Raw genomic sequence first — 55,452 nt, forward strand, 5'->3', positions numbered from 1 at the left:
TGCGCGCCGAGCTGCTCCATCGTCTGGGGGTCGACACCCACGACAGCTCCCCGTCAGCCACTGCGGCCTGACGCTCAGTCAGCCCGACTCCCGACACACACAACCCGTACCGGCCCACCCGCCCTACGGCCATTCCAGCCTGCGCCGACGGACCGACGCCCACCAGCCGCGACCGACCAGCCATGACCAACCGCCAGGACCGACCTGCCATGAACCCACCGAACGGACTCCCCATGCGACGACGCCTCGCCCCCGCTCTGCTGCTCCCCCTGGCCCTGCTGCTCGCCGCCTGCTCCGGCACCTCCGCCGCCGATACGTCCACGGGCCGCTCGGGCAGCGGCAGGACCGACGGCAAGGGGAGCCTCACGCTCAACGTCGGTGACCAGAAGGGCGGTTCGGAAGCCGTACTCCGGGCCGCCGGAGAGCTCGACGACCTCGACTACAAGATCCGCTGGTCGACCTTCACGTCCGGGCCACCGCTCCTTGAGGCCGTCAATGCCAAGGCGGTCGACATTGGAGGGGTCGGCAACACCCCTCCCGTCTTTGCGGCCGGCGCCAACTCGAAGATCTCCATCGTGGCGGCCAGTCACGGGACCGCGAAGGGCGACACGATCCTCGTCCCGAACGGCTCGAAGCTGAAGAAGCCCGAGGAGCTCAAGGGCAGGTCCATCGCCGTGGCGCAGGGTTCGTCGGCGCACTACCAGTTGGTCGCTTCCCTGCAGAAGGTCGGTCTGTCGCTGAAGGACGTGCAGGTCAAGTACCTCCAGCCGGCCGACGCGCTGGCCGCGTTCACCGGGGGCAAAGTGGACGCCTGGGCCGTCTGGGACCCGTACACCTCCCAGGTTCTGCGGGGGAAGCAGGGGCGTGTGCTCACCGATGGGGACGGGCTCACCAATGGGCTCGCGTTCCAGGTCGCGGCGCCGTCCTCGCTCAAGGACAGCAAGAAGGCCGCTGCGATCGGCGACTACCTCAAGCGGCTCAAGCGTGCTCAGGACTGGGTCTTCAAGCATCCCGAGGCGTGGGCGAAGGTCTGGGCGAAGGACACCGGGCTGCCCTACGACGTCGCTCTGGACGCGGTGAAGCGCACCAACGGCACCCGGGTCACCGTCGCCGTGGACAAGCCCGCCATCGCCTCGGAGCAGCAGATCGCCGACACCTTCGCGAGGCTGAAGCTGATCCCCCGCAAGGTCGACTTCGCGTCGTTCGTGGACACCCGGTTCAACGGTGGTCTGCCGGCGTCGACGACCGCACCCCGCACCTTCGGCAAGGAGTCCTGACGATGAGCGTCCACCTTCACTGGTTTCTGCCGACGGGCGGCGACGGCCGCACGCTCGTGGACCGACACGCCTACACCGACGGGGGCGTGAAGCGCTCGCGGATCGCTCCGGTCAGCGGCGTGCGCGCGCCCGACATCGACTATCTGACCCAAATAGCCAAGGCCGCCGAGCAGTTGGGGTTCGAAGCGGTTCTGACGCCGACGGGCACGTGGTGCGAGGACGCCTGGCTGACGACGGTGGCCCTCGCCCAGCACACAGAGCGGCTCAAGTTCCTCGTGGCGTTCCGGCCCGGCGTGATCTCGCCGGTGCTCGCCGCCCAGATGGCAGCCACGTACCAGCGGATCACGCGCGGGCGGCTGCTCCTGAACGTGGTGACGGGTGGTGACTCGACCGAGCAGCGGCGCTTCGGCGACCACCTGGACCACGACCGGCGCTATGCGCGGACCGACGAGTTCCTCTCGGTCGTGCGCGGTGTGTGGAGCGGGCAGCCGTTCGACTTCGGCGGTGAGCACTACCAGGTGGAGGGCGGTCTCACCGCGTTGCCGCCCGACCCGCTGCCGGAGATCTTCTTCGGCGGTTCTTCGGCCGCGGCGGGTCCGGTCGCCGCGCGGCACACGGATGTGTATCTGACCTGGGGTGAGCCGCCCGAGCAGGTGAAGCAGAAGATTGACTGGATCCGGGGGCTCGCCGAGAAGGAGGGGCGCACGGTCCGGTTCGGGATCCGGCTGCACACGATGTCGCGCGACTCGTCGGCGGAGGCGTGGGCAACGGCGAACCGGCTGCTCGACGACCTGTCGCCGGAGACCGTGGCTGCCGCCCAGGAGGCGCTCGGCCGCAGCGAGTCTGTCGGGCAGCAGCGGATGCTCGCGCTCCACGGGGGCTCGCGCGACGACCTGGAGATCTCGCCCAATCTGTGGGCGGGCGTCGGGCTGGTGCGGGGCGGCGCGGGCACGGCGCTCGTCGGCAGCCACGCGGACGTCGCCGACCGGATAGAGGAGTACCACGCGCTGGGCGTCGAGCACTTCGTCCTGTCGGGCTATCCCCATCTGGAGGAGGCGTACTGGTTCGGGGAGGGCGTGATCCCGGATCTGGCGGCGCGCGGTCTGCTGCCGCGGATACCGGCGTCGCCTCTCACCAGGCCGGCCGTCGGTGGCGCGCCGCTTCTGGTCGCCGGGGGCCGCTGAATCGTCGCGCGCTCCCTGCGGGAAGATCCACGACCCCGGTGCAGTTAGTAGAAACGTGAACGATATCGGGGTGCGGGACACAGCGGACGTACGCGAGGTCGACGTGGTCGTCGTAGGCGCTGGGCAGGCAGGACTGTCCAGCGCCTACCACCTACGCCGGGCCGGCTTCGAGCCGGAGCGGGACTTCGTCGTCCTCGACCACTCACCGCGCCCCGGCGGCGCGTGGCAGTTCCGCTGGCCTTCGCTGACGTACGGCAGGGTGCACGGCATGCACTCGCTGCCGGGCATGGAACTGACCGGCGCGGACCCGTCCCGGCCGTCGTCAGAGGTGATCGCGGCGTACTTCGCCTCGTACGAGGAGACGTTCGACCTGCGGGTGCGGCGTCCCGTCGATGTGCGCGCCGTGCGCGAGGGGGGTGGGGGTCCCCCCTGGACGGAGCCTGTCGGAGTCCTTGGGGGAAGCAGGCTGCTCGTCGAGACGTCCGCCGGGACGTGGTCGACGCGTGCGCTGATCAATGCGACGGGCACCTGGGACCGGCCGTTCTGGCCGCGCTACCCGGGACAGGAGACGTTCCGCGGGCGTCAGCTGCACACCGCGATCTACCCGGGTCCGGAGGCGTTTCGCGGACAACGGGTGATCGTGGTGGGCGGCGGGGCCTCCGGGACGCAGCATCTGATGGAGATCGCGCCGTACGCGGCCGCGACGACCTGGGTGACGCGCCGGCCGCCCGTCTTCAACGAGGGCCCCTTCGACGAGAACCTCGGCCGCGCGGCCGTCGCCCTGGTCGACGAGCGGGTCCGGGCGGGGCTGCCCCCGCAGAGCGTGGTGTCGGTGACGGGGCTGCCGCTGAACGACGCGATCCGGCAGGCCCGTGCCGACGGTGTGCTCGACCGGCTGCCGATGTTCGACCGGATCACGCCGTCCGGCGTCGAGTGGGACGACGGCCGGCGCGTCGACGCGGACGTCATCCTGTGGGCCACGGGCTTCCGGCCCGCGATCGAGCATCTGGCAGCGCTGAAGCTGCGCGGGCCCGGCGGCGGCATCCAGGCCGAGGACACCCGGGTGGTCGCCGATCCGCGGATCCATCTGGTGGGCTACGGACCTTCGGCCAGCACGATCGGCGCCAACCGGGCAGGGCGCGCGGCCGTACGGGACATCAAGCGCCTGCTGGCCGGGGCGCCGGTCGCCGCCTGACGCTCCCGAACGCGACGCTCCGGCGCGGTCCGATCAGGCGGCGTGCGATCAGGCGCGGCCCAGTCAGTCGCGACCCGCTCAGGCGGACGACGGCTTGCCGCTCGTGCGCAGCTTGTTGAACTCCGCGACGTTCTTCTGCTGTTCGTTGAAGTCCGCCGTGAAGCGGGTGTCGCCGGGCTTGACCGTCACGAAGTACACCCAGTCCCCCTGCGGCGGGCTGATCGCGGCCTTCATGGCCTCGGCCCCGGGGTTGGCGATGGGGGTGGGCGGCAGCCCCATCCGGACATAGGTGTTGTACGGGTTCTCGGCCCGGGTGTCCTTGGTGGTGGTGTCGAGCGTGGAGCGGTTGAGCCCGTAGTTGATGGTCGAGTCCATCTGGAGCGGCATACCGCGGTCGAGCCGGTTGTAGATGACGCGGGCCACCTTCCCCATGTCTTCCTTGGTGGCCGCCTCGGCCTCGACGATGCTCGCGATGGTGAGGGTCTGATAGGGGTTCACCGCGTCCCGGTCGGCTCCCGCCGTCACCTGGCTGCCGTTCAACTTCCTGTTGGCGGTGTTGACCATGTAGGACAGCAGGCCCGCCGGAGTCGACTTGTCGTTGAGTGGATACGTCGCCGGGAAGAGGTAGCCCTCCGGGTTGCCCCCCGCGTCCCCCGGGAGCTTGAGGCCGGCCTTGGGGACGGCCTTCTTGCTCGTGCCTGCCGGTACACCGAGGGCCTTGTCCAGCGCCTCGTAGACCCGGCCCGCGCGCCAGCCTTCGGGGACGGTCAACGCCTGCGGCCGCTTGTCACCGCCCCCGTGGAGCGGGAGCAGGAGCGGCACCACCACTGCGGCGGACGCCGCCACGAGGGCCCCACCAGCGATCAGGGAGGCGCGGCCCCGGCGCTTCAGTCGCATCGTGCTCCTTTGCGGAGTCTCGTTCAGCATGGCCGAACGCTAACCCGCAGAGTGCGGCAAACCGGGCATATCGTAGCGTCGGTGGATCCACTTGGGCGTCACCCGCATGCCCGGTCACGGCCCAGGGTCTTTCGTTTGGATCAGGCTGGGCTCGCGGGCTCCAGTTGGGAGTCTCTGCGGACCAGGGCGGCATAGCGGCCGTCCCGTTCCAGAAGCTCCTCATGGGTGCCGCGCTCGGCCACCTGCCCGCCGTCGAGGACGACGATCTGGTCGGCACCCCGGATCGTGGACAGCCGGTGGGCGATGGTCACGGTCGTGCGGTTGGCCGACAGGGCGTCGATGGCTTCCTGCACGGCGAACTCGGTGCCGGTGTCCAGGGCGCTCGTCGCCTCGTCGAGGATGAGGATCGGCGGGTCGCGCAGGATCGTGCGGGCGATGGCGAGGCGCTGCTTCTCGCCGCCGGAGAACCGGTGGCCACGCTCGCCGACGACGGTGTCGTACCCGTCGGGCAGGGAGGCGATGTGCTCGTGGATCTGGGCCGCCCTGGCCGCCGCGTGCAGCTCCTCCTCGGTGGCGTCGGGCTTGGCGAACCGGAGGTTCTCCGCGACCGAGGCATGGAAGAGGTACGTCTCCTGGGAGACGACGCCGACGGCACGGGCGAGGGTGTCGAAGTCCAGGTCGCGCACGTCCACCCCGTCGAGGGTGACGCGCCCGCCCGTGACGTCGTACAGACGCGGCACCAGGTAGCTGAGCGTGGACTTGCCGGAGCCGGTGGGGCCGACGACGGCCAGGCTGCCGCCCGCGGGGACGGTGACGTCGATCCCGTCGAGTATCGCCGCGCTCTTGCCGTCGGCGGCGTCGTAACGGAACTCGACGTCCTCGAAGCGGACTTCGCCCTTGATCGTGTCGAGACGGACGGGCTGCTCGGGCTCGGTGATGTCGATCGGCAGATCGAGGTACTCGAAGATGCGCTGGAAGAGCGCCAGCGAGGTCTGCATCTGGACGCCGGTGGCGAGCAGGCTCACGGTCGGCCGGAACAGGCCCTGCTGGAGCGAGACGAAGGCGACCAGGGTGCCGATCGAGATGGAGGGGCCGCCGAGCTGGAGCGCGACGCCCGCGACCCAGTAGATGACGGCGGGCATGGCGGCCATGACGACCGTGATGACGGCCATGCGCCAGCGCCCCGCCATGTTCGACCTGACCTCGAGCCCGACGAGCTGGTCGGACTCGTCGGCGAAAGAGCGGGTGAGCGAGTCCGCGCGGCCCATGGTGCGGCCGAGGAGGATGCCGCTCACGGAGAGGGACTCGGTGACCGTGGCGGCCATCGCGGCCATCTGCTTCTGGCGCTCCGTGGCGATCTTCTTGCGCTCGCGGCCGACGCGGCGGCTGATCCACACGAAAACGGGCAGCAGGAGCAGCGAGACGACCGTGAGCCGCCAGTCGAGCGCGACCATCGCCACGATGGTGGCGACCACACTGGTGAGGTTCGAGACCAGGGACGTGGCGGTGGAGGTGACCGTCGCCTGCATGCCGCCGATGTCGTTGGCGATGCGGGACTGGACCTCGCCCGTGCGGGTCCTGGTGAAGAAGGCGAGCGACATGCGCTGGAGCCGGCCGTACACGGCGGTGCGCAGGTCGTGCATGACGCGCTGGCCCACCGTCGTGGAGATCAGGGTCTGCAGGACGCCGAAGACGCTGGTCACGACGGCGCTGAGGATCATGCCCAGGGCGAGCAGGCTCAGCAGCCCGGTGCGGCCCTGCGGGATCGCGGTGTCGAGGATCTCCTTGAGCAGGAAGGGCGTGGCGACCGAGACCAGCGAGGCGGCGCCGACGAGCAGACCGACCAGCGCGAGGCGGGCGCGATAGGGACGGAAGAGGGCCAGGATGCGGCGCATCTGCCGCGGCTCCGGCGACGTGCTGTCGGAGGGCGACGGCGTCCAGCCGGCTTCGTCGTGACGCATGAGCCTCCTACGATTCGTGATTCAAGGTCTCAGGGAGCATAGCTCATTGTTACCTATACTCACAATGAACAAAGTCCTGATATTGTTCCGCACATGAGTACCCCGGACGCCGACGGCCTTCTCGCGGAGCAGCTGCTCCGGCTGACCCGGCGGCTGCAGCGGATCCAGAAGCGCTATCTGGAGCCGGTCGGGATCACGCCCGCCCAGTCCCGGCTTCTGCGCACCCTCGTGCACTACGACACTCCGCCGCGCATGGCCGACCTGGCCGAGCACCTCGAAGTCGTGCCCCGCGCCGTGACGACCCTGGTCGACGGTCTGGAGACGGCCGGGCTGGTGCGCCGGGTGCCCGATCCCACGAACCGCAGGGTGATCCGCATCGAGCTCACCGAACTGGGCCGCAAGGCGCTGCGTGAGCTGCGCAGCGCGCGCAGGACCGCCGCAGAGGACATCCTGGCTCCATTGAGCCCCGACCAGCGCGCCCAGCTGGGCATCCTGATGAACGCGCTGTTCGAGACGCCGTACGACCATCGCTGTTAGGCCCCGGGTGTCAGGCCCCGGGCCCGCAGCGTCCGAGGAGAGGCTGGAGAGGCATGCCCCTGCTGGAGCCGAAGCCGGAAGCGCTGCGCCCGGGACCTCATGCGGAAGGCCCGGCCCCCGACCGGGTGCCGGACGCTCAGGCCGGCGGGACCCCGGAGCCGCTGCGCTCCGATCTGTCCGGGCTCCTGGGGGCGGACAAGGTCCTCACGCACATCTCGGACCTCGTGCGGTACGCGTCGGACGCGAGTCCCTACCGTTTCGTGCCGCAGGTCGTGGTGGTCGCCGAGGACGTCGACGACGTGTCGGCCGTCCTGTCGTACGCGCACGGCAAGGGCCGCGAGGTGGTCTTCCGCGCGGCGGGCACGTCGCTCAACGGGCAGGCGCAGGGCGAGGACATCCTCGTGGACGTCCGCAAGCACTGGGCGGGCATCGAGGTCATCGGCGACGGCGAGCGGGCCAGGATCGGCCCCGGTACGACAGTCGTGCGCGCCAACATCACGCTCGCGCGGCACGGGCGAGTGCTCGGCCCCGACCCGGCAAGCGCCATTGCCTGCACCATCGGCGGGGTCGTCGCGAACAACGCCTCGGGCATGACGGCGGGCACCACCAGGAACTCGTACCGAACGGTCGCCTCGCTCACCTTCGTGCTGCCCTCGGGCACCGTGGTGGACACGGCCGACCCCGATGCCGAAGCGCTCCTAGAGCACGCCGAACCGGCTCTCTGCGCGGGCCTGTTGGAGATCAAGGGCGAGATCGAGGCCGACGCGGAGCTGGTCGCCCGTATCCGCGCCAAGTACGAGATCAAGAACACCAACGGCTACCGCCTGGATGCCTTCCTGGACGGCGCGACACCCGTGGAGATCCTGCGCGGCCTCATGGTGGGGTCCGAGGGGACGTTCGGTTTCATCTCCGAGGTCGTATTCGACACGCTGCCCCTCGACCGGGAGGTCTCCACGGCGCTGCTGTTCTTCCCTTCGCTGCCCGCGGCGGCAGCGGCGGTCCCGCTGTTCAACGAGGCGGGCGCGATCGCCGTCGAGGTGATGGACGGCAATACGCTGCGGGCCTCGGTGAGCGTGCAGGGGGTGCCCGCCGACTGGGCGAGCCTGCCCAAGTCGACGACGGCGCTCCTGGTGGAGTTCCGCGCGCCGGACGAGGCCGCCCAGGAGCGTTACGAGGCGGCGGCCGCCGAGGTGCTCGAGGGGCTCGAACTGGTGGCGCCCGTGGCCTCGGTGACCAACACGTTCACGCGGGACGCGAAGACGATCGGTGGCTACTGGAAGGCCCGCAAGGCGTTCGTGACGGCGGTCGGCGGATCGCGCCCCTCCGGGACGACGCTGATCACCGAGGACTTCGCGGTGCCGCCGTCGCGCCTGGCCGAGGCGTGCGAGGCGCTCCTCGAACTCCAGACGCGGCACGGCTTCGACGCCGCCGTCGCCGGTCATGCGGCGCACGGCAATCTGCACTTCCTGCTCGCCTTCGACGCGGGCAGGCCCGAGGACGTCGAGCGGTACGCCGCCTTCATGGACGAGTTCTGCCGCCTCACCGTCGAGCGTTTCGACGGATCGCTCAAGGCCGAGCACGCCACAGGGCGCAATATCGCGCCGTTCCTGGAGCTCGAATGGGGCGCGAAGGCCACGGAGTTGATGTGGCGCACCAAGCAGGTCATCGACCCGGACGGCGTCCTCGCGCCGCGTATCGTCCTCGACCGCGATCCCAAGGCCCATCTGCGCGGCCTCAAGACGATCCCCAAGGTGGAGCTGATCGCCGACCCGTGCATCGAGTGCGGCTTCTGCGAGCCGACGTGTCCCAGCGAGGACCTGACGACCACGCCACGCCAACGGATCGTCCTGCGCCGCGAGATGATGCGCCAGCCGTCCGGTTCGCCGGTCGAGGACAGGCTTGTCGAGGCTTACGGGTACGACGCTGTGGACACGTGCGCGGGCGACTCGACGTGCAAGCTGGCGTGTCCGGTCGGCATCGACACGGGCGCCTTCATGAAGGAGTTCCGGCACGCGCGGCACACCCCGCGCGAGGAGAAGGTGGCCGCGTTCACGGCGAAGAACTTCAAGGCCGTCGAGGCGTCGGCGCGGCTCGCCGTGGCGGCCGCCGGCAAGATCGGGGACCGGCTCCTGACCTCCGTGACCCAGGCCGCCCGCAAGGCCGTCCGCCCCGACCTCGTACCGGAGTGGCTGCCGGAGATCCCCGCTGCCGCCGCCCGGAAGCTGCCCCGCACCGCGCGCGTGGGTGCTGCCGCGGTCTACTACCCGGCCTGTGTGAACCGCATCTTCGGCAGCCCCACAGACGTGTCCCTCGCGCAGGCCATGGTCGCCGTGTCCGCGCGCGCGGGACGGCCGGTCTGGATTCCGGACGATGTCGCGGGGACGTGCTGCGCCACGATCTGGCACTCGAAGGGGTACGACGAGGGCAACACCGTCATGGCGAACCGGATCGTCGAGGCGGCCTGGGGCTGGACCGCCGGCGGGAGACTGCCGCTCGTCGTCGACGCCTCGTCGTGCACGCTCGGCCTCGCCCATGAGGTCGTCCCCTATCTGGCGGACGACAACAGGGAGTTGCACAAGGAGCTCACGATCGTCGACTCGATCGTGTGGGCGGCGGACGAACTTCTGCCGCACCTGACGGTGCGCCGGACGGTCGGTTCGGCGGTCCTTCATCCGACGTGCTCCATGGAACACCTCGGCGATGTGCCTCAGTTGCGGGCCGTCGCCGAGGCCTGCGCCGACGAGGTGGTCGTCCCGGACGACGCCGGGTGCTGCGCGTTCGCGGGCGACCGAGGCATGCTCCACAAGGAGCTCACCGAGTCGGCCACACGCAAGGAGGCGGCGGAGGTGACCGCCCGGCACTTCGATGCGCATCTGTCGGCGAACCGGATGTGCGAGGTCGGCATGGACCACGCGACGGGCCGCGGCTACTACTCCGTGATCGTGGAGCTGGAGCACGCGACGCGCCCCTGAGGCCGGTCGCGCCTAAGGGGTGTCCGGCGGCGGATCAGGGTCGGCCCCCCTGACCCCAAGGGCCTTGTCACTCCGACTTCCGCCTCGCCGCTACCCGCAGGTCCCAAAGAGTCCGTAAAGAAAGTCCAACTCCCTGACCACTTCTGCCCCTTGCGCCCCTATGTCGTCCCCCTCCAGGGTGGCAAGCGCTTGCAGCGCACCCACCCATCGATGGAGGTCCGATGCACGACGACAACGCGACACCGGCACCCGACGCGAGCCACGAGCAGCCCGAGCACCCCGGACACGACGCCGCCGGGCAGTCCCGCAGGTCCGTCCTGCGGACGGCGGGCATCGCCGGGGCGGGGCTCGGGCTCGGCGCGTTCACCGGTGGCACGGCGCAGGCCGCCGACGGGCAGGCCGAGGCCGGGCGGAACGGGGCCGGGCAGGCCGGGGCGGCGGCCGCCGAGGCTCCGGCCCGGACGGGCGAGACGATGGTCGGCGTGCCCTTCGAGGGGCGCTCCACCGTGCGGGTCGGCATCATCGGGCTCGGCAACCGCGGCGGCAGCATGATCGACCTGTTCCTGGCGATCCCTGGCGTCCAAGTGGTCGCGCTCTGCGACCCGGTGAAGGACAAGACAGCGAGAGCGGCGGCCAAGGTGACGGCCGCGGGCCAGCCGGCCCCGGCGACATACACCAAGGGCGATCACGACTTCGAGAACCTGTGCAAGCGGGGCGACATCGACTTCGTGTACGCGGCGACGCCCTGGGACTGGCACTTCGAGATGGCCAAGACGGCGATGCTGAACGGCAAGCACGTCGGTGTGGAGTGTCCGATCGCCCTCCAGCTGGACCAGCTCTGGGAGTTGGTCGATCTCTCCGAGCGCACCCGCAGGCACTGCATGCAGCTGGAGAACTGCTGCTACGGCAGGAACGAGATGCGGGTCCTGCGGATGGCGCACGCCGGCAAGTTCGGCGACCTGCTGCACGGAGCGGGCGCCTACAACCATGACCTGCGCGGCCTGATGTTCGACCCCGACTACTACGAGGGCCCGTGGCGGCGGCTGTGGCACACGCGGCTGCGCGGCGATCTGTACCCCAACCACGGCTTCGGCCCGGTCGCCAACTACATGGACATCAACCGCGGTGACCGCGTCACGCACATCTCCAGCTTCGGCACGCCCTCGCTCGGCCTCGCCCAGTACCGCGAGGCCCATATACCGAAGGGCGACCCGAGCTGGAAGGAGACGTACATCGAGTCGGACCGCACCATCAGCCTGGTCCAGACGGCGAAGGGGCGCGTCATCCGGCTCGAACACGATGTGTCCACGCCCCACCCCTACTCGCGGATCAACAGCCTCGGCGGCACGAAGGGTGTGTTCGAGGACTACCCGGAGCGGATCTATATAGAGCCGGACCACACCAACGACTCCTGGGGTGACTTCTCCAAGTACACCGACTTCGACCACTGGCTGTGGAAGGAGCACTCCAACCCGCCGGGCGGCCACGGCGGCATGGACTACATCATGGTGTTCCGTCTGATGCAGTGTCTGCGGGTGGGCCTGGTACCGGACTTCGATGTGTACGACGCCGCTACGTGGACGTCGCCGGTGCCGCTGAGCCACTTGTCCATCAAGGCGAAGGGGGCGCCTCAGTCGATCCCCGACTTCACGCGCGGGATGTGGAAGAAGGCGCGGCCGGGGGTGGATTCCGAGAAGCCCGAGGAAGCCTGATGACACGGAGGCCCGGCGGCGTCATGCTTGCCGCCGGGCCTCCGCTCAATCTCAACCCACCGTCTCCGCAGCGGACTTGGGGTCCTGGGTCTTCGCGAGCTCCGGCGACCTGACCGGCTCGGCCCGGTCCTCCTCCGGTACGAACGCGATCTCGCCGCCCAGTACCTTCTTGGCCCTGGCCGTGTCGAGCGCGCCCTCCCAGCGGGAGACCACAAAGACGGCCACGCAGTTGCCGAGCAGGTTCGTGGAGACGCGCATGGCGTCCATGATGCGGTCGACGCCGAGCAGCAGGGCGACGGCGCCCGCCGGGATGACCCCGAGTGCGGACGCGGTGGCCGACAGCGCGAGGAAGGCCGAACCGGGCACCCCCGCCATGCCCTTGCTGGTGAGCATCAGGACGAGCACGACGGTGATCTGCTGGCCGAGCGAGAGGTCCACCCCGACGGCCTGCGCGATGAACAACGTACCGATGGAGAGGTAGATCGACGCTCCGTCGAGGTTGAACGAGTACCCCGTCGGCAGGACCAGGCCCACGGCGTCGTCGCGGCAGCCGGCGTGGCGCAGCTTCTGCATCATGCGCGGCATGACCGTCTCGCTGGAGGCGGTGCCGAGCGCGAGGAGCAGTTCCTCGCGCGTGTAGCGGACGAACTTCCACAGGCTCAGTCCGGTGACCGCCTTCATGGCGAGGGCGAGGAGCACGAGGAAGATCACGGCGACGGCGTAACAGACGCCGATGAGCTTGCCGTACGTCGACAGGGCGCCGAGGCCGTACTCGCCCACGAGGTGCGCCGTCGCACCGAACACGGCGAGCGGGGCCAGCTTCATGATGAAGCCGACGACGGCGAAGACCACTTCCTGGCCCTGTTCGATGGCGGGCAGGATCGCGGGGACCTTGGTGTGGCCGAGGTGCAGCAGCGCGGCGCCCACGAGGCAGGCGAGGACGAGCACTTGGAGCAGCGAGTTCTCGGCGAAGGCGCCGACCGCGCTGTCGGGGAGCGAGTGCAGGATGAAGTCGCCGGTCGACGGGAGCGAGCCGCCGCCGGTCTTGTCCTCGACGGCGGACGCGTCCAGCTTGGACGGGTCGACGTTCATGCCGATGCCGGGGCCGGCCAGGTTTCCGGCGAGCAGGCCGACGACGAGGGCGACGGTCGTCGCCACCTCGAACCACAGTAGGGCCTTGAGGCCGATGCGGCCGAAGGCCTTGAGGTCTCCGGCCTTGGTGATTCCGGCGACGACCACGCAGAAGACGAGGGGCGCGATCACCGCCTTGATGAGACGTACGAAGCCGTCGCCGAGCGGTTGGACGGCTGTGCCCGCGTGGGGCCACAGCCGTCCGACGACGACTCCGATCACGAGTGCGCAGGCGACCTGCGCGAACAGCGAGGTACGTAGTACGCGTGCGGCGCGTCGCGGCAGGGACGGTACGGACTGCGGCACGGGCATTCCTCCGGAGCAACGTCAGTGACTGTGCGGATTCTGCGATGCGGAAGTTGGATTCCAATTTCTGTTCCGCGAAGCGTCACTATGTCGGAGTAGCGGCTTCCGTAGAAGACCCCGATGTCACATCGGTGTAAATCTTGGATATTGCTCCAACACTCCGGCGCCGCTGCCTGCGGCCGTGCCTGCCGCCGTGCCCCTCAGCAGCGCCTGCGGTCCACCGTCAGCGCACCCTGTGCCGTGGCCAGCTCACGGTCGTAGCAGCCATCGGGGCTGGTCAGACGGTATCGCTCACGGCTGGTGCCCACAGCGTGCCGTTGGTCACGCGGAACGTTCGCCGTGTACGAGGCGTCACCCGCGTAGGTGTCGTCGAGGACCGTCCACGCCGTGCGGCCCGGGCCCGTGGCCCGTCCCGTCTCGGCCCGGTCACCGAGGTCGATCACCGTCCGCAGCCGGTTGTCCGCGTCGAGCGTGGTGGAACCGTCCATCGTGTAAGCCCGGTTCGTGCGAAGGGTGTGGTGGCCGGAGACGACGGTCTGGCGATCGGTCCAAGTCCCCTTCAGCGCGTCGTTGTTCTCGCCCTCGGTCCAGCGGTGCGTGGACGTGCTGGTCAGGTCGCGGGTGACGGTGGTGGCGACGCGGCCGTGCGAGGTGTTCACGTAGCCGGACACCGTCAGCCTGTGCCCGCCCTTCGCGTCGAGGCGGTACTCGTCCGTGCCGGGCGTGTACGTCGTCGAGCTGTCCGGCTCGCTCTCCTCGTGGCCGGTCAGCGCGCCCGTGACGCGCGAACTCCCGCCGTCCTGCCAGACGAGCACGTTGACCGGGGCGCTCCAGCCGCTCTGCCCCTTCGGGACACCCACGACGGAGACGTCGACCTGGTGCGGACGGCCGTCGTTGAGGAGTCCGGCGAACGGCGTCAGGTCGTACTCGAGGGGCCGGACGTCGAAGGCTCCGGGAGCCGGAATCACGTACCAGAGGAAGGGGTTGGACCAGCCGCCCGTCCAGACGTTCGGGAACGGCGAGGCGATGCCCGCGAGTTGGCCGTCCACGGAGATCTGCACCTCTCGGTACGGGCCGCCGTCCGCCTTGCACGAGTACGGGACCTCGTTCGGCACCCCCAGGTACCAGAATTCCTCGCAGCCGCCGCCCGATCCGGTGGCGTACACCTCGGCGACGATGCGCTCGCTGTTGCGCGGGGTGATGAGTTTGCCCTGGTCGAGCGTGAGCACGCGGTCGGGAGTGTCCGTGGCGGGCTGCCGCTTCACGTGCGGCGCGGCGGTGTAGAAGGTGAGCGTGGCCTTGACCTCGATGACGCCCGTGTACGTGTCGTCGACAACGTTGCCTATGAGCATCTCGACCGGCTGGTCGGCCCGCAGGGTGTCGCTGTAGCGGGTGACGTCCTTTTCCACATTCCAGGCGATGCCGTCGGGCGAGGGCTCGGGGGTGGAGGTGCGCAGGACTTCCACCCCGCCGATGTGCAGATAGCCGAGACGGTCGAACTGCCGCCCCTTGACCTTGCCTTCGAGGCGCAGGACGACCTTGCTCCACCGGTCGCCGCAGCCCTTGGGCGGGGTGTAACTGCCCTTGTAGGGCGTGAAGTCACGGAACTCGGTCTCCGCGAGCGTCACGCGGCAGGACTTGGTGGCGGGCTTGGCCACGGGCGGTGCGGCGGTGATCGGGTCGTGCCAGTCAGTGCCGAACTCGGTTGGCGGGTCGGTGGATTGAGGTGCGGCGGGATGGCTGCCGGCGGAGACCTCGGCGGGACGGGCCTCAGCGGAGGCGGCGGTGGCGTGGCCGGCGAGGGCTGCGGCCGCGAGTGTCACCGCGGCCAGCATGGACATGACGCGTCTTCTCATGAGGGGTGTTGTACGGGCCGGACGCGACGCCCGCAACAGCCCCCTCCTCCATGCCAGGCCAGGCCGACGCCGGTGCCTGGTGTCGCGTCAGCTCTTCAGTGACGCCATGTCGCCCATGACCACGACCGGGTGCTGCTTCGGGTCGATTGTGCGCAGCAGGTACTCCATGCCGGACTTCGACAGGCTCACGCATGCAGAAGTGCCGCTGCCGTGGTCCATGTGGAGCCAGATGCTGCCGCCCTTGGTCTGCCCCTCGGGCCGGGTCGGTTCGTTCGGCGCGGTGCCCTTGACGCGGTTGTAGTCGATGGCGATGACGTAGTCGAAGTCGTGCCAGTGCGACTTGGCCCAGTAGTGCGGGGCCTGGAACGACGCGGCCTGCGTGTACGGCAGTTTCGCGCCCGGGTCGGCGAGCACCCCGCCCGCGTCGGTGAGGGTGAACACCCCTATGGGGCTGCGCTTGTCGCCTTCGCGGTGGTCGGCGGTCCAGCCCTTCTTGCCGTTGTGCGCGGGCCAGCTGCGCGTCCTGTCCCAGGTGGAACCGGACTTCGTGTAGAGCACGACGGTCGAGTCACCGGAGTTCTTGCCGTCGCCGTAGACCGCGATGACCTGTCCCGCCTTCTGCGGGATCTTTGACTGGAGCTGGTCGCCGACGTCGGGAATGCGTTTGAGGTCGTCGGCGGGGCGGTCCTCCTGCCGAGCGCCGGCCGATCCCGACCCGGTCTTGCGCCCGGTCCCGTCGCCCCCGCTCGAACCACCGCAAGCGGACAGGGTCATGAGAAGGACGCTGCAGGCCGCCGCAGCGACCGCCGTTCGAACCGCACCCGCGTTACGCATACGGTCCATGGTCGCACCACGCACCAGGTGCCCCCGACCGGCCCTGCCCCGGGCGTCGAACGCGGGCCGAAACTTTGCCCCGCGGCGGAAAACCGTTTGCCTCCAGTGCCTGAATCCCGCGAACCTTGCACGGTTTGTTCCGTCCGTAACCCCGAATTCGCTCCCCCTTCCGAGCCCTGGGACGTCATGCAGATCCACGATCTTCCGTATCCCGACCCGGGCCTGCCAGATGCCCGCTCCGGCCCCCGTTTCCTGCTCTGGCTCGGCCGGAACCAGCTCGGCGGCCAGCTCAAGTCCCTCTCCTGGGGACTCCTGCACTTCCTGTCCGTCGCCTCCCTTCCCTACGGTGTCGGCGTCGCCGTGCAGGCCGTGGTCGACGGCTCCGGCTCTCGGCTCGCCCTCGCGGGCGGGCTGATCCTGCTCCTCGGCGCCGCGCTCGCCCTCGGCGACACGATGCTGCACCGGACGGCGGTCACCAACTGGATCACCGCGGCGGCCCGGGTGCAGCAGCTCCTCGCCCGCAGGACCGCGGCCCTGGGCGCCGCGCTGACCCGGCGGGTCGCCGCCGGTGAGGTCGTCGCCGTCTCCACGGGCGACGTAGAGAAGATCGGCTGGTTCGTCGAGGCGCTCTCGCGCTTCGCCGCCGCCGCGCTCACCGTCGTCGTGGTCTGTGTCGGGCTCGTCCTCTACCAGCCGGCGCTCGGCATCGTCGTCGCCATCGGCATGCCGGTCCTCGCGCTCGCCGTCCTCCCGCTCCTCCCCCGCGCCACCCACCGTGCCGACCAGCAGCGCGAGAAGGCGGGCCGCGCCACGGAACTCGCTTCGGACACCGTCGCGGGGCTGCGTGTCCTGCGCGGCATCGGCGGCGAGGAACTGTTCCTCGACCGCTACCGCCGCGCGTCGCAGGAGGTCCGCACGGCCGCCGTCCGCAGCGCCCGCATGTGGTCCCTGATCTCCGCGGTCCAGGTACTGCTGCCGGGCCTGCTGCTGATCGCGGTCGTCTGGTACGGCATCGAGCTCGCCCGCCATGGCCGGATCACCGTCGGTGAACTCGTCACCGTGTACAGCGCCGTGATGATCCTCAACTACCCTCTGCGGCACTTCGAGGAGATCGCCATGGCGTACTCCTTCTCGCGCCCCTCGGCCCAGCGCGCGGCACGCGTCCTCTCCATCGAACGGGTCACGGAGCCGGGCGGACTCCGCACCGCCGAAGCACCGGCCGGAGACCTGTACGACCCGGTGACGGGGCTGCTGGCCCCCGCGGGCCTGCTCACCGCCGTGGTGTGCGGCGACCCGGACCTCGCGGGCCGGCTCGCGGACCGGCTTGGGGGACACCCCACGGACACGGACACGGACAGCGGCACCGGTTCGGATCCAGGTTCGGATCCGGATCCGGATTCTCTGCCCTCCGTGCTGCTCGGCGGGGTGCCGCTCGACGAGCTGCCGCTCGACACAGCCCGCACTGCCGTCCTCGTCCAGGACAAGGACCCGGTGCTGCTTTCGGGCACGCTCGCCGAACTGCTCGATGTCCCCTCCTCTGGATCCGTACGCCCCGAGGAGGCACTGGCCGCGGCGCAGTGCGCCGACGTACTGGACGCGCTCTCGCAGGCGTCGCTTGACGACGACCCGATGAACGCGCGGATCACCGAGCGCGGCCGTTCCCTCTCCGGAGGCCAGCGGCAGCGGCTCGCTCTTACGCGGTCTCTGGTCACCGACCCGGAGGCTCTGGTCCTCGACGAGCCGACGTCCGCCGTCGACTCCCACACCGAGGCCAGGATCGCCGACGGCCTGCGGGCGCTGCGCAGTGGGCGTACGACCGTGGTGCTCACGTCGTCCCCGCTCCTGCTCGATCGTGCCGATCGGGTCGTCCTGGTCCACGAGGGCACGGTCGCGGCGGTCGGCGAGCACCGGGAGCTGGTGCTCACCGAGCCCCGGTACCGGGCCGTCGTGACCCGCGAGACCGACGAGGAGGCGGCGTCGGCGGCCCTGTCCCAGAACGCCGGCACCCCTGTGCGCGGCGAAGCCGGCATCGGCGACCCCGGCATCGAAGAACTCACCGAGATCGAGGAGACGGCATGATCGGCCTGGCGCCACCGGCCTACGACCCGGCGGCCCCGACCACGGCGAACACGCTGCCCGTCGGTGCCCCGGCGACCGTACGGTCCTACGTCCGCGAGCTGTACCAGCGGCACCGGCGAGCGTTTCTGCTGCTCATCGGCGTGAACACGATCGCCGTCGTGGCGTCGATGGTCGGCCCCTATCTCCTCGGCGCCCTGGTCCAGGACGTCTCGGACGGCACGGACCGGCTGCGCGTGGAGCATCTGGGCAGCACCATCACCGTGTTCGTCGTCGCGCTCGTCGTCCAGGCCGTGTTCGTACGGCAGGTGCGGCTGCGGGGCGCGATGCTCGGCGAGCGGATGCTGGCGGACCTGCGCGAGGACTTCCTCGTGCGCGCGGTGGGCCTGCCGCCCGGCGTGCTCGAACGTGCCGGTACCGGTGACCTCCTTTCGCGCATCACCACCGACATCGACCGGTTGGCCAATGCGATGCGCGAGGCCGTTCCCCAGCTGTCCATCGGTGTCGTGTGGGTGGGGCTGCTCCTCGGCGGTCTCGCCGTGACCGCTCCGCCGCTGGCACCGGCCGTCCTCGTCGCGGTACCGCTGCTCGTCGTCGGCTGCCGCTGGTACTTCAAGCGGGCCCCGTCCGCGTACCGCTCGGAGGCCGCCGGCTACGCCGCGGTGGCCGCGGCCCTCGCGGAGACCGTCGACGCCGGGCGCACCGTCGAGGCGCACCGGCTCGGCGCCCGCCGCGTGGGGATGTCCGACCAGCGGGTCAAGGAGTGGACGGCGTGGGAGCGCTACACGCTCTATCTGCGGTCGGTGTTCTTCCCGGTCATCAACGCCACGCATGTGACCGTCCTGTGTTCGGTGCTCCTGATCGGCGGAGTCTTCGTACTTCAGGGCTGGATCGGCGTGGGGCAGCTGACCACGGGCGCGCTGATCGCCCAGATGCTGGTCGACCCGCTGGGCCTGATCCTGCGCTGGTACGACGAGCTCCAGGTCGCCCAGGTGTCGCTGGCCCGGCTCGTGGGGGTCCGGGACATCGAGCCGGACGCGGGCGACGTCTCGGTGGCGCCGGACGGCCGGGACGTGCAGGCCGACGACGTTCACTTCGGGTACCGGGCGGGCGTCGACGTGCTGCGCGAGGTGTCGCTCGACGTGCGGCCGGGGACGCGGCTCGCCCTGGTCGGGCCGTCCGGAGCGGGCAAGTCCACGCTCGGCCGGCTCCTCGCGGGGATCTACGCGCCGCGGACCGGCCAGGTCACGTTGGGGGGCGCCGAGCTCTCCCGGATGCCCGCCGAGCGCGTGCGCTCGCACGTGGCGCTGGTCAACCAGGAGCACCACGTATTCGTCGGCTCCCTGCGTGACAATCTGCGGCTGGCCCGCACCGGGGCCGAAGACGCCGAGCTGTGGGCGGCCCTTGGCGCGGTCGACGCGGACAGCTGGGCGCGGGCGCTCGACGGGGGCCTCGACACCGAGGTCGGCTCCGGCGCGGTGGCCCTGACCCCGGCGCAGGCCCAGCAGATCGCCCTGGCCCGCCTGGTCCTCGCCGATCCGCACACCCTGGTCCTGGACGAGGCGACCTCGCTGCTCGATCCCCGGGCGGCCAGGAACCTGGAGCGTTCGCTCGGCAGGGTCCTGGACGGCCGCACGGTCGTCGCCATCGCCCACCGGCTGCACACCGCGCACGACGCGGATGTGATCGCCGTGGTCGAGGAGGGGCGGATCAGGGAGCTCGGCAGCCACGACCAGCTGGTGGCTGCCAACGGTGCGTACGCGGCGCTGTGGCGGTCCTGGCACGGGTGACCGTGCGGGCGGGGCAGGGGGTGTGCGACGGCTCAGATGACGTTGAGCGCGGCCGCGCACCCCACTCCGCCGAGCAGCATGAACACCGGCATCAGCACCTTGAGCTCGACCCAGCTGCCCGCTCGGAAGCGCATCATCTTGGGCGGGCCGATCGGGTACCAGCGCTTGCGGCCGATGGGGATGGGCCACAGGACCGGGCAGCCGGAGACCGTGAGCGCGTCCCCGATGTCGTGCACCAGGGCGCCCAGGACGATGGGCAGGCCCAGCCACAGGTACTCCTGGCCGGGCTGCGTGAACAGCCAGTCCGACCCGTTGCCCGGCTTGTCGAGGACTCCGGCGAGGATCCAGGCGCTGGTCCCGGCGAGCAGCCACACCAGGACGTCGCTGCTGGAGCCGCGTGCCGCCCGCCACAGCAGGCCCTCGATGGCCAGGACCATATGGACGAAGAGGAGGGCGAGGACCGCCCAGCGCCCGCCGAATATCGCCGCGGCGGAGGCGCCGGCGCCGATGAGGACCGCCCACAGCCAGGTGTGCGTGAGGGTGCGGTGTCCGCCGGAACGGCGCGGGTCGCCCTTCATACGCGTCGCCTTGTAGACCGCGTACGACAGCTTGTCGACGATCTCGCACAGGCCGCGCGACACCGGGCCGAAGGCCCGCGAGATGGTGGCCGCCTTGTGGTCCAGATCCGGGGCGAGGGCCGCGCCCGCGCAGATCAGCGCCCCGACGAGCACGACGGGCCAGGGCATGGGGTGTCCGGCGGCGGCTGCGGCCGCGCCCACCCCCAGCCAGGCCGCTGCTCCTGACAGCGAGTGTGCCGGTCCCATCATGGCTGCGTTCCGCCCCATTCCACTTGTGTCGGTGCCCAGTTGTCCCCACCCGGGCCACCACGTCCTGTCGCTCCGTCGGCGCCACAGCGTACCTTTCGTGATCTTCGTGCAGGCAACCGATTGCCGGATCGGGTCGGAAGGCAGGCAAGATGGGGGCGTGACCCTTATCGATCAGCTGCCGCAGACCGCCGACCCCGACGCCCTCTACGAGGCTTTCGAGTCGTGGGCTGTGGAGCGCGGGATCACTCTCTATCCCCACCAGGAGGAGGCGCTGATCGAGGTGGTGTCGGGGGCGAACGTGATCGTCTCGACACCCACCGGGTCCGGCAAGAGCATGATCGCCGCCGGTGCGCATTTCGCGGCGCTCGCGCGGGACGAGGTCACCTTCTACACGGCACCGATCAAGGCGCTGGTCTCCGAGAAGTTCTTCGAGCTGTGCAAGCTCTTCGGCACGGAGAACGTCGGCATGCTCACGGGTGACGCTTCGGTCAACGCCGACGCCCCCGTGATCTGCTGTACCGCCGAGATCCTCGCGTCCATCGCGCTGCGCGACGGGGCGCGGGCCGACATCGGCCAGGTCGTGATGGACGAGTTCCACTTCTACGCGGAGGGCGACCGCGGCTGGGCCTGGCAGATTCCCCTGCTCGAACTCCCCCAGGCGCAGTTCATCCTGATGTCGGCGACGCTCGGCGACGTCGCCATGTTCGAGAAGGACCTGACGCGGCGCACCGGCCGCCCCACCTCCGTGGTCAGCTCCGCGACGCGTCCGGTTCCCCTTTCCTACGAGTACCGGCTCACGCCGCTCACGGAGACGCTGACCGAGCTGCTCGACACCCGGCAGGCCCCGGTCTACATCGTGCACTTCACACAGGCGCAGGCCGTCGAGCGGGCGCAGGCACTCATGAGCATCAACATGTGCACGCGCGAGGAGAAGGAGAAGATCGCCGACCTGATCGGCAACTTCCGCTTCACCACCAAGTTCGGCCGCAATCTGTCGCGCTACGTGCGGCACGGGATCGGCGTGCACCACGCGGGCATGCTGCCCAAGTACCGGCGCCTGGTGGAGAAGCTCGCGCAGGCGGGCCTCTTGAAGGTCATCTGCGGCACGGACACGCTGGGCGTGGGGGTCAATGTGCCCATCCGTACCGTCCTGTTCACCGCTCTGACGAAGTACGACGGGACGCGGGTACGGACGCTGCGCGCGCGGGAGTTCCACCAGATCGCGGGCCGGGCCGGGCGGGCCGGCTTCGACACGGCGGGCCTCGTCGTGGCGCAGGCGCCCGAGCACGTCATCGAGAACGAGAAGGCGCTCACGAAGGCGGGGGACGACCCGAAGAAGCGCCGCAAGGTGGTCCGCAAGAAGGCCCCCGAGGGCTTCGTCGCCTGGACCGAGAACACCTTCGAGAAGCTGATCGGCTCGGCTCCGGAGCCGCTGAACTCCCGCTTCCGGGTGACGCACATGATGCTGCTCGCGGTCATCGCCCGCCCCGGCAACGCCTTCGCCGCCATGCGCCACCTCCTCGAGGACAACCACGAGCCGCGCAAGCAGCAGCTGCGGCACATCCGCCGTGCGATCGCCATCTACCGCTCGCTCCTCGACGGCGGCATCGTCGAGAAGCTCGACGAGCCCGACTCCACGGGCCGGATCGTCCGGCTGACGGTCGATCTCCAGCAGGACTTCGCGCTCAACCAGCCGCTGTCGACGTTCGCCCTCGCCTCCTTCGACCTGCTCGACAAGGACTCGCCGTCGTACGCGCTCGACATGGTGTCCGTCGTGGAGTCGACGCTCGACGACCCGCGCCAGATCCTCGCCGCCCAGCAGAACAAGGCGCGCGGTGAGGCCGTCGCGGCGATGAAGTCCGACGGCGTCGAGTACGAGGACCGCATGGAGCGCCTCCAGGACATCACGTACCCGAAGCCTCTGGACGAGCTGCTCTTCCACGCGTACGACGTGTACCGCAGGAGCCACCCGTGGGTGGGTGACCACCCGCTGTCGCCGAAGTCCGTGATCCGCGACATGTACGAACGGGCCATGACCTTCACAGAGTTCGTGTCCTTCTACGAGCTCGCCCGCACCGAGGGCATCGTCCTGCGGTACCTCGCCGGCGCGTACAAGACCCTTGAGCACACGGTCCCCGACGACCTCAAGTCCGAGGACCTCGAAGACCTGATCGCCTGGCTGGGCGAGATGGTCCGCCAGGTCGACTCCAGCCTCCTCGACGAGTGGGAGCAGCTCGCCAACCCCGAGGTCATGACGGCCGAGGAGGCCCAGGAGAAGGCCGACCAGGTCAAGCCGGTCACGGCGAACGCGCGTGCGTTCCGTGTGCTCGTCCGCAACGCCATGTTCCGCCGGGTCGAGCTGGCCGCCCTCGACAACGTCGACGAACTGGGCGAGCTGGACGCCGACGCGGGCTGGGACGCGGACGCCTGGGGCGAGGCCATGGACAAGTACTGGGACGAGTACGAAGATCTCGGCACCGGTCCCGACGCCCGCGGGCCGAAGCTGCTGCAGATCGAGGAGAACGCCGCGCACGGCCTGTGGCGGGTGCGCCAGACGTTCGCCGATCCGAACGGCGATCACGACTGGGGGATCAGCGCCGAGGTCGACCTCGAGGCGTCCGACGCGGAAGGCCGTGCGGTCATCCGCGTCACGGATGTCGGCCAGTTGTAGGTCCTGACCCGGTCGACCCCGGACGCAGCGCCCGGAGTGCGGTGCAGAGATGAGGGAACAACGCATGACGAACCCAGCTGAGCGGCTCGTCGACCTGCTCGACCTGGAGCAGATCGAGGTCAACATCTTCCGGGGCCGCAGCCCGCAGGAGTCCCTGCAGCGGGTCTTCGGCGGCCAGGTGGCCGGCCAGGCGCTCGTCGCCGCGGGCCGCACCACTGAGGGCGACCGGCCCGTGCACTCGCTGCACGCGTACTTCCTGCGTCCGGGCCGCCCCGGCGTGCCCATCGTGTACCAGGTCGAACGGGTCCGCGACGGCCGGTCGTTCACGACGCGCCGCGTCACCGCCGTGCAGCAAGGCCGCACGATCTTCAATCTGACCGCCTCCTTCCACAAGCCCGAGGACGGGAGCTTCCAGCACCAGCTGCCGCCGGCGCGCGAGGTTCCCGATCCGGAGTCCCTGCCGACGATCGCCGACGAGGTGCGTGCTCATCTGGGCACGCTGCCGGACGCGTTGGAGCTCATGGCGCGTCGCCAGCCCTTCGACATCCGGTATGTGGACCGGCTGCGCTGGTCCCCGGAGGACATCGAGAGCGCCGAGCCGCGCAGCGCCGTGTGGATGCGCGCGGTCGGGCCCCTCGGCGACGACCCGCTCGTGCACACCTGCGCGCTCACGTACGCGAGCGACATGACCCTCCTCGACGCCGTGCGCATCCCCGTGGAACCGCTGTGGGGGCAGCGCGGTTTCGACATGGCTTCGCTCGACCACGCCATGTGGTTCCACCGTCCCTTCCGCGCCGACGAGTGGTTCCTGTACGACCAGGAGTCCCCGATCGCGACGGGCGGCCGTGGTCTGGCGCGCGGCCGGATCTACGACGCCGACGGACATCTCCTCGTGTCCGTGGTGCAAGAGGGCCTCTTCCGCAAGCTCGGGGAGTGACCGGCGCCGACGACCGGGACGCATCGCTCGCGCGGGCCGTGCGGCTGCGCGAGGACGGCCTGCGCGACGAGGCCCGCGAGCGGCTCGTCGCGCTGTCCGCCCGGTTCCCCGACGACGCCGAGGTCGCGTACCAGACAGCCTGGGTCCACGACACCCTCGGACTCGAGGCCGACGCCGTCCTCTACTACGTGCGGGCACTCGCCGGCTCGGGCCTGAGCGCGGACGACCGGCGTGGCGCGCTGCTCGGTCTGGGCAGCACGTACCGCACTCTTGGCCGCTACCCGGAGGCGGTCGCCACACTGACCGGCGGCACCACCGATTTCCCCGAGGACAACGCCCTCAAGACGTTCCTGGCCATGGCCCTGTACAACGTGGGACGCGCGCACGACGGGATGCGGCTGCTGCTGACCGTCCTCGCGGAGACGAGCGGCGACCCGGACCTCATCGCGTACCGGCCGGCCATCGAGCACTACGCCAAGGATCTCGACGTCGTCGAATAGGCCCACGCCCGCGAACTTCCGCCGCCACGGGCCCGGTTCAGGCACCTCTGCGGCGGAGCCAGCCGAGCAATCCGCGCGACGGGCGGGGTGGCTCGGTGTCGGGCGGACTCTGCTCGCCCGTACCCTTTGGCGGTTCCGCCAGCACCACATCCGGCCCCGGAGGGGCCACCGCGGGAAAGCCCGCACTCGGTCGCGGCGCGGGCCGCAACCGGCGTGCCTCCGCCAGGCTGAGCAGCAGGCTCGCCCTCAGCCAGCTGGTCTCGTGCGGGTCGTCCGCCGTCATGATCCGCTCGGCGATGCGCGCCGATGGCGAGTCGGGCGCCCCGTGTCCGGTCGACTCGGGCCGCATTTTGCTCAGATATCCGCGCTCGTAAGGGCACTTGACGAGTTCCAGGACCGTCACCGGATCGAGGAGGGACGCGACCGCTGCGGCGCGCTCCCATGCGTCGTCGCTCTGCCCGAGCAGGTGGCCCGCGTGCCGCGACCGCCAGTTCCGGGGCCGCAGGTCGATCCCCGCCTCGAGGCGGGCGCGCATACGGTCGGGTGCGCGTCCCGTCATCAGCGGTGCGTTGACCTCGGCCGCCGCGAACTCCCTCAGCTCCTCGGCGAGATAGAGCCAGACCACGGCCCTGTAGCGATTCAAGTAGAAGCGAACCGGCGTCAGTATCCCCGCGCGGGCGAGTCGCGTGAACCTGGCCGTGGTGATGTCCATGAGGCCCGCGCCTTCCGTGGTCCCCACGGCCCGGACCTGCTCCCGCAGCGATTCGGGGAAGCCCGCGGTGCCACGCACCCGCTCGATCTCGTCGCGGGCCACGCGTCGGCGCCCGCCGGCGTCGGCCGGCACGGTGCGGACGCGTCCTAGCCGTACCGCCAGCTCGAACTCGCCCCGTTTCAGCCCCAGTTCGCGAGCCGCCCTGCTCTGTGCGAGCGAGGCGGCGGGTACCCGCGTGGCCGGTGTCGTGATGGTGTTGCCACCCATGTCTGATCTCCCCCGTGAGTCGTGATCGCTCCCGGGAAAAACCGTAGCCCGAAACCCGCCCGCGCCGCTGAGCCTGTGGATAACTCCGAACGGCCCGGCGTTTGCGCAGGTCAAGAGCCTTCTGCTCGACGGGCTCCCACGCCGAGGTGCTCGCCGACCCGATTGACGAGCAGCGTCATCTCGTACGCGACCTGGCCGATGTCGGCCTCGGCCGAGCTGAGGACGCACAGGCAGCTGCCGTCGCCGGCCGCCGTCACGAAAAGTACGGCGTCGTCGAACTCGATCATCGTCTGCCGGACCCCGCCCGCACCGAAGTGCCGCCCTGATCCCTTGGCCAGGCTGTGCAGACCGGACGACACGGCAGCCAGGTGCTCGGAGTCCTCCCGCTTGAGGTCGCTGCTCGCCCCGGTGACCAGACCGTCGTTGGACAGAACGAGAGCGTGGCGCACATGCTCGACACGCTCCGTCAGGTCGTCCAGGAGCCAGCCGAGCCCCTCGTTGTCCGCCATGATCCCGTCTCCCCCATTCCTGATCGCTCCCCTACCCGGAGGATCTGTCTCGCCAGCCTTCCCCACACTCGGCGTCTCGGCAAGCAGGATGACCCCATGGCACACAAGATGACCGATGAGGAATGGCGGGCGTTCGTCTCCGAGGGGACCCGTACCGCCAAGCTGTCCACCGTGCGGGCCGACGGCAGCCCGCACATCGCGCCCGTCTGGTTCGTACTCGACGGCGAGAACGTCCTGTTCAACACCGGCAAGGACACCGTGAAGGGCCGCAACCTCGCTCGGGACAACCGAGTGGCCCTGTGCATGGACGACGATCGGCCGCCGTTCTCCTTCACGGTGATCGAGGGCCGCGCCGAACTCATCGAGGACCTGGGGCAGGTGCGGGACTCGGCCGCAAGGATCGGCGGGCGTTACATGGGCGAGGACCGCGCCCAGGAGTTCGGCGAGCGCAACGGCGTGCCCGGCGAGCTCCTGGTGCGCGTACGGATCGAGAAGGTCGTGGCCCTGGCGGGGCTCACCGACTGACGACGTCGCACGTCAGCTCACGGAGTCGAGAAGCCGGGCGGTGTGCATCCGCCCGGCGTACTCGACGAGCCGGATCAGCACCTCCTTTCCCGAGTCGCGGTCGCGGGCGTCGCACAGCACGACGGGTGTCCCGCGGTCCAGGTCGAGGGCGCGAGACACCTCGTGGGCACCGTAAGCACGCGCGTTCGTGAAGCAGTTGACCGCCACGACGAACGGGATGCGCCGGTGCTCGAAGTAGTCCACGGCGGGGAAGCTGTCCTCTAGCCGTCGGGTGTCCGCCAGGACGACGGCGCCCAGCGCGCCCTGTGACAGCTCGTCCCAGAGGAACCAGAATCGGTCCTGCCCGGGCGTGCCGAACAGGTAGAGCGAGAGGCCGGACCGGATGGTGATGCGGCCGAAGTCCATGGCGACGGTCGTCGTGGTCTTGCGCTCCACCGCTCCGGTGTCGTCCACGTTCTGGCCGAGTTCGCTGAGCAGTTCCTCGGTGCGCAGGGGCCGGATCTCGCTGACGGCGCCGACCAGGGTGGTCTTGCCCACCCCGAATCCGCCCGCGACCAGGATCTTCAGAGCCAGGGCGGAGTTGTCGGCGTGGTCGGCGTGGTCGGCGTTCGTCTCTTCAGAGTGCTCGGAGGCCATCGATGACTTCCCTCAAGATCTTTTCGTCGGGTAGCTGTGCGGGCGGCACGGGCCTGCTGACCTTGACGCAGCCCATGTCGAGCAGGTCGCCCAGGAGCACCCTGACCACCCCTACGGGGAGGTCGGTGCCCGCGGCGAGTTCGGCGACCGACTGCGTCTCGGTGCGGCACAGCTCGATGAGCGCCCTGTGCTCGGGGCCGAGCGCCGTGTCGTCGTCCTGGCCGGGCGCGGCGTCGTCGAGCTTGACGAGTGCGATCAGGTCGAAGCGCACCCCTCTGGGCCCGGGTGACGTGCGCCCGCCGGTCATCGCGTACGGGCGGACCAAAGGCCCGGCCTCGTTGTCGTACCACTGGCTGCCCGACCGGTCGGGGCTGCCCCGTCCCTGTTCGTCCCTGTGCCCGTGATCGTTCATCGTCGTGGCCGTCCGGTCATCCGGCGGCGGGCGGGTGCGCGGCGAACCGCGGTGGGGTGTAGAGGTGTTCACCGACCCGCTTGACCATGCGGGCCATCTCGTACGCGACGAGGCCGATGTCGGCGTCGGCCGTACTGAGGACGGCGAGGCAGGAACCGTCGCCCGCGGCCGCGACGAAGAGAAACCCGTCGTCCATCTCAACCATGGTCTGACGGACGCCGCCCGCTCCGAAGTGCCGGCCCGCCCCCTTGGCCAGACTGTGGAAGCCGGAGGCGACGGCGGCCAGGTGTTCGGCGTCCTCGCGGCCGAGAGCGCTCGACGCGCCGACGGCGAGTCCGTCGTTGGACAGGACGACCGCGTGCCTCAGCTCGGCCACACGCTGCACCAGGTCGTCGAGGAGCCAGTCGAGTTCTCCGGACCGGGGCGCGGCGTCCATGGTCGGGTCCTGGATCATGTGGGATCTCCTTCGGTGCTGTCGCTGCGGGGCACGGGTCCTGAGCCGGCTCCTGGTAGGCGGCCGCCGCCCCGGACCCAGCCGTCACGGAACGCCGCCATGCGCTGCCGCGCCTCATCGGGCGTCCGTGCGTCGGATTCCTGGCGCTGTGCGGCGCCGTTCTGCTCCTCGGGCCGCTCGCGCAGCTGGGGCGCGAGGCTCGCCTGCCGCACCCGCTTGGGCAGTCCGTCCGGTGATTCGCCGTCGGTGTTGTCTGCGTTGTTCGCGGGCTGCCTGTGCAGGCGCAGGGCGGTGACGCCCGGGGGCGTTGGGGTGCCGTGAGCCGTGTCGGTGTCCGGCACAGCGTGTACGGCGGCAGCGATGGCGGGGCGTGGCCCCTGGGCGGGCACGGAGTTGCCGTTCATGTGAAGTGCTTCCGGGTCGGGCACGCGCGCGTAATGGTGCTCCGTCGCGTGTTCCTGGGGGGTGTCCGCCCGTTCCGGGGTTCCGGCGTGCAGCAGGGGTGTGGGCAGCAGGACGACCGTGGTGGTGCCGCCATAGGGCGAGGTGCGCAGGTGCACCTTGATGCCGTGGCGGTGGGCGAGCCGGCTGACCACGAAAAGCCCGAGCCGGTCGCTGTCGAACAGGTCGAGTGCTTCGGAGTGGGCGATGCGGTTGTTGGCCTCTGCGAGGGTCTCCTTGCCCATGCCCAGGCCGCGGTCCTCGATCTCCAGGGCGTAGCCGTTTCCGACGGGTTCGCCGCTGACCCGCACCTTGGTGTGCGGTGGGGAGAACTGGGCGGCGTTCTCGACGAGTTCGGCCAGGAGGTGGGTGAGGTCGGCGACCGCGGCGCCCTGTACGGAGGCGGCGGGCAGTTGCCGTACCTCCACGCGCGCGTAGTCCTCGACTTCGGAGACGGCCGCGCGGACCACATTGGTCAGCGAGACGGGGGTGCGCCAGGCGCGGCCCGGGGCGGCTCCGGAGAGGATGATGAGGCTTTCCGCGTGGCGCCTCATCCGGGTCGTGAGGTGGTCGAGGCGGAACAGGTCGCTGAGTTCGTTCGGGTCCTCTGCCCTGCGCTCCATGGTGTCGAGGAGGCCGAGCTGGCGGTGGACGAGGACCTGGCTGCGGCGGGCGAGGTTGACGAAGACACCGGAGATCCCGCTGGCGAGTTCCGCGCGTTCGGCGGCGGCTCGCAGGGCCGCCCTGTGCACGGTGCCGAGTGCCTCGGCGACCTGTCCGGTCTCGTCCTCGGCGGGAGGTCCTTCCGGCGCTTCCGCACGGACGTCGATCTCCTCGCCGGCGCGCAGTTTCCGCATGGCGTGCGGGAGTTTGCGCCGGGCGATCTCCAGTGCGGTGTTGCGCAGGCTGATCAGTTCGATGACCAGGCCTCGGCCGATGCGTACGGAGATCACGAGCGAGGCGGCGACGGCCAGCAGGCCGAAGAGGACGGCGGCGCCCGCGGGTGTGAGCAGTCCGCGGGTGAACGGATCCGCCCGGACCGCGGCCGTGCGCGCCGCGTCCGCCTCGATCGAGCGGAACCGGTTCTGCACGGTCGTGTGCGCACTGTCCCAGGTGAGTGCGGGCGCCGCGTCGAGCGCCGCGCGACCGGGCCGAGCGGTGATCGCCTTGTCCTCGACAGCACGTACGTCGCCGTACGCGCTCCCCTCCACGAGGTTGCGCCAGGCGGTCCGTTGCGGTGCCGGGAGATCGGCGACGGCCGCTTCGGCGAGGGTCCTGCGGGTGTCGACCGCTCCCGTGAACAGCCGCAGCCGTGCGCCGTCCAGCAAGCCCGCGAGCCGTGCGGCGGTGAGCAGGGAGTCCTCGCGGGCGAGCATCTCGCCGGACCGTGAGAACTCGAGCAGCACGCGCGCGTCGGAGCCGAGACGATCGTCCTGGATCCCGGTCACCGCTCCGTTGACGGCGAACGCCGAGTCGATCGTCTTCGTGTACTGCTCATACGTCCCCTCCCAACCGGTCCGCCGGCCGAGCACCGCGCTGCGCACGGAGCGCAGCTTCTCGGCGCCGGAGACAAACACCGAGAGGCGCTCACCGACCAGGGCGGGCAGATCGGCGCCGTCCGCGACGGTGTTGCCGTCGCCGAGGCGGAGCTTCGCCACGGCCTTGTCGGTCGCCGAGGTGCGCGTCCTGAGGGCGTCACCGCGGTCGGCCGCGGGCTTGGCGGAGTAGGCGACGGCCGCGGTGCGTTCGGCCTGGAGCGCGGCGACCGCGTCGGCGACCGGGCCGCGAACCGTGGAGTCGACTCGCTGCAACTGCCGCATACGGACGATGTCCTGGGCGGTGGTGACCGTCGCGTACGCCCACAGAGCGAGCAGGGAGACGACGGGCACCATCAGAAGGCACACGATCTTGGCGCGGACGGTACGGGGCCGCAGCCCTCGGCCGCCCGCGCGCGTGGGAGGCACGACAGGAGAGGACGGGCCGTCCACTGTGTGGTGCTCTTCCGCGGGCGGTCCGGCGTGCGCGCGCCGTCCGCGCGCCGGGGGCGCGGGCTTGGGCGGCGCGCCGTTGATGGGGGTCCTACGGGGTGTACGCATGGCCTCCTCGCTCGTGGTGCGCTCGTGGTGCGAAGGGTGATGACGCCGGTCCGATGTCAGCGGGCGACGCTCTCGACGGGCCGCTGGGCCGACGCGGAGGCCTCGCGCTCCCCAGTGGTGGGGGACAGCGCGACGAACGCGGAGGTCAGGAACAGGTAGGACCCGAGGCCGACGGCGAGGGGGAAGATGAACTGCATCGCCGTGGCCCCGGGCAGGGTCGCTGCGGAGGGCGCGACCTTCACGCTCACCGCCATCATTCCGGTGTAGTGCATGCTGGTCACCGCGCCTCCCATGACGAGGGAGGCGACCGCGACAGCGGCGGGCGACTTGATGTTGAGCCCAGCCCAGAGGGCGGCTGTCGCGGCGACGACGGCAATGGCGACGGAGAGCCCCACGAGCAGCGGGTCGTAGCGCACCTGGCCGTGCAGGCGCAGTGCCGCCATGCCCAGGTAGTGCATGCTGGCGACGCCGAGCCCCGTGGTGAGCCCGCCGAGGGCGAGGGCCCGGTTGCGGTCGCGGCCGTAGCCGACGGCGAAGACGCCGACGCCCACGACGGCCACGGCGACGACCAGGCTGAGGACGGTGAGCGGCACGTTGTAGCGGATCTCCGTACCAGTGATGCCGAAACCGAGCATCGCCACGAAGTGCATCGTCCAGATGCCGGTGCCGATCGCGGACGCCGCCGTGATCAGCCAGTTGCGCCGCGAACGGCCGGTGGCGCCAAGGGCGCGGACGGTGCAGCGCAGACCGAGCGCGGCGCCGATGGAGGCCATCACGTATGACAGCGCGGGGGTAAGCCAGCCGAAGGTGGCGTGGTCCAGGTGTCCCATGGCTCCGGGACGCTAGACCTCTCGGGGGCGCACAACAGGGGCGCATTTCGAAAGGTGCTGGAATATGACAGAGAGACGCATCTGAACGATCGCGTCAGGCTCGAACATGTGCACCGTCCGCGCATGCGGCGGTTTCGGTTCGCATCGGTTCTCATCGGTCGCATGCGGAGTTTTCGATCCCCACACGTCCCAGCGCCCCCGCCCGCACGCGAGAGATCATGGAGTCATGAGCGACGACCACACGCACGTACAGGAGTTCTTCTCGGCCCGCGCGGCCCACTGGGACACACGGTTCCCCGACGACGGTCCGCGCTTCGAGGCGGCCGTCGCCGAGCTGGGGCTCCGCTCGGGCGACCGGGTGCTCGACGCGGGATGCGGCACAGGGCGCGCCCTGCCGGCGCTCAGGGACGCCGTGGGGCCTTCGGGAGCCGTACTCGGTGTCGACCTGACGCCCGCGATGCTGGAGGCCGCCGTGCGGGCGGGACGGGGTCGCGCCGGCTCGCTGATGCTCGCCGACGTGACGCGCCTGCCGGTACGGTCCGAGTCGCTCGACGCCGTCTTCGGCTCCGGACTTGTCGCGCACCTGCCCCAACCCCAGGAAAATCTACGTGAGTTGGCGAGGGTGGTGCGCCCGGGCGGACTCCTCGCACTGTTCCACCCCATCGGGCGGGCGGCACTGGCCGCCCGGCAGGGCCGCGAACTCACCCCGGACGACCTGCGCGCCGAGCCGAACCTCCGCTCACTGCTTGCCGGTTCGGGCTGGCAGATGACGTCGTACGTGGATGAGGACGACCGTTTCCTGGCGCTGGCGGAGCGCCGCGCCTGACGCCGTAGGGGCGTTGCCCCCGTTACCCCCGTTACCCCCGTTACCCCCGCGCCGGGCTACGCGATGGCGTGGTCGCCCGCGACCGCCGCCGCGAAAGCCTCCGCGTTGTCGAACATGATGTTGTGCCCGGCGTCGGGCACGGTGCGCACGCGTACGCCCGCGGCCTCGAGGCCCCCGCGGTCCGCGAGTTCACCGCTGCGCGCACCCTGCAGATACAGGCGGTCGATGTCCAGGTCCATGAGCATCCGCCGCATGGTGGGGCGGGTACCGCGGGCGAGTCCGACGGCGGTGCGGTGCAGGGCGAGCGGGTCCGCGAGGCGCATGGTGGCCGCCCACAGGGGGCCGATCTTGGCGAGCACGCGCGCGTGGCCGCCGCCCGTGACGTACTCGTCCTCCCCGTAAGAGGCGATTCCGCTGCTGCCCTCCACGCGGGGAGGGTACGGGTCGAGGTTGGCCTCGGTGAGCACGAGCCGCGACACGAGGTCGGGGCGCCGGTGGGCGAGGACGATCGCCACGGCGCCGCCCATGCTGTGCGCGACGAGCTCGGCGCCAGACGTGCCGGATGCGTCGAGAGCGGCTGCCAGGGCATCGGCGTGGTCGTCCAGCGAGTACCCGAAGTCGGCGGGCCGGTCACTGATGCCGTGCCCCGGCAGGTCGACGAACAGCGAACGACGGCCCGCGAGTTCGGGCCTGCCGGCTATGTGCGCGTGGTAGACGGTCGAGGCGGACCCCAGCCCATGGACGTACACCCGCGACGCCCCGTCCCCATCGGCCTCGACCCAGCGGATATGGCTCTCCTGCGAGTCGAACCGGGCCTGCTTCATCATGCGCCCCCACTCCCTCTCCCCCAGCAACCGCACAGCCCCGCCCTTACGGGGCACTCCGTAGAGCATACATCGGTACCGATGTATTGCCAGGTCGATGTACACCGAATCCGGAGGGAGTGCGGCACAATGAGGGGATGCTGGAACTCGCCATCCTCGGCTTCCTCTACGACGCCCCTCTGCACGGTTACGAGCTGCGCAAACGGATCACGGCACTGACCGGCCACGTGCGGCCCGTCGCCGAGAGCACGCTGTATCCGGCGATCAAGCGCCTGGAGAAGGCGGGCCTGCTCACCCGCGAGACACAGCCGGGGTCGGTCGCGGCCCAGCGCCACGTCCTCAGCCTGACCGCCGCGGGCCGGGAGGACCTCCGCGGCAGGCTGGCGGAGCCCGGGCGGGCCGACATCACCGACGAGAACCGCTGGTTCACGGTCCTCGCGTTCCTGAGACACCTCGACGACCCGGCGGCGCAGGCGACGGTGCTCGAGCTCAGGCTGTCGTTCCTCGAGGAACCGGCCAGCTTCTTCTACGACGGTGAACGTCCGCTGCGCGCCGAGGAGTTGGACGACCCGTTCCGCCGCGGCATCCTCACCATCGCCCGCGCGACCAGCCGGGCAGAACTCGCCTGGCTGCGCTCCACCCTCGCGGACTTGCGAGCACCGTAGACGAAACCCTTCCGAGCCCTCCTGAGCCCTTCTGACGCTCGAACTCCAGCTCTACGTTGGTGATGCGACGCCCTGTCGCACACGACGCAGGAGGAAGGTGGCGTACATGTTCGACAGACTCCGCAAGGCCTTGGCCACACGGACACCGGCCGGCGCAAGCGTCGCCGAACGGCCGCGCAAGCGGCCGCACAACCTCTTCGAGGCGGCAGCCACCTACGTCTCGGCGTCCGTCGAGGACGACGAGGACAGGCTTGCCGAGGCCGCGACGTGGGTGTCTCCGGAGGCCCTGACGTTCGGCATCAACGAACTCGCGTGCCGCGCGGTCGTCGCGCTTGCGCGGGAACGCAACGAGTCACCCCAGGTCGTGGCGCGGATGCTGCTCGGCCTGCCAGCCGCCACCTGACCCGCGACGCCCGTCGGCTCTCCACGGAAGGCACATGAAGTGCGCACGGGATCCTCGCATGGTCCGCCCACGGGTCGCCACACCGGGTCCCCGGGGAGAATTTCCAGCTCAACGCCCTCGACGATCTCCACCGCGACTGGTTAGGGTGCGCCGACGGACGAAGCTCAGGGGAGGCTGGCATGGCCGGGACGGACGACACGGTCGCCGCCGGGGACGACGCGCTGTACGTACTGACGGCGGTGTTGCTGACCCCTGCGAAGTTCCCCAGCGTGCTCGGGGACGACTACCCGGAGGCATGCGCCGCACTCGGGCTCGCACCCCTCGCCGACGGGTATGGGCTCGTACTCGGGCAGGACGGGGCGGGGGCGCGCTGGACCGTCATCATCGACGACGTGTCCCTCGTCGCCGTCGCCATCGCATCCTGGGACTGCGGCATGGAGTATGAGTTGTCGCCCGACGACCGCACGGTGGTCTCGGCTCTGCCGGGGTGGCCGCTCGCCCTGTCCGTGTCCGCGCCGGGCGTCCCCGCCCCGCACGACCCGGCGCACGACCCCGAGATCATGGACGGTCCGCCCCTCACGCCGCCGAACACGCAGACGTGGGGCCCCGCCCAACGGCGCCTCGGCGCCGACGAGATCGCCCTCCAGTGGGCGTCCTGGCGGGGCCAGATCGACGACAGTGCGTTCTTGGCGGACGGCACGGGCGGCGCGGACATCACGGGCGGCACAGAGGGCTCCGAGGGCGCGCCTGGCGCAAAGGCCCCGGAGGGGGCCGGCGGCACGGGCTCTGACCGCCCGGACGCCGACAGCACGGCCACCCGCGATTCCGGCAACGCCACCGCCGCCGCTCCCGCGGCAAGCGACCCCGAGGCGCAGAGCACCCGCGCCCCGCACGCCGGCATCCGGCGGGTCCTCGCCGAGGTGCGCGCCTACGTGGACAGCCCTCCGCCCCTGGGCCGTGTCCGGTCGGCGTTCGCGTCCGGGGATGCCAGGACGCTCCGGGCCGACGGTCCCGGCTGGTCGATGGTGGCCCGGACGGACGACATCGCGTTCGTGCTCCTGGACGACGAGCCCGGTGAGGTGCTGCCCGTGGGGCGGGGCCCAGAGCTGCCCGGCCTCCTGGAAGCGCTCGACAAGATGGCCGTACGCCCCTCCTGACTCCTCCCGCGGCGGGCCGCCGTCCCGCCGCGCGCACGCCGCCCCAAACCCCGAGCCCCACATACCGCTCCCCTCCCCCATGTGGCGCCGGCCCATGGCCCGGTGACCCGTCCCGCCCGCACGATGGCCCCGCTCGTCACCCCTGCCGATCCCTCGTCGTCGCGGAGGCTCCCCATGCGCGTGCCCGGAACAGTCCCCCTCTTCGCCACCGCCCTGCTGGCGCTGGCCGCCTCGGGGCCGGCGCCCGCAGGAGCCGCCACGGAGAGCGGCGGGAGCGGGGCCCACTGCGCACACCAGGAGCGGATGCACGTCCCGGGTGCGGCTCTTCAACAGAGCGCCTGCCTGGACGACTTGACGACATCGGCCCTGGCGGGAACCCCGTACACCGACACCGCCGACCAGGCGGGCCTCACCGCGAGGGGGACCCGCAACCCGTCCGGCGTCCCCGGTTCGCAGATCGACGGGTACTTCCCGGACGGCTCCAAGACCAATACGACGCACGGCTGGCAACACGACGCCCAGTTCGTGATCAGGCTGCCCGACCACTGGAACGGCGGCCTCGTGGTGACCGGCTCACCCGGAAACCGTAAGCAGTACTCGACGGACGCGGCGATCTCCGACCGGGTCCTGGCCCAGGGTTACGCCTACGCCGCGACCGACAAGGGCAACACCGGACCCGACTTCTACCGCGACGGAAAGCGCCCCGGCGACGCGATCGTCGAGTGGAACAACCGGACCACTCAACTCACCAGAGCGGCGAAGAAGGCCGTGGCCCAGCGCTACGGGCGGGCCCCGCACCGGACGTACATGACCGGGATCTCCAACGCCGGCTATCTGACGCGCTGGCAGCTGGAGAACCATCCTGAGCTGTACGACGGTGGCGTCGACTGGGAGGGCACCCTCTGGACCACGGACGGCCCGAACCCGCTCACCTCACTGCCGACCGCCGTCGCCTACGGGCTCGGGAAGGCCGACGACGACGATCTGTATCGCGTGGGCTTCGCGCGCGGGTCCGAATTCCTGTGGGCCTACCACCAGAAGGCCTACTGGGGGATCACGCAGAAGATCTACCGCGCCGAGTTCGACCCCTCGTACGACTCCAAGTGCCCCGGCCCGTCGGCGGGTTCGACGACGGACGAGCTGCTCGCGCCGTGCGCGTCCGACGTCTCCTACGACTACGCGGCACGCCCCGCCTCCGTACACCGGGCCGTCGCACGGGTCGGGCTGAGCGGGAGGATCGGCAAGCCGCTGATCACGCTCCAGGGCGACCTGGACACCCTGCTTCCGATCGCGGCCGACGCCGATGTGTACGGGCGGATGGTCGAGGACCGGGGCCGCGGCCGCCTGCACCGCTCGTACACCGTGCAGGACGGCACGCACACCGATGGTCTCTACGACACCTATCCCGACCGGCTGCGGCCCGTGCTGCCCTGCTACCGGTCCGCGTTCGACCTGCTCACCGCGTGGGTGGAGGACGGCGCGCGGCCGCCCGCCGACCACACGATCGCCAGGTTGGCGAGCGGCGACGTCGTCAACAGCTGCTCGGCGACGGCAGCGGCGGCGGCCACCCGCCCGTAGCACCGTCTGTCACCGGCCGATCTCCCTGCGTGATGCGCGGCGGAGCCTGCGCCGCTGGGAGGGGTCAAGCGCCAGATAAGCCGCTGTGGGCACCCCGAGCACGATCAGGAGTGACGCCCACCAGGGCAGCCAGATCAACAGGATCAGTCCGGCCGCCACACCTCCTGCGGCGATCTTCGCGTTCCTCGACATGTCCGTCGCCTCCTTCGGGGGCGGCAAACCGCCCTCGCCATGAGAGGCGGGCCCCCGCCTCTACTCTCTGAAACGGACTCGCGGCCCGGGCGGTTCCTGTTCACGACCCTGAGACGCCCCTGAGCCTCCACCCTGACGCACCCCTGAGTCCCGCGCAGCCCCGCGCAGCCCCAGGCAGGACGCACGCCCTGAGTCCCGGACAAGGAACCCGGGGCTCAGGGCCGCACAGGACGCGCCGGGAAGGCGGGTCACTCCATGCGCAGCGGCTCCCCGACCTCGTACATGTGGCGCAGGGCCTGCCGGTAGGAGTCGACGAGACCGGTCTCCGTGAAGGGGATGCCCAGTTCGCGGCAGTGGGCCTTGACGAGGGGCTGGGCCAGGCGCAAGTGGGGGCGGGGCATGCTCGGGAAGAGGTGGTGCTCGATCTGGTAGTTGAGGCCGCCGAGGAACCAGTCGGTCAGTGCGCCGCCCTTGATGTTGCGGGAGGTGAGCACCTGGCGGCGCAGGTGGCCCCAGCGCTCGCCGTCCGGGTCGGGCATCTCCATGCCCTTGTGGTTCGGCGCGAAGGCCATACCGAGGTGCAGGCCGAAGAGTGCCTGGTGGATCGCCGCGAAGGCGAGGGCGTGGCCTAGCGGCATGGTGGTCAAGAGCAGGGCCGCGTAGCCGACGACGTGGGCGACGAGGAGGAGTCCTTCCACGGCGCGTTCACGCGGGGCCTGGCGGCGCAGGTCCTGGAAGCCGGACAGCTTCAGGGCGAGGCCCTCCAGGAGGGTCAGCGGGAAGAACAGCCAGGCCTGGTTGCGGGTGAGCCAGCGGCGGAAGCCGGAGCGCGTCGCGGCCTGCTTGCTCGTGAAGACGAGGACGTCGGCGGCGACGTCGGGGTCCTTGTCGATGTGGTTGGGGTTGGCGTGGTGCCGGTTGTGCTTGTCGTTCCACCAGCTGTAGCTCATGCCGAGCAGGAGATTGCCGTGGATGAGCCCGATGAGCCGGCTCACGGCGCGGTTGCCGGTGATCTGCGCGTGGCCGGCGTCGTGCCCCACGAAGGCGGTGCGCGCGCAGAGCACGGCGAGGACGGGAGCGAGGGCGAGGACCCACAAGGAACCGCCGATGAGCGCCATGCCCGTGCCGACGGCGGCGAGGGACAGGGCGTTCAGCGCGATGTTGCGCACGTACCACCCGGTGCGCCGCTCCAGGAGGTCCTGGCTCTTGACGGTGCGCAGCAGCGGCGTGAACTCGCTTCCTTGCGGCTGCGTCCCGTTCGTACCTGAGGAATGGTCCACTACGGGTTCGACGGCCAGGGTCATGGCAAGGTCTCCGGTCTCTGGGCATGGCGATAGGCCTGCGATGGGCACGGCGATGGGCGTGGCGGGGTGTGGCGAGAGGTGTGGGGATGGACGTACCGTCCGGACGCCCTGCTCACGAGACGGCCTGACCTCAACAAACCTAGAAATCAGCGGCCTTGGACACCATGAGGCCACCACCCGACTACGCGCGGGGTTAGCACCGCCCCTGGAGGGGGGCTAGCTCCACCCCTTTTGGGCAGGAGTGACCGGCGTCACCTTGTGACGCGGCACGCCGGGCGGAGTCTTGGGGTATCCTCGGCGATTCTGTCCGGTAGTCAAATTTGAGGAATACGTCATCGCTGCCCACAGGCGTCCCGTGGCAACACTCCCCGAGATCTCCGAACTGGTCCGCTGCTGCGCGGTCTTCGTGCCCAGCGACCCGGCACGCGAAGGAAGAGTCGCCTTCTGGCGCCCCGACGGCGGCCGGCCGCCGCACACGGAGGCCGGCACGCCCGAGGAGCTGAGTCTCGCCCTGCCCGCAGACGCCGGTGCCGAGCGCGCGTCCGTACCCGCCGTCCTGCTGCCCGTACGCGCCGCGCTGCCGGTTCTCACGCGTGCGCGTGCCACCGCGCAGGCGCACCCGACCGCCGTCTTCTGGGGCGCCGCCTCCGTGCTCGCCCTCCAGTTCGCGGCGCGCGGCCTGCTGCTGCCCGGGCTCACCGCGACCGATCACGACGCCTGGCGCGCGGGCCCGTTGCGGGCCGAGGACCTGGAGCGGGTCAGGGAACTGGCCGCCGCGATGCCGCCCGAGGCGCACGCGACACCCCTGGACGGACCGGAGCCCCTCCGCCTCCCCGCGCCCGAGGCGCTGCTGCGCGCCTTCCTCGACTCCGTCGCCGACACTCTGCCCCGCTCCCCAGCGGCGAGCCTCGCGGCGGGCGCGCCGGCCTTCGCCGCGACCGAGCCGCTGCAGGTGCCCGAACACCGCGCGTGGGCCGCCGATGTCGCCGCGGGACACGACGCGGGCGTGCGGATCTCGCTGCGCGTCGAGGTGCCGGGCGTCGACCGGGCCGTAGCGGAAGCCGAGGACGAGCAACGCGTCGCCTTCCGCGCCGTGCTCCAGATGCACAGCGTCAGCGACCCCGCGCTGGTCGCCGACGCCACCGAGGTCTGGGCGGCGTCAGGCGCTTCGGCCAAGGCCTTCGGGCCGCGGGCCCGCATGGACACCCTGCTCGCGCTGCGGCGCGCCGCCCGCGCCTGGACGCCCCTCGCGCCGCTGCTCTCGGCGGCCGTCCCGGACACCCTCGACCTGGCGGACGAGGAGGTCACCGACCTACTGGGCGCCGGCGCGCGGGCCCTCGCGGCGGCGGGTGTCGACGTGCACTGGCCCCGGCAGCTGGCCCGCCGGCTGAGCGCACGCGCGGTCATCGGCCCTCCGGGCGAGGGGGCACCCGGCGGGGAGGACCCTGACCGATTCCGGACGACCACCCCGTCATTCCTCTCAGCGGACGCCCTCCTCGCGTTCAACTGGCGCTTCGCGCTGGGCGACCAGGAGCTGAGCCGGGAGGAGCTCGACCGGCTCGCCGAAGCCAACCGGCCCGTCGTGCGACTGCGCGACCAGTGGGTCCTCGTCGACCCCGAGGAGGCCCGGCGCGCCCGCGAGCACCAGGACCGCAAGGTCACGCCGATCGACGCGCTCGGCGCGGTCCTGACGGGCTCCACGGAGGTCGACGGCCGCCGCGTCGACGTCCACCCGACGGGCTGGCTTGCGGAGTTGCGGGAGCGGCTCGCCGACCCGGAGGGCATGGCGCCCGTCGGACAGCCCGCCGCGCTGGCCGCCGACCTGCGCGACTACCAGCTGCGCGGCCTGAACTGGCTGGCCCGGATGACCTCCCTCGGCCTCGGCGCCTGCCTCGCCGACGACATGGGCCTCGGCAAGACGATCACGCTGATCGCCCTCCACCTGCACCGGCAGGACGCCCCGGAGACCGCCGCCCCGACGCTCGTCGTCTGCCCCACGTCCCTCATGGGCAACTGGCAGCGCGAGATCGAGAGGTTCGCGCCCGGCACCCCTGTACGCCGCTTCCACGGCGGGCGCCGCAGCCTGGAGGACCTCGATCCCGGTGAATTCGTGCTCACCACGTACGGCACGATGCGGCTCGACGCCACGCAGCTCGCGGGCGTCGACTGGGGCATGGTCGTCACCGACGAGGCGCAGCACGTCAAGAACCCGCACTCGGCGACCGCGAAGGAGCTGCGGACCATCGGTGCACGCGCGCGCGTGGCGCTCACCGGCACCCCCGTGGAGAACAACCTGTCCGAGCTGTGGGCCATCCTCGACTGGACGACCCCGGGGCTGCTCGGAAAGCTCGGCACGTTCCGCACGCGATACGCCCGCGCGGTCGAGGAGGGCAAGGACCCCGGCGCCGCCCAGCGCCTCTCCCAACTCGTGCGCCCCTTCCTGCTCAGGCGCCGCAAGTCGGACCCCGGCATCGCGCCCGAGCTTCCGCCGAAGACCGAGACCGACCGCGCCGTGTCGCTCACCACCGAACAGACCGGGCTCTACGAGGCCGTGGTGCGCGAGACACTCGCCGAGATCTCCGGAGCGGACGGCATCGCCCGGCGCGGGCTGATCGTCAAACTCCTCACCGGGCTCAAGCAGATCTGCAACCACCCGGCCCAGTTCCTCAAAGAGGACGCGCCACGTATCCCCGGCCGCTCCGGCAAGCTGGAACTGCTCGACGAACTGCTCGACACGATCCTCTCCGAGGACGCGAGCGTGCTGGTCTTCACCCAGTACGTGCAGATGGGGCGCCTGATCGAGCAGCATCTGGCTGCTCGCGGCGTGGCCTCGCAGTTCCTCCACGGCGGCACGCCCATCGCCGCGCGCGAGGCGATGGTGGGGCGCTTCCAGGAGGGCGAGGTGCCGGTCTTCCTGCTCTCCCTCAAGGCCGCGGGTACGGGTCTCAACCTCACCCGCGCCGAACACGTCGTCCACTACGACCGCTGGTGGAACCCCGCGGTCGAGGCGCAGGCGACGGACCGCGCGTACCGGATCGGGCAGAACAGGCCGGTGCAGGTCCACCGGCTGATCGCGGAGGGGACGATCGAGGACCGAATCGCCGACATGCTGGTACGCAAGCGGGAGTTGGCCGACGCGGTGCTCGGCTCCGGCGAGGCCGCCCTGACCGAACTGACCGATTCCGAACTGGCCGATCTGGTCGAGCTGCGAGGGGGCGCACGATGACGGACCGTCACGAGTATGACGACGACCTGTTCGACACCGAAGGCGACAGTGACGGGGCCGACGCAGCGGATGAGGAGCGCGTCTTCGCGGCGCTGGCGGCCGTCCAGGGGCGTGGCTTCGCGCAGTCGTGGTGGGGGCAGACCTGGCTCAAGGCGCTGGAGGACACGGCACTCGACCTTCAGCAGCTGAAGGCGGGGCGCGCACTGGCGCGCGGCGGGTCCGTGGGGGCCGTCTCGGTGCGGCCGGGGCGGGTCACCGCGCTCGTCAAGGACCGGGGTGGCGCCGTGTACCGCGCCGACGTGCTGCTGCAACGGCTGAGCGAGGAGGAGTGGGACCGGTTCCTCGGGATGGCGGTCGAGCGGGCCGGGCACATCGCGGCGCTGCTCGACCGTGAGATGCCGCCGCACCTGGTCGAGGACGCGGCGGCGTCCGGCGTGGAACTGCTGCCCGGTATCGGCGACTTGGAGCCGCACTGCGGGTGTGACGCGTGGGACCACTGTGCCCACACGGCGGCGCTCTGCTATCAGCTGGCCCGTCTCCTCGACCAGGATCCGTTCGTACTGCTGCTGATGCGCGGGCGCGGCGAGCGGGTGCTGCTCGACGAACTCCAGGTGCGCAGCGTCGCGTCCGCCTCGGCCGGATCCGCGGACGAGGAGACCGACGAGGGGCCGGTGGACGCGGACGGCGTCGACGCCATTGAGGCGTTCGCGGCCGGGAGCATTCTGCCGCCGCTGCCCGCCGCTCCCCCGGTGCCGCCCGAGGCGGCGGTCGTGCCGTCGCTGGATACGGAGACGGAGCCGCCCGCCGGGACGGATGTGGCGGCGCTGGAGTTCCTCGGGGCGCGGGCGGCGGCCGAGGCGCACGGGATGCTGACGGATGCGCTGACTCCCGGTCACGAACTTCGCGCTCCGGAAGATGAGTTGACGATTGATCAGGACGCTGTCCGGCTGGCTGCGGGCGCGCCCGAGGCGTGGATCGGGGCCCGGCTCGCGGAGGGTTCGGGTCGGGACCGCGAGAGCCTCGCGGCGGCGGTGCTGGCGTGGGAACACGGCGGCACCGCTGCCCTGTCCGTCCTGGAGGACGAGTGGACGCCGGACGCGGAGACGGCGGCACGCGCGCGTACCGCCGTCGAAGCGGCCTGGGACGCCGGGGAGCGCCCGCCGTTGCGGGTGACCCGCAACCGGTGGACGGCCACCGGCACGGGTGCGCAGGCGCGCCTGGGCCGCGACGGCCGCTGGTGGCCGTACCGCAAGAGCCACGACCGCTGGCTCCCGGCAGGGCCCGCGGCCCACGACCCGGCCGCGGCGCTGTCGGCTGCCGCCGGGGACGAGTGACGGCCGGCTGGGGCGGGCGCACACGTGCACCCGCCCCGGCGGGCCATCCGTACAGACAAGGGACGGCAGCTCGAGGTCCGCGACCACCCGGCGTACTCCGCACGGCCCTCCGGCGACATCGCCCGCAAGGTCGCCGCCCGGCTCTGACCACTGCGGCACGGCCACTGAAGCCGGTGCCCCGCGCCGCGCGAGGGGCACCGGCCGACTTGGCTAGGGTCTTTCGTTCGGATCAGGCTGGATCAGGGAGCGGGTCATGGGGGGTCCCCCCCTGCTCGAGCGCAGCCGAGAGCTTGGGGGAGCGTGCAGCTGCAAGGCGGAGGATTGAGGCGACGCGATGGGGGCCGCCCCTGCTCGAGCGCAGCCGAGAGCTTGAGGGAGTCGGTGATTGACGACAACGCCGCAGATGTGCGTGCCAGACCCCGCGAGCGCAGCCTGATCCAAACGAGAGGCCCTAGCGGACCGGCAGGCCCGAGAGCGTGCGGGCGATCACCAGGCGCTGGATCTCGCTGGTGCCCTCGAAGATCGTGTAGATCGCGGCGTCGCGGTGCATGCGCTCGACGGGGTACTCGCGGGTGAAGCCGTTGCCGCCGAGGATCTGGATGGCCTGGCCGGTGACCTTCTTGGCGGTCTCGCTCGCGAAGAGCTTCGACATGGAGCCCTCGGCCGACTCGAACTTCTTGCCCGTGCTCGCCATCCAGGAGGCACGCCACACCAGGAGCCGCGCCGCGTCGATCTGCGTGCGCATGTCGGCGAGCTGGAAGGCAACGCCCTGGTTGTCGATGATCGGGCGGCCGAACTGCGTACGCGTCTTGGCGTACTCCAGGGCCTCCTCGTAGGCGGCGCGGGCCGTGCCCACCGCCATCGCGCCGACGGCCGGGCGGGACGCCTCGAACGTGGCCATGGCGGCGTTCTTCACGCGCTCGCCGCCACCGGCCTTGGCACGCTCACGGGCGCGCGCCATGCGCTCGTCGAGCTTGTCCTTGCCGCCGAGCAGACAGGAGCCGGGGACGCGTACGTCCTCGAGGACGACCTCGGCGGTGTGCGAGGCGCGGATGCCGTGCTTCTTGAACTTCTGGCCCTGGGACAGGCCCGGCGTGTTCGGCGGGACGATGAAGGAGGCGTGGCCCTTGGAGCCGAGCTCGGGGTCGACGACGGCGACGACGACGTGGACGTTCGCGATGCCACCGTTGGTCGCCCAGGTCTTGGTGCCGTTGAGGACCCACTCGTCCTTGGCCGCGTCGTAGACGGCGCGGGTGCGCATGGAGGCGACGTCGGATCCGGCGTCCGGCTCTGACGAGCAGAAGGCCGCGACCTTGACATCGTTGGCGTCGCCGTACATCTGGGGGATCCAGGTGCCGATCTGATCCTCGGTGCCGTTGGCGAGGACGCCGACCGCGGCGAGCCCGGTGCCGACGATCGACAGGGCTATGCCCGCGTCGCCCCAGAACAGCTCCTCCATGGCCATCGGGATGCCGAGACCCGTCGGGTCGAAGAACTGCTGCGCGTAGAAGTCCAGGGAGTAGATTCCGATCTTGGCGGCTTCCTGGATGACCGGCCACGGCGTCTCTTCGCGCTCGTCCCACTCGGCGGCCGCGGGACGGATCACATCGGCGGCGAACCCGTGGAGCCAGTCCCTGACTTCCTTCTGCTCGTCGTTCAGATCCATCGTGAACTCGGCCATGACCCCTCCAGCACTGCGTACACTTCACACGTTACTTGCGGTAACGGCAGTCTGTTACTCGCCAGTAGCCCCTGTCAACTCCCGGCAGCCCGTTCGATGCACCCAGGGGGTCGAGTGTTACGTTTCGCGTGCGTCAGGCCATCGCACGGGCGGGGAGAAACCTCATGGAGACCACACAGCGGACGGAACAGCAGACGTCTGCCGAGCGCCGGCGGCGAGAGCTGCTGGAGGCCGCGGACCGCGTGGTGCTCCGCGACGGGCCCGGTGCGTCCATGAACGCCATCGCGGCCGAGGCGGGCATCACCAAGCCGATCCTGTACCGGCACTTCGGCGACAAGGGCGGCCTCTACGCCGCGCTCGCCAAGCGCCACACCGACGCGCTCCTCGCCTCGCTGCGGGCCGCGCTCGACGCCCCGGCCGATCGCCGTGAGCGGGTCGAGTCGACGCTCGACACCTATCTCGCGGCGATCGAGGCCCGGCCTCAGGTGTACCGCTTCCTCATGCACCCCTCGGAGAGCGTGTCCGAGAGCGCGGCACCGGGCGAGCAGGGCTTCTACGTCGGCAAGCACTCCGCTCCCCTGCTGCGCCGCATGGGCGAGGAGCTCGCCGAGGTCATCGAGGAGCGCGTCGATCTCGGCCCCGGCAGCCAGCAGCTCGCGCGCGTCTGGGGCCACGGAATCGTCGGCATGATGCACGCCGCGGGTGACTGGTGGCTCGGCGAAAGGCCCTGCTCGCGAAGCGAGTTGGTGCGCAGCCTCGCCGACCTGCTGTGGGGCAGGCTCGCCGCGGCGGGCGACAAGGTGGGCGGGCCGGGCTTCTAGGGCCTCAGGACGCTGCGTCGGTCGCCCAGGGGGCCCGCGCCGCCTGGCGCAGGACCCTGCGGCGGCGCCACCCCGTGACGTGGTCCGTGTAGACCCGCCCCTCCAGGTGGTCGCACTCGTGCTGGAGGCAGCGGGCGAACCAGCCCGTGCCGTGCACGACCAGAGGTTCGCCCCGCAGGTCCACGCCCTCGACGCGGGCATGGTCGAAGCGGGGCGTGCCCGCCTCCAGGCCCGGCAGCGACAGACAGCCCTCCGGGCCGCGCACGACCACCCCGTCCGCGTCGACGAGCCGCGGGTTCACGATGTGCCCGAGGTGACGGACGTCCTCGTCGTCGGGGCAGTCGTACACGAACACCCGCGCGGACTCGCCGATCTGGTTCGCCGCGAGGCCCACGCCCCGGGCGGCGTACATCGTCGCGAACAGGTCCTCCACCAGGCGGCCGAGCGAGGGCCCGAACTCTGTCACCTCCTCGCAGGGCGTGTGCAGCACGGGATCACCGAGCAGGGTCAGGGGTCGTACGCGCCCTGAGGCGCCCGGGATCGAGCCGTGTCGCATGGCCGTAAGGGTACGGTCAGGGCGAGCCCCGGATCCGGGGTGGTGCCGCGGTTCGGGCGCAAAGGTGGGTCTCGATAGGCTGACTCCACCAAGCGATGCCGGGGGCAGGCGCGGCGCCGTACGCAAGGAGGATCCAGAACGATGTCAGGCAACTCGGAGCCGCTGACTCCGCGGGCCAAGCTGGCCGTCACGGCGGGCAAGGCGGCCGCGGCGGTGTCCCGCGCGGCGGGCCGCGGCAGCGGATCGGTGATCGGCGGCAAGGTCGCGCTCAGGCTCGACCCCGAGCTGCTCGGGCGGCTTGCGCAGCATCTGGACGTGGTGCTCGTCTCGGCGACGAACGGCAAGACCACCACCACGCGGCTGATCGCGGAGGCCCTGCGCGCCGCCGGCCCCGTCGTGTCGAACGCGCTCGGCGCGAACATGCCCGCCGGCATCACCTCGGCACTCGCCGGCGGCTCGGACGCGAAGTTCGGCGTGATCGAGGTCGACGAGAAGTACCTGGCGGGCGTCGCCCGCGACACCGCCCCCAAGGCGATCGCGCTGCTCAACCTCTCGCGCGACCAGCTCGACCGCGCCGCCGAGACCCGCATGCTCGCCGAGAGGTGGCGTGAGGGCCTGGCCGGTTCGAAGGCGATCGTGATCGCGAACGCGGACGACCCGCTGGTCGTCTGGGCCGCCTCCTCCTCGCCGAACGTGGTGTGGGTCGCCGCCGGCCAGGAGTGGAAGGACGACGCGTGGTCCTGCCCGTCGTGCGGCGGCGTGATGCAGCGCCCCGGCGACGACTGGTACTGCGGCGAGTGCGGCTTCCGCCGTCCGACGCCCAGCTGGGCGCTCCAGGGCGACTACGTCCTCGACCCGCACGGCTCGGCCTGGCCGATCCACCTCCAGCTCCCCGGCCGCGCCAACAAGGCGAACGCGACCTCGTCGGCCGCCGTCGCCGCATGCTTCGGCGTGCCGCCCCAGGTGGCCCTCGAGCGCATGTACCAGGTGCAGGCGGTCGCCGGACGCTACGACGTCGTGCAGTTCCTCGGCCGCGACCTGCGGCTGCTGCTCGCGAAGAACCCGGCGGGCTGGCTCGAAACGTTTTCCCTGATCGACCCGCCGCCGACACCGGTGATCCTTTCGGTCAACGCGCGCGGCGCCGACGGCACCGACACCTCCTGGCTGTGGGACGTCGACTACACACGTCTGGCCGGTCACCCGATCTTCGTGATCGGCGACCGCAGGCTCGACCTCGCCGTGCGGCTCGAGGTCGCCGGCCTGGACTTCCGGGTCTGCGAGAGCGTCGACGAGGCGGTGCAGTCCGCCCCTCCCGGGCGGATCGAGCTGATCGCCAACTACACCGCGTTCCAGGACGTCCGCCGCCGCGTCGGCAACTGAGACCCCGCAGAGGATTCATGAGCATGAGCGACAACGGCCTTCGTCTGGTCTGGGTCTACCCCGACCTCCTGAGCACGTACGGCGACCAGGGCAACGCCCTCGTCGTGGAGCGCCGCGCCCACCAGCGCCGCCTCGACGTGCACCGGCTCGACGTGCGCAGCGACCAGCCGGTACCCACCTCCGGCGACATCTATCTGATCGGCGGCGGTGAGGACCGGCCGCAGCGTCTCGCCGCGGAGCGGCTTCGGCGTGACGGCGGTCTCCAGCGCGCCGTGGCCAACGGCGCGATCGTCTTCTCGGTCTGCGCCGGATACCAGATCCTCGGCCACGAGTTCATCAACGACCTGGGCGAGCGCGAGCAGGGCCTCGGCCTGCTCGACGTGGTGTCCACGCGCGGTGAGGGCGAGCGGTGCGTCGGCGACGTACTGGGCGACATCGACCCGCAGTTGGGGCTCCCCCCGCTGACAGGCTTCGAGAACCACCAGGGCATCACGCACCTCGGCCCGTCGGCGCGGCCCTTCGCGCGCGTGCAGATCGGCAAGGGCAACGGCACGGGTGACGGCACGGAGGGCGCGTTCAACGACACGGTGTTCGGCACGTACATGCACGGCCCCGTCCTCGCCCGCAACCCGCTGATCGCGGACCTGCTCCTGAAGCTGGCCCTCGATGTCAACGCGCTGCCGCCGGTCGACGACCGCTGGTACGAGGCGCTGCGCAACGAGCGGATCGCGTCGGCTCAGCAGCCCGCCTGATCGCTGTTCCGCACAAGTGAGCGCGTCAGTCCAGCAGGCGGACGTCAGGTGCGGCCCCGCCCCCTCCCGCCGGTAGGGTGGCGGGGATCCAGCCGGACAAAGTGGTCCGGTCATCGGCCCACTTTGCAAAGGTTCTCGGGCTATGCGTATTGGTGTCCTCACCTCCGGCGGAGACTGCCCCGGCCTGAACGCCGTGATTCGTTCGGTCGTGCACCGTGCCGTCGTCGACCACGGCGACGAGGTCATCGGCTTCCACGACGGCTGGAAGGGCCTGCTGGAGTGCGACTACCGCAAGCTCGACCTGGACGCGGTGGGCGGCATCCTCGCCCGCGGCGGCACGATCCTCGGCTCGTCGCGGGTCCAGCCCGCGCATCTGCGCGACGGCGTGGAGCGGGCCAAGGGCCATGTCGCGGATCTGGGTCTTGACGCGATCATCCCGATCGGCGGAGAGGGCACGCTGAAGGCGGCCCGCCTCCTGTCCGACAGCGGCCTCCCGATCGTCGGCGTACCGAAGACGATCGACAACGACATCGCCGTCACGGACGTCACCTTCGGCTTCGACACGGCCGTCGGCGTCGCGACCGAGGCGCTCGACCGCCTCAAGACGACCGCCGAGTCCCACCAGCGCGTCCTGATCGTCGAGGTCATGGGCCGTCACACCGGCTGGATCGCGCTGCACTCGGGCATGGCCGCGGGCGCCCACGCCATCGTCGTGCCGGAGCGCCCCTTCGACATCGAGGAGCTGGCCGCGAAGGTCGGTGAACGGTTCTCCGCGGGCAAGAAGTTCGCCATTGTCGTGGTCGCCGAGGGCGCCAAGCCCGCCCCCGGCTCCATGGAGTTCGACGAGGGCGTCAAGGACATGTACGGCCACGAGCGCTTCGCGGGCATCGCCACGCGGCTCTCCGGCGAGCTGGAGCAGCGCCTCGGCAAGGAGGCCCGCCCGGTGATCCTCGGTCACGTGCAGCGCGGCGGCACCCCGACCGCGTACGACCGGGTGCTCGCCACGCGCTTCGGCTGGCACGCCGTCGAGGCCGTGCACCGCGGCGAGTTCGGCATGATGACGGCGCTGCGCGGCACGGACATCGTGATGGTGTCGCTCGCCGAGGCCGTCGAGACGCTGAAGACGGTTCCGCAGGAGCGGTACGCCGAGGCGGAGTGCGTTCTGTAGTTCGCTCTTGAAGAGTCTGCCCCCGGTCGCGACCGCGACCGGGGGCAGTTCTACTCTGGTGCGGACAGACAGCCCATAACCAGTACCAATCAGGAGCCGGCGGATGGATCACAGCGGGCACGGCATGAACATGGATCTGCCGCCGTTCACGCTGGGGCGAGGCCTCGCATGGTCGGCGGACCCCTTCTTCCTGATCGGGTGCCTGGTGGCTCTCGGCCTGTACGGCTGGGGTGTCGTGCGGCTCGCGCGGCGCGGTGACCGCTGGCAGGTGGGCCGCACGCTGTCGTTCGTCATCGGCGTGCTGACCGTGATGCTGGTGATGTGCACCAAGCTGAACGACTACGGCATGGTCATGTTCTCCGTGCACATGGTGCAGCACATGGTGATCAGCATGCTGTCGCCGATCCTGCTCCTGATGGGCGCGCCGATCACGCTCGCGCTGCGGGCGATGCCGGTGGCGCGGCGCGGCTCGAAGGGGCCGCGCGAGCTGCTCCTGATGCTGCTGCACAGCCGGTACCTGCGGATCATCACGCATCCCGCGTTCACGATCCCGCTGTTCATCGCGAGCCTGTACGCGCTCTACTTCACGCCGATCTTCGACACCCTGATGGGTTCGAAGGTCGGGCACATCGGCATGATGGTGCACTTCCTCGCCGTCGGCCTGGTCTTCTTCTGGCCGATCATGGGTGTGGACCCGGGCCCGCACCGCCCCGGCTATGTGATGCGGATGCTGGAGCTCTTCGCGGGCATGCCCTTCCACGCGTTCTTCGGCATCGCGCTGATGATGGCGTCCGGGCCGATGATCGGCACGTACGAGCACCCGCCGGCCTCGCTCGGGATCGACGCGCTGGCGGACCAGACGGCGGCGGGCGGCATCGCCTGGGCGTTCAGTGAGGTGCCCTCGGTGCTCGTACTGCTCGCGCTGCTCTTCCAGTGGAAGAAGTCCGAGGACCGGCAGGCGCGCCGCAAGGACCGGGCCGCGGACCGCGACGGTGACCAGGAGCTTGTCGCGTACAACGCCTATCTCGCCTCACTGAACACGCGCGGCCGGTAGCGCCCGGCGCCCCTGAGGGGTGACCATGGTGTTCAGCCGTGGTCCGGGCGCTACGCCGTCCGGGTTGCCGGGAGGAGGCGGGCCATGCCCGGATCGATGAAGACGATGGGGGTGCTCACCATAGGCGCCCTCGTCGCGGTGACGGCCTACACGGTGGCGCTCGGGAGCAACGGCTGGCTGTGGTTCGGCTGGGTCGTGCTCGGTCTGCTCACCCTCGGGATGGCCGCGTCGCGCAGCACCTGACGCATGGCCCGGTGCCGCGCGAGAGCGGGTCCCGCGCGTCAGAAGCGGAAGACGGACCCGGTCGACGCGTTCATCGTGCAGGCGTTGGCGAACGTCTTCTTCCAGGTGATCTTCTTGCCGCGGTACGTGCCGTTCGCGCTCACGGTGACCGGGGCGTAGACCTGGGTGCACATCTCCGGGTCCGGGTTCAGCGCGTCCAGATTCCCCTGCGCCCCGTCGAGTGCGACGCACGCTTCTGACGCGTGGGGATGGTGTCCGGACGCCGCCGGCTCGCAGCGCAGCAGCTCACCGCGCATCCACGAGCCCTGATCCCCGGAGACGGTGAGGAAGAGCCCCTGGGGCGCGGGCGGGTCGGTGGCGGTGGCTCGGGCGGGGCCGGCCGTGGCGAGGGCGGTGAGGGCTGCGGCGGCGGCGAGAACGAGCGGACGCATCACGGGACCTCCGGTGAGGATGCGGGACGAAGGGAGGCCAGGGGACTCCCCGTCCCGGGCGGCCGCCAAGCGGACGCGCCGTGCGGTCCCCCGGCCGGAGGCCCGGCGAGGTCCGAACGGGCTCTCGCGCGCGGGCCGACGATTGGTTACTGTGCGCACGCATCTGGATCCACGGGGAAGGCGGCCCAGCATGTTCTACCGACTGCTCAAGTACGTGATTCTGGGCCCACTGCTGCGGCTGATGTTCCGGCCCCGGATCGAGGGGCTCGACCATGTGCCGGAGTCGGGCGCGGCGATCGTCGCGGGCAACCACCTGTCCTTCTCGGACCACTTCCTGATGCCGGCCATCCTGAAGCGGCGCATCACGTTCCTGGCGAAGGCGGAGTACTTCACGGGGCCCGGCATCAGGGGCCGGCTGACCGCCGCGTTCTTCCGCAGCGCCGGACAGATCCCCGTGGACCGCTCCGGCAAAGCGGCGGGCCAGGCCGCGATCCGCGAGGGCCTCGGCGTGCTGAGCAAGGGCGAGCTGCTCGGCATCTACCCGGAGGGCACGCGCTCGCACGACGGGCGCCTCTACAAGGGCAAGGTCGGCGTGGCCGCGATGGCGCTCAAGGGGCAGGTCCCGGTGATCCCCTGCGCGATGATCGGCACGTTCGAGGCGCAGCCGCCCGGCCAGGTCATCCCGAACCTCCACCGCGTGACGATCCGCTTCGGCGAGCCCCTGGACTTCTCGCGCTACGCGGGCATGGACGGCGAGAAGGCGATTCTCCGCGCGGTCACCGACGAGATCATCTACGCCATCCTCGGCCTGTCCGGCCAGGAGTACGTCGACAAGTACGCGGCCGACGTCAAGGCCGAGGCCGAAGCGGCCAAGGACAAGGCCCGCAAGTTCCCGCGGATGCCGCTGAGCTGAGCCGGGGCGGATCGAGCGCCCGGCAGCGGCGGCATGATGATGGCCCGGCCTCCTGGGGAGGCCGGGCCATCATGTGTTCACCGCGGGACGGTGGTTACGGCTTGGGCGTGGCGTGCGGGGCGCACGTCACGTCCTTGCTGTCCGTCTTGCCGGTGAGCAGGTAGGTGTCGACCCGGTCGTTGATGCACGGGTTGGTCAGGCCGGTGACACCGTGGGAGCCGGCGTCCTTCTCGGTGATCAGGCGCGAGCCCTTGAAGCGCTGGTGCAGCTCGACGGCGCCCTTGTAGGGGGTGGCCGCGTCACGGGTGGACTGGACGATCAGGACGGCGGGCAGTCCCTTGCCGGTCTTCACGTTCACGGGGGTCTGCTGCTTGGTGGGCCAGGTGGCGCACGGCAGGTTCATCCACGCGTTCGCCCACGTCATGAACGGATAGTCCTTGTGCAGACGCGTGTTGTCGCGGTCCCACTTCTGCCAGCTGGTGGGCCACTTGGCGTCGGCGCACTCGACGGCGGTGTATACCGCGTTGCCGTTCTCCGACGAGGCGTTGCCCGCGGTGTCCGCCATGTCGGGGGCCGCGGCGTCGACGAGCGCCTGGGTGTCGCCGGCGACGTACTTGCTCCACACCTGCGCGACCGGCACCCACGACGAGTCGTAGTACGGGGCGCTCTGGAAGAAGGCGATCAGCTCGGCGGGGCCGACGACGCCGCCGATGGGGTTCTTCTTGGCGGCGGCGCGCAGCTTCAGCCACTGGTCCTCGACCTTGGCCTGCGTGTCACCGAGGTGGAAGGAGGCGTCGTTCTTGGCCACCCACGAGGTCCAGTCGTTCCAGCGGCCCTGGAAGGCGACGTCCTGGCCGAGGTTGGCCTCGTACCAGATGTTGTCGCGCGACGGGTCGACGACGCTGTCGACGACCATGCGGCGGACGTGGCCCGGGAAGAGCGTGCCGTAGACGGCGCCCAGGTACGTGCCGTAGGAGACGCCCAGGTAGTTGAGCTTCTTCTCGCCGAGGGCGGCGCGGATGACGTCGAGGTCGCGCGCGGTGTTCGGCGTGGTCATCTGCGGCAGCATGTCGCCGCTGCGCTCGGCGCAGCCGTCCGCGTACTCCTTGGCGAGCTTGCGCTGGCCGAGCTTGTCGGCCTCGGAGTCGGGGACCGGGTCGGCCTTCGGGGCCTTCACGAACTCCTGCGGGTCGATGCAGGAGATCGGCGCGGAGTGGCCGACGCCGCGCGGGTCGAAGCCCACGAAGTCGTACGCCTTCGAAGTCTTCGTCCAGAGCGGGTTCTTGGTGGTCACGCGCGTCGGGAAGCGCATGCCGGAGCCGCCGGGGCCGCCCGGGTTGTAGACGAGGGCGCCCTGGCGCTCGTCCTTGGTGCCGGTGGAGCCTATGCGGTCGACAGCGAGCTTGATCTGCTTGCCGTACGGCTTCGCGTAGTCGAGCGGCACCGTCACCCAGCCGCACTGGATGGGCTTGGCTATGCCCCAGTCGGCGGGGCAGTCCTTCCAGTCGATGCCGGCCTTGGCGGCACGGGCCGCCGCGACGGCCGCACCGTGGGCCTCACGGTCCTGGCCGCTCCGGGAGTCCGCGCTGGCGACGGGCGCCGCCATGGCTCCCGCAATCAGGGTCGCCGCCACCAGGGTTCCGGCGGAGCCGATCACCGCCGTCCGGCTGCTTCGACTGGTAAGTCGAGTCCGTCTCAACTGAGTCCTCCGTACATCGATTCGATCATTACTTCGATCGGGTTCTCGATCAGTACGGGGATCCTTGCGCCTGCACCACCCCCGACAACAGGGACAGTTGACGTTCTTTACCAATCCGATAAACGGTATAACTCGTCCCGGTGAGCGGAATGGGCCCGTACGGTCGTTTGGTTCGGACCGGCCGGGCCCCTTGGGGCCGTCGTTCAGGACAGGCGGCGCAGGGCGTCGTCGAGCGTTCCGCGCAGCCGCAGCGCGTCGGACGCGAGGGCCGTGACCAGGACGGCGGGCCCGGCGAGCGGCGTCAGCGCGGCATACTCGCCGAGCAGCGCGGGCGACGGCTTGCCGTTCTCGAACTCGGGCCTTACGACGGCGAGTTGACCGAGCGCCCGGTGTCCCGCGAGCACGGCGGGGCCGTCCCAGCCGCCGGGTGCGCCGGGGCCGCAGGCCAGTTCCTGGTCGAGCAGGGGGCGGCCCGCGCGGTGGACGGTGAGCCGGCTGGTGAGCCGGCCGGGCTCCTCTGCGGTGCGGCCGAGCACCTGCTCCTCACGCAGCACGAGCCGGGCGCCCGGAGCGAGTTCGGCCCGCGTGGTGACGCGCAGGTCACTCTCGCACGCGGAGATCAACTGCTCGGGCAGCCAGTGCAGTTCGGCCCCGTCGTCGACCGTGAGGCGGACGTCGTAGCGCGCCTCGCCCTTGGCCTGGCCGGGCAGGGCGATGGTCGCGGCGACGGACCCGATGCGCAGGCGGGCACCGGCGGTCACGTGCGCCTCGACACTCATGTGGTCGCCGCCGAGCGGCCCGCTCATGGCGCCGACGAGCATGACGCGCGCGTCGGGACCGGTCGAGCGGATGCGGCGCAGGGCCAGGGAGCCCTCTCCGTCGAGGACGGGGAGGCAGGTGCCGCCGCGGCCGTCGTCGCTCGCCGTGATGCGGGCCGTGGAGCGTACGCCTGCGGTCATGCCGTCCACGCGGTGAGCTGTGCGCGCACCCAGTCGGCGACGTCGCGCACACCGTCGGGGGAGCGCAGGGACTGGAGGACGACGGGGAGTTCGGTGCGCTGCGCCTTGGCGTCGGCGGACATCCGGGCGAGGTCGGAGCCGACGTAGGGGGCGAGGTCCGTCTTGTTGATGACGAGCAGGTCGGCGGTGGTGACGCCGGGGCCGCCCTTGCGCGGGATGTCGTCGCCGCCGGCCACGTCGATGACGAAGATCTGCGCGTCGACGAGGCCGCGCGAGAACGTGGCCGTGAGGTTGTCGCCGCCGGACTCGACGAGGATCAGGTCGAGCGGCCCGACCTCGTCCTCCAGGTCCTCCACTGCCTCCAGGTTGGCGGAGATGTCGTCGCGGATGGCGGTGTGCGGGCAGGCGCCCGTCTCCACGGCGGTGATGCGCTCAGGCGGCAGCACGGCCTCGCGGAGCAGGAACTCGGCGTCCTCGCGCGTGTAGATGTCGTTCGTCACGACGGCGAGGGACAGCTCGTCGCGCAGCGCGCGGCAGAGCGCCGCGACGGTGGCGGTCTTGCCGGATCCGACGGGGCCGCCGAGGCCGATACGAACGGCGCGGCGGGTGCCGTCGGGACGGCGGGCGTCGGCGCTGACCGCGGCGGGGCCGTCGTGCGAGTGGTCGAGGTGCATGGTGTTACTCCAATCGTTCAATGGGGAGGCAGGGCGCCCTGAGGCGTGTCCGCCACGTCACGTCCTA

Annotated in this window: 51 protein-coding genes (2 of these 51 running past the window's edge); 28 read left to right on the forward strand and 23 right to left on the reverse strand. The window is 70.8% G+C overall.

The annotated features are described in order from the left end of the window. From ACY0PA_RS07855 to ACY0PA_RS07870, 4 genes are all read left to right on the forward strand, one after another. Nucleotides 1–71, forward strand: partial view of an ABC transporter ATP-binding protein gene (locus ACY0PA_RS07855; RefSeq protein ID WP_473083985.1) — the 3' portion only. 709 nt of this gene lie to the left of the window's left edge; only the last 71 of its 780 coding nucleotides appear in the window; its start codon lies beyond the left edge, outside the window; the stop codon is at nucleotides 69–71. A 162-nt stretch (nucleotides 72–233) separates the two neighbouring features. Continuing rightward, a complete protein-coding gene (locus ACY0PA_RS07860; protein ID WP_473086264.1) occupies nucleotides 234–1,277 on the forward strand; it encodes an ABC transporter substrate-binding protein in 1,044 nt (347 codons plus the stop codon). Between the two features lie 2 nt (nucleotides 1,278–1,279). Then, nucleotides 1,280–2,461, forward strand: coding sequence for an LLM class flavin-dependent oxidoreductase (locus ACY0PA_RS07865; protein ID WP_473083986.1), 1,182 nt, complete (start codon nucleotides 1,280–1,282; stop codon nucleotides 2,459–2,461). 70 nt (nucleotides 2,462–2,531) lie between these two features. Next, complete coding sequence (locus ACY0PA_RS07870) at nucleotides 2,532–3,656, forward strand: NAD(P)-binding domain-containing protein (RefSeq protein ID WP_473083987.1); 1,125 nt, start codon at nucleotides 2,532–2,534, stop codon at nucleotides 3,654–3,656. 78 nt (nucleotides 3,657–3,734) lie between these two features. On the opposite strand, the gene mltG is transcribed toward ACY0PA_RS07870, so the two are convergent. Continuing rightward, nucleotides 3,735–4,583, reverse strand: coding sequence for an endolytic transglycosylase MltG (mltG, locus tag ACY0PA_RS07875; RefSeq protein WP_473083988.1), 849 nt, complete (start codon nucleotides 4,581–4,583; stop codon nucleotides 3,735–3,737). 110 nt (nucleotides 4,584–4,693) lie between these two features. Beyond that, entirely contained in the window at nucleotides 4,694–6,514 is a 1,821-nt protein-coding gene (locus tag ACY0PA_RS07880; protein ID WP_473083989.1) for an ABC transporter ATP-binding protein, read from the reverse strand. 93 nt (nucleotides 6,515–6,607) lie between these two features. On the opposite strand from ACY0PA_RS07880, the gene ACY0PA_RS07885 reads away from it, so the two are divergent. The 3 genes from ACY0PA_RS07885 to ACY0PA_RS07895 all read left to right on the forward strand — a co-directional run bounded on the left by ACY0PA_RS07885 (nucleotide 6,608) and on the right by ACY0PA_RS07895 (nucleotide 11,735). Then, nucleotides 6,608–7,051 carry a MarR family winged helix-turn-helix transcriptional regulator gene (locus ACY0PA_RS07885; protein WP_473083990.1) on the forward strand — a complete coding sequence of 148 codons (444 nt, stop codon included), beginning with the start codon at nucleotides 6,608–6,610 and terminating at the stop codon, nucleotides 7,049–7,051. Between the two features lie 53 nt (nucleotides 7,052–7,104). After that, entirely contained in the window at nucleotides 7,105–10,023 is a 2,919-nt protein-coding gene (locus ACY0PA_RS07890) for an FAD-binding and (Fe-S)-binding domain-containing protein (protein ID WP_473083991.1), read from the forward strand. Nucleotides 10,024–10,244: 221 nt separating this feature from the next. Continuing rightward, nucleotides 10,245–11,735, forward strand: coding sequence for a Gfo/Idh/MocA family protein (locus ACY0PA_RS07895; protein WP_473083992.1), 1,491 nt, complete (start codon nucleotides 10,245–10,247; stop codon nucleotides 11,733–11,735). A 51-nt stretch (nucleotides 11,736–11,786) separates the two neighbouring features. Here ACY0PA_RS07895 and ACY0PA_RS07900 read toward each other — a convergent pair whose 3' ends face one another. The 3 genes from ACY0PA_RS07900 to ACY0PA_RS07910 all read right to left on the reverse strand — a co-directional run bounded on the left by ACY0PA_RS07900 (nucleotide 11,787) and on the right by ACY0PA_RS07910 (nucleotide 15,862). Continuing rightward, on the reverse strand, nucleotides 11,787–13,178 hold the full coding sequence (locus ACY0PA_RS07900; RefSeq protein ID WP_473083993.1) for a cation:dicarboxylate symporter family transporter: 1,392 nt from the start codon (nucleotides 13,176–13,178) through the stop codon (nucleotides 11,787–11,789). A 194-nt stretch (nucleotides 13,179–13,372) separates the two neighbouring features. Further along, nucleotides 13,373–15,028, reverse strand: a complete 1,656-nt coding sequence (locus ACY0PA_RS07905; RefSeq protein ID WP_473083994.1) for a peptide-N4-asparagine amidase — start codon at nucleotides 15,026–15,028, stop codon at nucleotides 13,373–13,375. A gap of 87 nt (nucleotides 15,029–15,115) precedes the next feature. After that, entirely contained in the window at nucleotides 15,116–15,862 is a 747-nt protein-coding gene (locus ACY0PA_RS07910; RefSeq protein ID WP_473086265.1) for a L,D-transpeptidase family protein, read from the reverse strand. A gap of 186 nt (nucleotides 15,863–16,048) precedes the next feature. On the opposite strand from ACY0PA_RS07910, the gene ACY0PA_RS07915 reads away from it, so the two are divergent. After that, the gene (locus ACY0PA_RS07915; RefSeq protein WP_473083995.1) at nucleotides 16,049–17,941 is read left to right on the forward strand and encodes an ABC transporter transmembrane domain-containing protein; all 1,893 of its coding nucleotides are present in this window, start codon (nucleotides 16,049–16,051) and stop codon (nucleotides 17,939–17,941) included. Beyond that, the gene (locus ACY0PA_RS07920) at nucleotides 17,938–19,728 is read left to right on the forward strand and encodes an ABC transporter ATP-binding protein (protein WP_473083996.1); all 1,791 of its coding nucleotides are present in this window, start codon (nucleotides 17,938–17,940) and stop codon (nucleotides 19,726–19,728) included. The genes ACY0PA_RS07915 and ACY0PA_RS07920 overlap by 4 nt, the downstream gene beginning before the upstream one ends. A gap of 32 nt (nucleotides 19,729–19,760) precedes the next feature. On the opposite strand, the gene ACY0PA_RS07925 is transcribed toward ACY0PA_RS07920, so the two are convergent. Then, a complete protein-coding gene (locus tag ACY0PA_RS07925; RefSeq protein WP_100598435.1) occupies nucleotides 19,761–20,555 on the reverse strand; it encodes a metal-dependent hydrolase in 795 nt (264 codons plus the stop codon). A 157-nt stretch (nucleotides 20,556–20,712) separates the two neighbouring features. Between ACY0PA_RS07925 and ACY0PA_RS07930 the strand changes: the two genes are divergently transcribed. The 3 genes from ACY0PA_RS07930 (at nucleotide 20,713) to ACY0PA_RS07940 (ending at nucleotide 24,663) form a co-directional block, all read left to right on the forward strand. Beyond that, on the forward strand, nucleotides 20,713–23,226 hold the full coding sequence (locus ACY0PA_RS07930; RefSeq protein ID WP_473083997.1) for a DEAD/DEAH box helicase: 2,514 nt from the start codon (nucleotides 20,713–20,715) through the stop codon (nucleotides 23,224–23,226). Nucleotides 23,227–23,290: 64 nt separating this feature from the next. Beyond that, nucleotides 23,291–24,163 (forward strand): acyl-CoA thioesterase, encoded by an 873-nt coding sequence (locus tag ACY0PA_RS07935; RefSeq protein ID WP_473083998.1) that lies wholly within the window; start codon nucleotides 23,291–23,293, stop codon nucleotides 24,161–24,163. Next, entirely contained in the window at nucleotides 24,160–24,663 is a 504-nt protein-coding gene (locus ACY0PA_RS07940) for a tetratricopeptide repeat protein (RefSeq protein ID WP_473083999.1), read from the forward strand. The genes ACY0PA_RS07935 and ACY0PA_RS07940 overlap by 4 nt, the downstream gene beginning before the upstream one ends. A gap of 37 nt (nucleotides 24,664–24,700) precedes the next feature. On the opposite strand, the gene ACY0PA_RS07945 is transcribed toward ACY0PA_RS07940, so the two are convergent. Both ACY0PA_RS07945 and ACY0PA_RS07950 read right to left on the reverse strand, forming a co-directional pair. Then, entirely contained in the window at nucleotides 24,701–25,642 is a 942-nt protein-coding gene (locus tag ACY0PA_RS07945; RefSeq protein WP_473084000.1) for a DUF6397 family protein, read from the reverse strand. Between the two features lie 110 nt (nucleotides 25,643–25,752). Continuing rightward, nucleotides 25,753–26,151, reverse strand: a complete 399-nt coding sequence (locus ACY0PA_RS07950; RefSeq protein ID WP_473084001.1) for a roadblock/LC7 domain-containing protein — start codon at nucleotides 26,149–26,151, stop codon at nucleotides 25,753–25,755. A 96-nt stretch (nucleotides 26,152–26,247) separates the two neighbouring features. On the opposite strand from ACY0PA_RS07950, the gene ACY0PA_RS07955 reads away from it, so the two are divergent. Next, on the forward strand, nucleotides 26,248–26,676 hold the full coding sequence (locus ACY0PA_RS07955; protein ID WP_473084002.1) for a PPOX class F420-dependent oxidoreductase: 429 nt from the start codon (nucleotides 26,248–26,250) through the stop codon (nucleotides 26,674–26,676). A 12-nt stretch (nucleotides 26,677–26,688) separates the two neighbouring features. On the opposite strand, the gene ACY0PA_RS07960 is transcribed toward ACY0PA_RS07955, so the two are convergent. Genes ACY0PA_RS07960 through ACY0PA_RS07980 form a run of 5 tightly spaced genes read right to left on the reverse strand, consistent with a single transcriptional unit; the run spans nucleotide 26,689 to nucleotide 31,545 of the window. Then, complete coding sequence (locus tag ACY0PA_RS07960; protein ID WP_406108690.1) at nucleotides 26,689–27,312, reverse strand: GTP-binding protein; 624 nt, start codon at nucleotides 27,310–27,312, stop codon at nucleotides 26,689–26,691. Beyond that, entirely contained in the window at nucleotides 27,293–27,724 is a 432-nt protein-coding gene (locus ACY0PA_RS07965) for a DUF742 domain-containing protein (protein WP_473084003.1), read from the reverse strand. Before ACY0PA_RS07965 ends, ACY0PA_RS07960 begins: the two co-directional genes overlap by 20 nt. A gap of 16 nt (nucleotides 27,725–27,740) precedes the next feature. Beyond that, nucleotides 27,741–28,178, reverse strand: coding sequence for a roadblock/LC7 domain-containing protein (locus ACY0PA_RS07970; RefSeq protein WP_100598443.1), 438 nt, complete (start codon nucleotides 28,176–28,178; stop codon nucleotides 27,741–27,743). Beyond that, nucleotides 28,175–30,715, reverse strand: a complete 2,541-nt coding sequence (locus ACY0PA_RS07975) for a sensor histidine kinase (RefSeq protein ID WP_473084004.1) — start codon at nucleotides 30,713–30,715, stop codon at nucleotides 28,175–28,177. Before ACY0PA_RS07975 ends, ACY0PA_RS07970 begins: the two co-directional genes overlap by 4 nt. A 56-nt stretch (nucleotides 30,716–30,771) precedes the next feature. Continuing rightward, nucleotides 30,772–31,545, reverse strand: a complete 774-nt coding sequence (locus ACY0PA_RS07980) for an MHYT domain-containing protein (RefSeq protein ID WP_473084005.1) — start codon at nucleotides 31,543–31,545, stop codon at nucleotides 30,772–30,774. Nucleotides 31,546–31,771: 226 nt separating this feature from the next. Between ACY0PA_RS07980 and ACY0PA_RS07985 the strand changes: the two genes are divergently transcribed. Then, the gene (locus tag ACY0PA_RS07985; protein WP_473084006.1) at nucleotides 31,772–32,371 is read left to right on the forward strand and encodes a class I SAM-dependent methyltransferase; all 600 of its coding nucleotides are present in this window, start codon (nucleotides 31,772–31,774) and stop codon (nucleotides 32,369–32,371) included. A 56-nt stretch (nucleotides 32,372–32,427) separates the two neighbouring features. On the opposite strand, the gene ACY0PA_RS07990 is transcribed toward ACY0PA_RS07985, so the two are convergent. Further along, entirely contained in the window at nucleotides 32,428–33,195 is a 768-nt protein-coding gene (locus ACY0PA_RS07990; protein WP_473086266.1) for an alpha/beta fold hydrolase, read from the reverse strand. A gap of 137 nt (nucleotides 33,196–33,332) precedes the next feature. Between ACY0PA_RS07990 and ACY0PA_RS07995 the strand changes: the two genes are divergently transcribed. The 4 genes from ACY0PA_RS07995 to ACY0PA_RS08010 all read left to right on the forward strand — a co-directional run bounded on the left by ACY0PA_RS07995 (nucleotide 33,333) and on the right by ACY0PA_RS08010 (nucleotide 36,998). Continuing rightward, nucleotides 33,333–33,860 (forward strand): PadR family transcriptional regulator, encoded by a 528-nt coding sequence (locus ACY0PA_RS07995; protein WP_473084007.1) that lies wholly within the window; start codon nucleotides 33,333–33,335, stop codon nucleotides 33,858–33,860. A gap of 106 nt (nucleotides 33,861–33,966) precedes the next feature. Continuing rightward, entirely contained in the window at nucleotides 33,967–34,263 is a 297-nt protein-coding gene (locus ACY0PA_RS08000) for a hypothetical protein (RefSeq protein ID WP_473084008.1), read from the forward strand. 179 nt (nucleotides 34,264–34,442) lie between these two features. Then, a complete protein-coding gene (locus ACY0PA_RS08005; protein WP_473084009.1) occupies nucleotides 34,443–35,420 on the forward strand; it encodes a hypothetical protein in 978 nt (325 codons plus the stop codon). 174 nt (nucleotides 35,421–35,594) lie between these two features. Further along, complete coding sequence (locus ACY0PA_RS08010; RefSeq protein WP_473084010.1) at nucleotides 35,595–36,998, forward strand: tannase/feruloyl esterase family alpha/beta hydrolase; 1,404 nt, start codon at nucleotides 35,595–35,597, stop codon at nucleotides 36,996–36,998. 9 nt (nucleotides 36,999–37,007) lie between these two features. Here the strand turns inward: ACY0PA_RS08010 and ACY0PA_RS08015 are convergent, their stop codons facing one another. Together ACY0PA_RS08015 and ACY0PA_RS08020 are read right to left on the reverse strand one after the other, a co-directional pair. Further along, a complete protein-coding gene (locus tag ACY0PA_RS08015) occupies nucleotides 37,008–37,190 on the reverse strand; it encodes a hypothetical protein (protein ID WP_100598451.1) in 183 nt (60 codons plus the stop codon). Between the two features lie 248 nt (nucleotides 37,191–37,438). Next, nucleotides 37,439–38,494: a fatty acid desaturase family protein gene (locus ACY0PA_RS08020; RefSeq protein WP_473084011.1), complete on the reverse strand. Its 1,056-nt coding sequence runs from the start codon at nucleotides 38,492–38,494 to the stop codon at nucleotides 37,439–37,441. Between the two features lie 355 nt (nucleotides 38,495–38,849). On the opposite strand from ACY0PA_RS08020, the gene ACY0PA_RS08025 reads away from it, so the two are divergent. Genes ACY0PA_RS08025 through ACY0PA_RS08035 form a run of 3 tightly spaced genes read left to right on the forward strand, consistent with a single transcriptional unit; the run spans nucleotide 38,850 to nucleotide 43,201 of the window. Further along, on the forward strand, nucleotides 38,850–41,720 hold the full coding sequence (locus ACY0PA_RS08025) for a DEAD/DEAH box helicase (protein ID WP_473084012.1): 2,871 nt from the start codon (nucleotides 38,850–38,852) through the stop codon (nucleotides 41,718–41,720). After that, complete coding sequence (locus tag ACY0PA_RS08030; RefSeq protein ID WP_473084013.1) at nucleotides 41,717–43,054, forward strand: SWIM zinc finger family protein; 1,338 nt, start codon at nucleotides 41,717–41,719, stop codon at nucleotides 43,052–43,054. Before ACY0PA_RS08025 ends, ACY0PA_RS08030 begins: the two co-directional genes overlap by 4 nt. A 24-nt stretch (nucleotides 43,055–43,078) precedes the next feature. Next, on the forward strand, nucleotides 43,079–43,201 hold the full coding sequence (locus ACY0PA_RS08035) for a hypothetical protein (RefSeq protein ID WP_473084014.1): 123 nt from the start codon (nucleotides 43,079–43,081) through the stop codon (nucleotides 43,199–43,201). A gap of 304 nt (nucleotides 43,202–43,505) precedes the next feature. Here the strand turns inward: ACY0PA_RS08035 and ACY0PA_RS08040 are convergent, their stop codons facing one another. Continuing rightward, on the reverse strand, nucleotides 43,506–44,735 hold the full coding sequence (locus tag ACY0PA_RS08040; protein WP_473084015.1) for an acyl-CoA dehydrogenase family protein: 1,230 nt from the start codon (nucleotides 44,733–44,735) through the stop codon (nucleotides 43,506–43,508). Nucleotides 44,736–44,899: 164 nt separating this feature from the next. Here ACY0PA_RS08040 and ACY0PA_RS08045 point away from each other — a divergent pair, with 164 nt between their 5' ends. Then, nucleotides 44,900–45,556, forward strand: coding sequence for a TetR/AcrR family transcriptional regulator (locus ACY0PA_RS08045; RefSeq protein ID WP_473084016.1), 657 nt, complete (start codon nucleotides 44,900–44,902; stop codon nucleotides 45,554–45,556). 4 nt (nucleotides 45,557–45,560) lie between these two features. Here ACY0PA_RS08045 and def read toward each other — a convergent pair whose 3' ends face one another. Then, nucleotides 45,561–46,112 (reverse strand): peptide deformylase, encoded by a 552-nt coding sequence (gene def / locus ACY0PA_RS08050; RefSeq protein WP_473084017.1) that lies wholly within the window; start codon nucleotides 46,110–46,112, stop codon nucleotides 45,561–45,563. A 141-nt stretch (nucleotides 46,113–46,253) separates the two neighbouring features. Between def and ACY0PA_RS08055 the strand changes: the two genes are divergently transcribed. The 5 genes from ACY0PA_RS08055 (at nucleotide 46,254) to ACY0PA_RS08075 (ending at nucleotide 50,709) form a co-directional block, all read left to right on the forward strand. Further along, entirely contained in the window at nucleotides 46,254–47,492 is a 1,239-nt protein-coding gene (locus ACY0PA_RS08055) for a MurT ligase domain-containing protein (protein ID WP_473084018.1), read from the forward strand. A 23-nt stretch (nucleotides 47,493–47,515) separates the two neighbouring features. Further along, entirely contained in the window at nucleotides 47,516–48,244 is a 729-nt protein-coding gene (locus tag ACY0PA_RS08060) for a type 1 glutamine amidotransferase (protein ID WP_473084019.1), read from the forward strand. A gap of 142 nt (nucleotides 48,245–48,386) precedes the next feature. Next, complete coding sequence (locus ACY0PA_RS08065; RefSeq protein ID WP_473084020.1) at nucleotides 48,387–49,412, forward strand: 6-phosphofructokinase; 1,026 nt, start codon at nucleotides 48,387–48,389, stop codon at nucleotides 49,410–49,412. A 103-nt stretch (nucleotides 49,413–49,515) separates the two neighbouring features. Beyond that, nucleotides 49,516–50,466: a cytochrome c oxidase assembly protein gene (locus tag ACY0PA_RS08070; RefSeq protein ID WP_473084021.1), complete on the forward strand. Its 951-nt coding sequence runs from the start codon at nucleotides 49,516–49,518 to the stop codon at nucleotides 50,464–50,466. 84 nt (nucleotides 50,467–50,550) lie between these two features. Then, nucleotides 50,551–50,709, forward strand: coding sequence for a hypothetical protein (locus ACY0PA_RS08075; RefSeq protein ID WP_453778465.1), 159 nt, complete (start codon nucleotides 50,551–50,553; stop codon nucleotides 50,707–50,709). A gap of 38 nt (nucleotides 50,710–50,747) precedes the next feature. Here the strand turns inward: ACY0PA_RS08075 and ACY0PA_RS08080 are convergent, their stop codons facing one another. After that, the gene (locus ACY0PA_RS08080) at nucleotides 50,748–51,140 is read right to left on the reverse strand and encodes an SSI family serine proteinase inhibitor (RefSeq protein WP_473084022.1); all 393 of its coding nucleotides are present in this window, start codon (nucleotides 51,138–51,140) and stop codon (nucleotides 50,748–50,750) included. Between the two features lie 190 nt (nucleotides 51,141–51,330). On the opposite strand from ACY0PA_RS08080, the gene ACY0PA_RS08085 reads away from it, so the two are divergent. After that, nucleotides 51,331–52,053, forward strand: a complete 723-nt coding sequence (locus tag ACY0PA_RS08085; protein WP_473084023.1) for a lysophospholipid acyltransferase family protein — start codon at nucleotides 51,331–51,333, stop codon at nucleotides 52,051–52,053. Nucleotides 52,054–52,147: 94 nt separating this feature from the next. Here ACY0PA_RS08085 and ACY0PA_RS08090 read toward each other — a convergent pair whose 3' ends face one another. From ACY0PA_RS08090 to ACY0PA_RS08105, 4 genes are all read right to left on the reverse strand, one after another. Continuing rightward, entirely contained in the window at nucleotides 52,148–53,659 is a 1,512-nt protein-coding gene (locus ACY0PA_RS08090; protein WP_473086267.1) for an alpha/beta hydrolase, read from the reverse strand. Between the two features lie 296 nt (nucleotides 53,660–53,955). Next, nucleotides 53,956–54,711, reverse strand: a complete 756-nt coding sequence (locus ACY0PA_RS08095; protein ID WP_473084024.1) for an urease accessory protein UreD — start codon at nucleotides 54,709–54,711, stop codon at nucleotides 53,956–53,958. After that, a complete protein-coding gene (ureG, locus tag ACY0PA_RS08100; RefSeq protein WP_473084025.1) occupies nucleotides 54,708–55,385 on the reverse strand; it encodes an urease accessory protein UreG in 678 nt (225 codons plus the stop codon). The genes ACY0PA_RS08095 and ureG overlap by 4 nt, the downstream gene beginning before the upstream one ends. Before the next feature lie 64 nt (nucleotides 55,386–55,449). Continuing rightward, nucleotides 55,450–55,452, reverse strand: partial view of an urease accessory protein UreF gene (locus ACY0PA_RS08105; RefSeq protein WP_473084026.1) — the 3' portion only. 672 nt of this gene lie beyond the right edge of the window; the window shows 3 of its 675 coding nt (coding positions 673–675); its start codon lies off the right edge, out of view; its stop codon occupies nucleotides 55,450–55,452.

The organism is Streptomyces sp. DS1-CR2 (genome assembly GCF_055760475.1).

Excerpts from the sequence above, each read along its gene's own strand:
- ACY0PA_RS07905 (WP_473083994.1), bottom strand. The coding sequence starts at position 15,028 with ATGAGAAGACGCGTCATGTCCATGCTGGCCGCGGTGACACTCGCGGCC.
- ACY0PA_RS07995 (WP_473084007.1), top strand. The coding sequence starts at position 33,333 with ATGCTGGAACTCGCCATCCTCGGCTTCCTCTACGACGCCCCTCTGCAC.
- ACY0PA_RS08000 (WP_473084008.1), top strand. The coding sequence starts at position 33,967 with ATGTTCGACAGACTCCGCAAGGCCTTGGCCACACGGACACCGGCCGGC.
- ACY0PA_RS07975 (WP_473084004.1), bottom strand. The coding sequence starts at position 30,715 with ATGCGTACACCCCGTAGGACCCCCATCAACGGCGCGCCGCCCAAGCCC.
- ACY0PA_RS08030 (WP_473084013.1), top strand. The coding sequence starts at position 41,717 with ATGACGGACCGTCACGAGTATGACGACGACCTGTTCGACACCGAAGGC.
- ACY0PA_RS08085 (WP_473084023.1), top strand. The coding sequence starts at position 51,331 with ATGTTCTACCGACTGCTCAAGTACGTGATTCTGGGCCCACTGCTGCGG.
- ACY0PA_RS07960 (WP_406108690.1), bottom strand. The coding sequence starts at position 27,312 with ATGGCCTCCGAGCACTCTGAAGAGACGAACGCCGACCACGCCGACCAC.
- ACY0PA_RS07865 (WP_473083986.1), top strand. The coding sequence starts at position 1,280 with ATGAGCGTCCACCTTCACTGGTTTCTGCCGACGGGCGGCGACGGCCGC.
- ACY0PA_RS07895 (WP_473083992.1), top strand. The coding sequence starts at position 10,245 with ATGCACGACGACAACGCGACACCGGCACCCGACGCGAGCCACGAGCAG.
- ACY0PA_RS07945 (WP_473084000.1), bottom strand. The coding sequence starts at position 25,642 with ATGGGTGGCAACACCATCACGACACCGGCCACGCGGGTACCCGCCGCC.
- ACY0PA_RS07925 (WP_100598435.1), bottom strand. The coding sequence starts at position 20,555 with ATGATGGGACCGGCACACTCGCTGTCAGGAGCAGCGGCCTGGCTGGGG.
- ACY0PA_RS07910 (WP_473086265.1), bottom strand. The coding sequence starts at position 15,862 with ATGCGTAACGCGGGTGCGGTTCGAACGGCGGTCGCTGCGGCGGCCTGC.
- ACY0PA_RS07935 (WP_473083998.1), top strand. The coding sequence starts at position 23,291 with ATGACGAACCCAGCTGAGCGGCTCGTCGACCTGCTCGACCTGGAGCAG.
- ACY0PA_RS07890 (WP_473083991.1), top strand. The coding sequence starts at position 7,105 with ATGCCCCTGCTGGAGCCGAAGCCGGAAGCGCTGCGCCCGGGACCTCAT.
- ACY0PA_RS07885 (WP_473083990.1), top strand. The coding sequence starts at position 6,608 with ATGAGTACCCCGGACGCCGACGGCCTTCTCGCGGAGCAGCTGCTCCGG.
- ACY0PA_RS08045 (WP_473084016.1), top strand. The coding sequence starts at position 44,900 with ATGGAGACCACACAGCGGACGGAACAGCAGACGTCTGCCGAGCGCCGG.
- mltG (WP_473083988.1), bottom strand. The coding sequence starts at position 4,583 with ATGCTGAACGAGACTCCGCAAAGGAGCACGATGCGACTGAAGCGCCGG.
- ACY0PA_RS08020 (WP_473084011.1), bottom strand. The coding sequence starts at position 38,494 with ATGACCCTGGCCGTCGAACCCGTAGTGGACCATTCCTCAGGTACGAAC.
- ACY0PA_RS08065 (WP_473084020.1), top strand. The coding sequence starts at position 48,387 with ATGCGTATTGGTGTCCTCACCTCCGGCGGAGACTGCCCCGGCCTGAAC.
- ACY0PA_RS07950 (WP_473084001.1), bottom strand. The coding sequence starts at position 26,151 with ATGGCGGACAACGAGGGGCTCGGCTGGCTCCTGGACGACCTGACGGAG.
- ACY0PA_RS07920 (WP_473083996.1), top strand. The coding sequence starts at position 17,938 with ATGATCGGCCTGGCGCCACCGGCCTACGACCCGGCGGCCCCGACCACG.
- ACY0PA_RS08015 (WP_100598451.1), bottom strand. The coding sequence starts at position 37,190 with ATGTCGAGGAACGCGAAGATCGCCGCAGGAGGTGTGGCGGCCGGACTG.
- ACY0PA_RS08095 (WP_473084024.1), bottom strand. The coding sequence starts at position 54,711 with ATGACCGCAGGCGTACGCTCCACGGCCCGCATCACGGCGAGCGACGAC.
- ACY0PA_RS08080 (WP_473084022.1), bottom strand. The coding sequence starts at position 51,140 with ATGCGTCCGCTCGTTCTCGCCGCCGCCGCAGCCCTCACCGCCCTCGCC.
- ACY0PA_RS07980 (WP_473084005.1), bottom strand. The coding sequence starts at position 31,545 with ATGGGACACCTGGACCACGCCACCTTCGGCTGGCTTACCCCCGCGCTG.
- ACY0PA_RS08040 (WP_473084015.1), bottom strand. The coding sequence starts at position 44,735 with ATGGCCGAGTTCACGATGGATCTGAACGACGAGCAGAAGGAAGTCAGG.
- ACY0PA_RS08055 (WP_473084018.1), top strand. The coding sequence starts at position 46,254 with ATGTCAGGCAACTCGGAGCCGCTGACTCCGCGGGCCAAGCTGGCCGTC.
- ACY0PA_RS08060 (WP_473084019.1), top strand. The coding sequence starts at position 47,516 with ATGAGCGACAACGGCCTTCGTCTGGTCTGGGTCTACCCCGACCTCCTG.
- ACY0PA_RS08010 (WP_473084010.1), top strand. The coding sequence starts at position 35,595 with ATGCGCGTGCCCGGAACAGTCCCCCTCTTCGCCACCGCCCTGCTGGCG.
- ACY0PA_RS07955 (WP_473084002.1), top strand. The coding sequence starts at position 26,248 with ATGGCACACAAGATGACCGATGAGGAATGGCGGGCGTTCGTCTCCGAG.
- ACY0PA_RS08005 (WP_473084009.1), top strand. The coding sequence starts at position 34,443 with ATGGCCGGGACGGACGACACGGTCGCCGCCGGGGACGACGCGCTGTAC.
- ACY0PA_RS07900 (WP_473083993.1), bottom strand. The coding sequence starts at position 13,178 with ATGCCCGTGCCGCAGTCCGTACCGTCCCTGCCGCGACGCGCCGCACGC.
- ACY0PA_RS07915 (WP_473083995.1), top strand. The coding sequence starts at position 16,049 with ATGCAGATCCACGATCTTCCGTATCCCGACCCGGGCCTGCCAGATGCC.
- ACY0PA_RS07970 (WP_100598443.1), bottom strand. The coding sequence starts at position 28,178 with ATGATCCAGGACCCGACCATGGACGCCGCGCCCCGGTCCGGAGAACTC.
- ACY0PA_RS07990 (WP_473086266.1), bottom strand. The coding sequence starts at position 33,195 with ATGAAGCAGGCCCGGTTCGACTCGCAGGAGAGCCATATCCGCTGGGTC.
- ACY0PA_RS08090 (WP_473086267.1), bottom strand. The coding sequence starts at position 53,659 with ATGGCGGCGCCCGTCGCCAGCGCGGACTCCCGGAGCGGCCAGGACCGT.
- ureG (WP_473084025.1), bottom strand. The coding sequence starts at position 55,385 with ATGCACCTCGACCACTCGCACGACGGCCCCGCCGCGGTCAGCGCCGAC.
- ACY0PA_RS08075 (WP_453778465.1), top strand. The coding sequence starts at position 50,551 with ATGCCCGGATCGATGAAGACGATGGGGGTGCTCACCATAGGCGCCCTC.
- ACY0PA_RS08070 (WP_473084021.1), top strand. The coding sequence starts at position 49,516 with ATGGATCACAGCGGGCACGGCATGAACATGGATCTGCCGCCGTTCACG.
- def (WP_473084017.1), bottom strand. The coding sequence starts at position 46,112 with ATGCGACACGGCTCGATCCCGGGCGCCTCAGGGCGCGTACGACCCCTG.
- ACY0PA_RS07965 (WP_473084003.1), bottom strand. The coding sequence starts at position 27,724 with ATGAACGATCACGGGCACAGGGACGAACAGGGACGGGGCAGCCCCGAC.
- ACY0PA_RS07860 (WP_473086264.1), top strand. The coding sequence starts at position 234 with ATGCGACGACGCCTCGCCCCCGCTCTGCTGCTCCCCCTGGCCCTGCTG.
- ACY0PA_RS07880 (WP_473083989.1), bottom strand. The coding sequence starts at position 6,514 with ATGCGTCACGACGAAGCCGGCTGGACGCCGTCGCCCTCCGACAGCACG.
- ACY0PA_RS07985 (WP_473084006.1), top strand. The coding sequence starts at position 31,772 with ATGAGCGACGACCACACGCACGTACAGGAGTTCTTCTCGGCCCGCGCG.